Origin of the sequence: Nocardia sp. NPDC049737 (assembly GCF_040674755.1) — a bacterium.
GTDB lineage: Bacteria > Actinomycetota > Actinomycetes > Mycobacteriales > Mycobacteriaceae > Nocardia.
Map to the genome: position 1 here is coordinate 1 of NZ_JBFANH010000043.1, position 53,349 is coordinate 53,349.

Below are 53,349 nucleotides of genomic sequence, written 5' to 3' on the forward strand. Positions count from 1 at the left end.
GGATCCTTTCTCCACCGCGGCGCAGTCGTGAGTGAGCGTCAGCGAGTGAGCCATCGACACAGCGCGCAGTCGCGCACGACGGAGCCGAGCGCCAGCGAGGCGCAGTCGTGAGCGAAATCGCCAAGGAATCGGGCGAAATCCCGGCGAAGGAACCCGTGCGGATTCCGGGCGGGATCGCGACCGCCGTCGGTTCCTGGCCGGGGACAGATCCGCGGGAGGCCGCGGGCACCATCATCGGTGAGTTGCCGGATCTGCCGCATCTGGTCGAATTGCCGGGACGCGGTGTGGGTTCGGACATGATCGGCCGTGTCTCGGCACTCCTGGTGGATATGCGATTCGACACCACCACCCGGGGTTATCGGCTGGCAGCCCGGCCGGGTGCGGTCTCGCGGCGTGCGCACGATCTGCTCAGGTCCGATCTGGACGCGCTCGAAGAGGCTTGGGCGACAGCGGGTTCGGCGGGCACGGTCAAGCTGCAGGCCATCGGCCCGCTGACCCTCGCTGCCCAACTCGAACTCCCCGTCGGACACCGTGTGCTCACCGATTTCGGTGCGGTGCGCGATATCTCGGAATCCCTCGCCGAAGGCCTTGCCCAACACGCGGCTGAGGTGCGCAAACGCCTCGGCGCGGAAGTCGTTCTGCAACTGGATGAACCGTCCTTGACCGAGGTGCTGAACGGCTCACTGCGCGGCGTGAGCGTCCTCGACACGGTGCGTGCGGTGCCCGAACCGGAGGCACTCGCGGTACTGGACGCGGTCATTGCGGCGCAGTCGGCCCCCGTGCTGGTGCACACCTGCGCCGACGCGCCCGCCTTATCCTTCCTCCGCCACAGCGCGGCCACCGCTGTCGGATTCGATATGGCCACCATCACCCCCCGCGCACTCGACGATATCGGCGAAACACTGGACGCGGGAAAGCAATTGGCCCTCGGCCTGATCCCGACCACGCCGCCCGCCAACCCCCCGACCTGGCGCGAAATCGCTGAACCCGGCGTCCGCCTGATCGACCGCCTCGGCCTTCGCCGCACTGTGCTGGCTACCCAGATCCTGGTTGCCCCCGCCTGCGGCTTGGGAGGCGCCCCACTCGAATGGGCCCGCCAAGCCCTGCGCCTGTCCACCGAAGTGGCCCGCGCCTACGCCGAAGACCCCGAATCCCTCGACTTTTCCTGACGTTCCGCTACGCCGACGCCGCCGCGGACGGCGATCCGATCACCGCGTTGCACGCGTACGAAACGGAGATGATCGACTGCGGAGTCGCGGCGGGGCGGGCGGCGCTATCGACGGGCAACGTCATCTCGGACGGGATCCGCCGTCCGGTTAGTCCGCCGCGACGTGCGGGAATGTGGCGGTGACTTGTCGGTGGGCTCGACTAATGTGCGATGGGTGAGTGACAGCGACATTGCGGCGGACCCGGCTACGGCGGAGCAGCGGGTGGAGTGGCAGCGGCTTGCGGACGAGGTTCGGGAGCACCAGTTCCGGTATTACGTGCGGGACGCGCCCATCATCTCCGACGGTGAGTTCGACGAGCTGCTGCGGCGATTGCAGGCGCTCGAGGACGCGCATCCGGATCTGCGCACGCCCGATTCGCCGACACAGCTGGTCGGCGGCGGATTCGCGACGGATTTCACCGCCGTGGATCACCTCGAGCGAATGCTGTCGCTGGACAATGTCTTCGACTTCGACGAGCTGCGCACCTGGGCGAGTCGGGTCGAGGCCGAAACCGGGTCGAATCTGCACTATTTGTGCGAGGTGAAGATCGACGGTGTCGCGTTGAACCTGGTCTACGAGAAGGGGCGGCTGGTTCGCGGCGCGACCCGCGGCGACGGGCGCACCGGTGAGGACGTCACGCTCAACGCGCGCACCATCGACGACATTCCGACCGAGCTGACCGCGACCGCGGAGTTCCCGGTCCCGGAGCTGCTCGAGGTGCGCGGCGAGGTCTACTTCCGGCTGGAGGATTTCGAGACTCTCAACGCGGCGATCGTGGCCGAGGGCAAGCCGCCGTATGCGAATCCGCGCAATACCGCGGCGGGTTCGCTGCGCCAGAAGGATCCGGCGGTCACCGCGCGGCGTCGGCTGCGGATGATCTGCCACGGATTCGGACGTATCGAGGGCTACACCCCGACCTCACAGCACGAGGCCTATCGCGCGCTTGCCGCATGGGGTCTGCCGGTCTCCGAGCACACCAAATTGGTGCAGGGCATCGATGCGGTGATCGAGCGCGTCAATTATTGGGGCGAACACCGTCACGATATCGAGCACGAAATCGATGGCCAGGTGATCAAGGTCGACGAGATGGCGCTGCAGCGCAGGCTCGGCTCGACCTCACGTGCCCCACGCTGGGCCATCGCCTACAAGTACCCGCCCGAAGAAGCCACGACCAAGCTGCTGAATATCGAGGTGAATGTCGGACGCACCGGCCGGGTCACCCCGTTCGCGGTAATGGAGCCGGTGTCCATAGCGGGCTCCACGGTCGCCATGGCCACCCTGCACAATGCCTCCGAGGTCAAGCGCAAGGGCGTGCTCATCGGCGACACCGTCACCATCCGCAAAGCCGGTGACGTGATTCCCGAGGTGCTCGGCCCGGTGGTCGACGCACGCTCCGGCGACGAACGCGAATTCGTCATGCCGACGCACTGTCCGGAATGCGGCACCGAGCTGGCGCCGCAGAAGGAGGGCGATGCCGATATCCGCTGTCCCAACCAGCAGTTCTGCCCGGCGCAGCTGCGGGAGCGGGTGTTCCATGTGGCCGGGCGCGGCGCGTTCGATATCGAATCGCTCGGTTACGAGGCCGCCAATGATCTGCTGAAGTCGAAGGCGATCACCGACGAAGGCGATCTGTTCGACCTCGACGAGGCGCGGCTGCTCACCACCACGCTGTTCGCCAATAAGAACGGCGGCCTGTCCGCCAACGGCAAGCGATTGCTGGAGAACTTGCAGACAGCCAAGAATCGGGCGCTGTGGCGGGTGCTGGTCGGGTTGTCCATCCGGCACGTCGGGCCTACCGCGGCGCGGGTGTTGGCCAGAGAATTCGCCAGTATCGATCGGATCCAGGACGCCGCGGTGGAGGAACTGGCCGCCGCCGACGGCGTCGGGCCGACCATTGCCGCCGCGGTCGCCGAATGGTTCACCGTCGATTGGCATCGCGCGATCGTCGACAAGTGGCGCGCCGCGGGTGTGCGGATGGCCGATGAACGCGACGAGTCCATCGAGCGCACACTCGAGGGTCTATCGATCGTGGTAACCGGGTCGCTGGAAGGGTTTTCCCGCGACGGCGCCAAGGAGGCGATCCTGGTGCGTGGCGGTAAGGCCGCGGGTTCGGTCTCGAAGAAGACGGCCTTCGTGGTGATCGGTGATTCGCCGGGCTCCAAGGCCGCCAAGGCGGAGGAACTCGGTGTACCGATCCTCGACGAGGACGGATTCCGCAAGCTGCTCGAGCAGGGTCCGACGGCGGTGACGCCGGAGACGGCCGCGGAGGATGCCGAAGCCGAGGAGTAGATATGCCGTCGTCGAATACGCCTTGACCTGAACCTGGCTTCAGGTATGAGGATCGACTGGTAGGTAACTATCAGGAGATTCGATATGACTCACCGCTCTACCGCTCTGGTCACCGGTGCTTCGGCGGGACTCGGACTGGCTCTCGCCCGTTCGCTCATCGACCGCGGGTGGCGGGTGATCGGCACCGCCCGCCGCGCCGACCGGCTGGCCCGGGTGGGCTCCGAACTCGGCGAAGCATTTCTCGCGGTGCCGGGCGATATCACCGATCCGGCGCATCGCGCCGAACTGGCCGCGGTCGCGGGCGAGTTCGGACATCTCGAGCTGCTCGTGAACAATGCGAGCAGGCTGGGGCCCAGTCCGATGCCGCGCCTGGCGAACTATCCGCTCGATCAGCTCGAGCTGGTGTATCGGACCAATGTCATTGCGCCGCTGGCGGTTCTGCAGTTCGCGCTGCCGCTGCTCGATCCGGATGGTGTCGTGGTGAATATCAGTTCCGATGCGGGCGTCGAGCCGTATCCGGATTGGGGCGGCTACGGTTCCTCGAAGGCGGCCCTGGATCAACTCACCGCCATCCTGGCCGCCGAACATCCGAAGCAGTCGATCTACGCCTTCGATCCCGGCGATATGCGCACCGAAATGCATCAGGCGGCATTTCCCGGCGACGATATCTCCGATCGCCCCGAGCCCGAGACCGTCGTGCCGGCGCTGCTGCGTTTGGTCGAGCAGCGACCCAAGAACGGCCGCTATACCGCCGCCGATTTCGCCGCGGGGGTCGGCAGATGACAACGGCGTTGAATGAATGGGCCGATGTCCTGCCGCCCGAGCGCAACGCCGCCGCTCCGCCGGAGGCACGGGGGCTGGCGCGCGACGAGGTCCGGATGCTGGTGGCGGCGGATCGTCTCACCCACAACACATTCCGTGAACTGCCAGCGCATCTGAACGCGGGTGACCTTGTGGTGGTGAACAATTCGGCGACCCTGGCCGCGGCGGTCGACGGCACCCTCGACAACATGCCCGTCACGCTGCATCTGTCCACCTGGCTCAATGCGCCCGTCGATGGGGCCGGCGGTCCACCGGATACCTTCGGCGGTTGCGATGGACTATGGGTGCTGGAGGTGCGCACCCGTGAACGCACACCGTATCCGCGTGACCTGAGCAAGGGCAATGAGATTCGGCTGCCGGAAGGTGCCACCGCCACCCTGCGTGAACCCTGGCTGCCGGGTGCGCGTCGACTCTGGATCGCCGAACTCAGCGCCGATCCCACCTGGCTGCTGGCGACCCACGGCTATCCGATCACCTATTCCTATGTGCCACAACGTTGGTCGCCGTCGTACTACACGACCGTCTTCGGCCGAATTCCCGGCAGCGCCGAAATGCCCAGTGCGGCACGCCCGTTCACGCAAAGGCTGGTGCTCGATCTGGTGACCTCGGGCGTCGCGATCGCGCCGGTCACGCTGCACACCGGTGTCTCCTCACCCGAGGTGGGCGAACCTCCGAGCCCGGAGCGGTTCGCGGTAACGGCGGCGACAGCACGTCTGGTGAACGACACCAAGGCGGCGGGCGGCCGCATCATCGCGGTCGGCACCACGGTGACGCGGGCGTTGGAGACCACCACCGATAGCGACGGAATCGTGCATCCGGCCCGGGGATGGACCGAATTGGTCCTCGGTCCACGGCGCCCCGCCCGGGTAGTCGACGGCATCATTACCGGCTGGCACGCACCAGGCGCATCGCACTTGGAGCTACTCGTCGCGGTCGCGGGCGAGGCCACCGTCCAGGAGGCGTATGCCACCGCACTCGATACCGGATATCTCTGGCACGAGTTCGGTGACAGTGCGTTGCTGTTCGGCCCCGGCGCTAGGAGGGGCTGATGCTCACGGTGGAGTCGAGCTGGCCACCGACCTCGATCCGGCCGCACTTACCGTTGCTGAGATCGAGATGGGCGTTCCTGGTCTTGGTCCGGCTCTTCTGGATGGTGGTGTCGACAATGACCTGGACCTTGCCGACCGAGCACACCTTCACGAGCGCGGGCGAGCCGTCGAAGCTGTAGGTGCCGCCACTCTGGCAGGTGTTGGTCTCGTCGTGGAAGAAGATCCGGGCGGTACCGTCCGGACAGGGTGCCTCGGCGGCGGCTTGCGGCGGTCCGAGCACGACCAGCGGGCCGAGTGCCAGCGCGGCCGCGACGGAGCTGCGGGCCACTAGACGACTAATCGTCAGTTCCATCGTTTAATCCCTCATCAATACATTTCCGGCAGATGCCAGCGGGTAGCCGCGGCGCCTGCATGATAACGCGTGACGTGCGCATTTGTCCGCCGGAAGCCCCACCGGCAGTCCCTATCCCGACCCGTGACCAGGGTGCGGTGTCGCGGCCCGGCGGGTGAACCGACAGGATGGCGGGATGCTGCGCAGTTTTCAGGTGACCAATCACAGATCGCTGGCCGAACGGCAGGACTTGCGTTTGAGCCGGGGGAGCGGACCGGTCGCGGTGCCGGTGACGGCGGTGCACGGTGCGAGTGCCGCCGGTAAGACCAGCCTGATCGATGCGCTGGGGCAGATGCGCGATGCGGTGCTGAATTCGGTGACCGGCTGGGATCCCTACGCGGGACCGGTGCGCGCGCCGCATCGCGGATTCCCGGATCGTCCTTCGGAATTCGTGGCGAGCTTCGTCGCGGAGGGCGTGCCGTACACCTATGGTTTCCGGCTGGACAACGCGGACGTGACGGCCGAGTGGCTCTACACGCATCCGCGCTCGCGCAAGCGAATTGTATTCGAGCGCAACGGCGAACAGATCAAGATCGGTCCGATGTTCGAGGCCGCGCGTTATGGCATCGCCGCATTGTTACCGCTGGTGCGGCCGAATGCGTTGCTGCTCAGTCTCGCCGGGCAGATGTATGCCGAGGCGCTGGTGCCCGCGTATCGGTGGTTCTCCGCGATGCTCGAGGTGCAGCACGGTGCGACGGATGCGACGGCGGTCGCGCATCGGCTCGGCAGCCATCTGTCTGCCGCCCCGGACCATGCGGTGCGGCTGCTCATGCTGCTGCGCACCGCCGAACTCGGCATTACCGATCTGCTGATCGCCGAGCCGGACCCGATGTACGCGGATTATCTGCGTGAACTCGACGCCGATATCGCGGGGACAGCCAAACAGGTGGAGCTGTGTGCGACCTCGCCCGCGCATGCTGATCAGTTGCTGCGGGAGAACGGCATCACCGAGGTCATGCTCGAGCGCGAGCTGAGCAATCTGAAGGCGGCCCGCGATGCCCTCTACACCCGGATGGTCGGGCGGCGCGGTGTCGGCCTCGGACTGGTGCACACTGGCATCGACTCCGCCTTCGATATCACCGAGGAATCCGACGCCACCCTCTCGATGCTGCGGTTGCTGCCGACCATGCTCGACGCACTGGACTCCGGCCGGGTGCTCGCGATCGACGATATCGGCGCACACCTGCCGGTAGAGGAGACCGACCGACTGATCCAGCTGTTCCAGAATCCGGAGACCAATTCCCTTGGCGCACAATTGATCTTCACCACGAACAATCGCTCGCTGATCGATCGGGCGAACGGTCGCTCCCAGCGCACCCGCACCGCCGTCTGGCAGATCCGCCGCACCGACCACGGCACCAGCGAGCTCGCGTCGCTGTAGTCCGCGGCCTTGGAGCCACATGAGCCATCGGTCGCAGTTGGCCTGTCGCGCTGCCAGTGCTGCGGTTTGCGTGTCCCGACCGAGCGCGGGAGGCGTGGTGCAACTCGGATGCTGGCGAGCACCTGCGCCGGGCTCGGTTGTGGCCGCGCCTAGTGGTGTCGCAGTGGTGGCCCGGACCGCGCGCGGGCGGCATGGTCCGGCTCGGGATGCTGGTGAGCGGATTTGCGCCGGCATCGGTTGCTGCCGTGCCCAGCAGCGCCGCGGTATGCGTTCCTGGAGCAATAGCATGGGTGCCATGGTGCAGTTCGGGATGTTGGTGATCATGGTCGGCGCGCTGGTGGCGATGGTCATGCTCTATCTGCGTGGGCGCAACGGTGTGCGGCTGTCGAATCCGGAGTCGGGGACGTTGTATGTCACCGGGGTGAGCCCGCGGCCCGACGCGACCGGTGAGCAGTACGTGACCATTACCGGCAATCTCACCGGCCCGTCGGTTCCCGGCACCGTGGTGTACGGCCGACTGGTGTGGGATGTGGACAACTGGCCTGCCCCCGGAGATCTCATCCCGGTCGTCTACCCGTCGGGCAAACCGGAACGCTGGCAGATCTCGCATCCGGGCGCGCGTCCGGGGCTCGGTTCCTGACCGGCCGCCAGGCCGTCGCACGGTAGCAAGGGCAGAGATGTCTCGTCGATCGGGACCGTGTTTCCGCGGCGGTCCTGCATCGAGTCGGCGGCCGGCGCGGCCAGTTCGGTCGACCGACCGGGTTGTTTGGGAGTGGGCGCTCGGGCGGTGGGAGGATGCGGATATGGATGCGCAGGACTCCCAGGTCGTCATTCGCGACGCTCACCCGGACGAATACGACGCCGTAGGTGACCTGACGGTCGAGGTATATGTCGGCGAGGGGTATGTGCGTCCTGGCAGCCCGTATGTCACCGAACTCGCCGATATCACCCATCGCGCGGGTGCGGCGCAGGTGCTGGTCGCGGTGCACGACGATCGGGTGGTCGGTTCGCTGGCGGTGGCTCGGCCGGGGACGCCGTATGCCGAGATCGCCCGACCGGGCGAGTTGGAGTTCCGGATGCTGGCCGTCTCGAAATCAGCGCGCGGGCTCGGTGCCGCAACGGCGTTGGTGCGCACCGTCATCGAGATCGCACGTGCGGAATCCTTTGCCGCCGTGGTACTTACCACGATGCCCGCCATGGTCGACGCGCGGCGGATCTATGACCGATTCGGTTTCGTCCCTGCGCCGGAACGGGATTGGAAGACCGACGCGGGCGAGTGGCTGTCGGTGCTACGGCTGGACATCCCAGCCTGAATATCCGACGGCGTCGACCGATATGGTACAGCGGCGACCGGCGCGGCGGTCAGAAATTCGGGCGTCCTCACCCCAATGCGGTCGCGACGATCCCCGCGAGATAACCGAGCCGTGCCACTTCGGACGGGCGGAAGTCGGGCCCGCCGGGACGTCCGAGCAGCAGCACCTTGCCGGTATTCCCGAGCGGCGCGGCGGCCAGCTTGGTGTCCATATCGCGCCAGATCTGCGGCACCCAGTCGGCCTCGGGATCCAGGACGGCGGGCTTCTCCAACGGCATCCACGGCGCCGACCCCGCCTGCGTTTGCGGCGCACTCTGGCTCCCGACCAGGCGATAGGCCCCCTGCGGCCCCATATCGATGATGGTGCTCCAACCGACGCGCAGCACTCGCGGCACTCCGTCGACGAGCACCTGCAGCCGATCGTCGCGGGCACTGGCGACCTGATCGATCAGCTCGAGTTCGCGATGAGTATCCAGCACACCGGAATACGGGCGGATGGAGTCCACATGCACATCGCCGATCGATTCGGCGGCGGTGATCAAGGTGTCCGGTAGCGCACCCTGCGGCACCTCGACCACGAGATCGTCGACCGCGTATCCCGCACCACGTTCGACCACGTCGAGGGAGAGGATGTCGGCGCCGACAGAGCCCAGCGCGAGCGCGAGCGCACCGAGGCTTCCCGGTCGATCCGGAAGTTGCACGCGGAGCAGGTAAGACACGCGCGTTCCTTTCCTTGGCGGCCGAGGCTCTGAAACGAATACCCGGGTCACGCAATACTTACACCCACAAGTCCCGGTTATCGACTCGAAGTGCGTCCAGTGACGGATGCCACAGCGCGAATTCGCGCGGAAGCGGCGTGTCACGCTAGCCGGAGGGGTGTGTCGTTGCATGCGCGGCTCCTGTGAAAATTGTGGAGTGGGGAGTCGCTAGGCTGTTCGGTGGCCGTTCACCAAGCTCAATCATGCCGAAAGGGGTCCGCGGTGCCCGCCATCTCCCGCGACGAGGTCGCACACCTCGCCCGGCTGTCCAGGCTCGCCCTGTCCGAATCCGAACTGGATCAGTTCGCCGGTCAGTTGGATTCGATCCTGAGTCACGTGCGGACCATCTCCGAGGTCGCCGCCGCCGATGTCCCAGCGACCGCGTCGCCGAATCCGGCGACCAACGTGACGCGTCCGGATCAGGTCATCCCGTGCCTCACCCCGGACCAGGCGCTCTCGGGCGCCCCCGCGGTCGAGGACCAGCGGTTCCTGGTTCCGCAGATTCTGGGAGAGGGCGAATGAGTTCAGCATCGGGTAGCGATTCGGTGGGGGGTGACGGTCGGGCGACGGGTGGGCGCGAGCTGACCGCACTGTCGGCCGCCGAGTTGGCGGCGAAGATCCACGGCCGCGAAGTGAGCTCGGTAGAGGTCACCCAGGCCCATCTGGATCGGATCGCCGCCGTCGACGGCGAGTATCACGCATTCCTGCACGTGGCCGGGAACGAGGCGCTCAGCGCGGCCGCCGCGGTGGATGCCGCGCTCGCCGCGGGCGATGCGCCCGCCTCGCCGCTGGCCGGAGTTCCGTTGGCGCTCAAGGACGTTTTCACGACGACCGACATGCCGACCACATGTGCCTCGAAGATTCTCGAGGGCTGGGTCGCACCGTACGACGCGACGCTGACCAGCCGGCTGCGCGCCGCGGGCATCCCGATCCTCGGCAAGACCAATATGGACGAGTTCGCGATGGGCTCCTCCACCGAGAACTCGGCCTTCGGTCCGACCCGGAATCCGTGGGATACCACCAGGATTCCGGGCGGTTCGGGCGGTGGCTCGGCGGCCGCGCTGGCTTCGCATCAGGCGCCGCTGGCGATCGGCACCGACACCGGCGGCTCTATTCGGCAGCCCGCCGCGGTGACCGCGACGGTCGGCACCAAGCCGACCTACGGCACCGTGTCCCGCTTCGGTCTGGTCGCGTGCGCCTCATCGCTGGATCAGGGCGGGCCGTGCGGTCGCACCGTGCTCGATACCGCGCTGCTGCACGAGGTGATCGCCGGATACGACCCGCGCGACTCCACTTCCCGCAATGTGCCGGTGCCACCGGTGGTCGCCGCCGCGCGGGAAGGTGCGACGGGCGATCTGCGCGGCGTGAAGGTCGGGGTGGTGAAGGAACTGCACTCCGACAGCTATCACCCGGGCGTCATCGCATCCTTCGACGCGGCGGTCGGTGTGCTGAAGGATTTGGGCGCCGAGGTCGTCGAAGTGTCTTGTCCGCACTTCGAATACGCGCTCGCCTCCTACTACCTGATCCTGCCGAGCGAGGTGTCCTCGAACCTGGCGCGCTTCGACGCTATGCGCTACGGACTGCGCGTCGACGACGACGGCAACCACAGCGCCGAGCAGGTCATGGCCGCGACCCGGGCCGCCGGATTCGGCCCGGAAGTCAAGCGCCGCATCATGATCGGCACCTACGCGCTGTCGGCTGGGTACTACGACGCCTACTACGGTCAGGCGCTGAAGGTGCGCACGCTGATCGCCCGTGACTTCGACAAGGCTTACGAGCAGGTGGACGTGCTGGTCTCGCCGACCAGCCCGTTCACCCCGTGGAAGCTGGGTGAGAAGGTCGACGATCCGCTGGCGATGTACCTCTCCGACCTGTGCACCCTGCCCACGAACCTGGCGGGGCATCCGGCGATGTCGGTGCCGTCTGGATTGAGCAAGGACGACGGGATGCCGGTGGGTCTGCAGATCATGGCGCCCGCGCTTGCCGATGATCGGCTGTACCGCGTCGGTGCGGCGTATGAGGCCGCGCGCGGGCCGATCGCCTGAGAAGTGTTGGCCTGAGTGCCCATTCCTGTCTCGATCCCGACGGGAATGGGCGCTCCGGACATCCCTATGCGGGCCAGACGAACTCCGGATCGCTGAGGTAGTCCTTGCGGCGTTGATCCAATGCCATCGTGACCATTTGGTGTGCGCCGGGGCCAATTACCTTGCGCACCGGTGGGTTCGGCATGTTCACCAGCGCGATCAGTTCCGCCGCAGCGACTTCCGGGGTCGCCTCCACCCACTCGGTGTCGGTTTCTGTCTGCGGCGGTGGGGCAGTCGGGTCCGGGTAGTTCGGCATGCCCAGGATGCCGTTGCGCAGCTCGTCGTACGCCGGGAGCGCCGTCGCGAACCGCATGCTCGATTTCGCCCAGTCGGTATCGAAACCGCCGAGCTGTGCCAGCGTGACGTGAATTCCGAAGGGCCGCAACTCATCCGCCAGTGCGGCCCCGAAACCCTCCAGCGCCCATTTGCTCGCGTTGTACATGCTGAACAGCGGCAGGCTGCCGACCGCGCCGACGGTCGAGATCTGCACGATATGCCCCGAGCCCTGGTTGCGCAGATGCGGCACTGCTGCCTGCGAAACCCACAGCGCCCCATAGAAATTGGTATCCATCTGGGCGCGGATCTCGGCTTCGGTCAGTTCCTCGACCGCACCGACTAAACCGTATCCGGCGTTGTTCACGATCACGTCGATACTGCCCGCGATCGCGAATGCCTCGTTCACTGTGGCGATCGCGCGGTCGCGGTCGCGAACATCCAAGGGCAGTACCGTCAATCGGTCGTCGTCGATATCAGCCATCGATCGTGGATCGCGGGCGGTCGCGACAACGCGGTCGCCACCGGCGAGGGTGGCGAGCGTGAACGCCCGCCCGAGCCCGCGGTTCGCGCCGGTGATGAACCAGGTTCTGGTCATTGCCGATCCTTTCCTCGCGAGACGCTCCGTCTCGTTTTACGACCATGCCAAGCGAATTCCACTTTGTCAAGACGAGACGTTCCGTCTCGTTGTTGGTACAGTCTGGTCATGGCCGAAACTCCCAGCGCAGCCAGGCGCAGCGAACGTGCCCGAGCCGCGATTCTCGGCGCCGCCACCGAATTGATCCGTGAGTTGCCCTATGCGAAGTTGAGCGTCGAGGCCATCGCATCCCGCGCCGGGGTCGGCAAACAGACGATCTATCGTTGGTGGCCATCGAAGGGCGCCGTCGTCTTCGACGCGATGCTCGAACTCTATTCGGGTCCGGACGGTCTCGTCCTTCCCGATACCGGCGATATCCGCGCGGACCTGCGCGAGCTGCTCCGGGGTGCGATCACCGAACTCACCGATCCGAGCTTCGAGGCCTTCCTGCGCGCGATGTACATCGAGATCCAACAGGATCGGGAACTCGCTGACGCCTACCGCGAGCGACTCCTGCTCCCACAGCGTGCCGCCATCGCCGAACGGCTGTCTGCCGCCGTCCGAGCCGGGCAGCTGCGCTCCGATATCGACTCGGACTTCGCCATCGATCTGCTCCTCGGCCCGATCCAATCCCGGTGGTCCCTTGGCCTCCCCGGCCTGACCGATTCCTATGCCGACGCCACCCTGGAAGCCGCGCTAGCCCACCTCGCGCCCTGACCTGGGGCCGCGAGCACGAAGAAGACCAGAGACTGCCCTCAATCGGTGGAGGGCAATGTGGGCTGGGTCAGCGGATGTCGGCGGGGTTGATGGCTGCGGCCATGGTGCGGTACCCGGCGTCATTGGGGTGGAGATGGTCGCCGCTGTCGTAGAAGGGGGCCAGGCGGTGGGGGTTGGTGGGGTCGGCGAGGGCGGCGTCGAGGTCGACGATGGCGTCGTATTCGCCTGCGGTGCGAATCCATTCGTTGACCGCGAGGCGTTTGGTTTCGGCGGCATCGTTGAAGTAGGGCGAATCACCGAAGGGGAGGATGGTCGCGCCGAGAACGCGGAGTCCGGCGGCGCGGGCCTGGCGGATCAGGTCGCGGTAGGTGGTGATGAGCTGTTCGGAGGAGACATCGACGACGGTGTCGAGTGCGGCCAAGCCCGAGCTGAGACCGATGTCATTGGTGCCCTCCAGGATGATCACGGTGCCTACGCCGGGCTGGTCGAGCACATCGTGACGAAACCGGGTCCGGGCGCTGTCACCGAGCCAGCTCGAGTCGACGGTGACGCGGTTGCCGCCGATGCCCTCGTTCAGCACGGCGCGCGGTGTGCCTGCCGCGGCCAGGCGTTCGGCGAGTTCGTCCGGGTAGCGGTTGTCGGCATTACCGGTCGAGCCGACGCCTTCGGTGATCGAATCACCGAAGGCCACCACGGCCGAGCGCGGCGCCGCGACATCCGCGACCTCGACTCCGGCCAGGTAGTACCAGGATTGGCTGGTCTCGGTGAACGCGGCGGCGGTCGCGTCGGCGCGGTGGTCGCCAGCGGCCCGGTATGTGGTGGCGAAGGACTGGGCGTGCTGGGTGGCCGGGCCGGTCGGTTCGGCCAGGTACAGGGTGATGGTCACCGACTCCAGCGGCGCCAGCGGCAGCGCGACCGGATCGGTCGCGAGATCAGCTCCCGGTTCGATGCGGAACGACGGTGCGAGGCCGACCGTCAGGTTCTGCAGCGTCTCCGGACGGATCGCGCCATCGGCGGCGCTGCGGGCAATGGTCGCGCCCGCGACCGCGAGCGGTGTCGTGCCGTAGCGATTGGTCAGTCGGACCCGAGTGGCCGGACCGCCGTCACTGACCCGAACCACCTGGCGCACAGTCTGATTCGCGAATCCGGTTTCGGCCCAATTGGCCACGAAGGCCTTGCTCGGCCGATGCGCCGAGGTCGCCCAGACTGTAGTCCAAACGCATTCTTCCGGTGGAGTCGCGCTAGCGGTGACGACGGCGGCGGGCAATGACAACAGCAGCATCGTTACCAGGGCACGAACTGTACGCACGCGAGATCCATTCCTTTGCCGTCTGATCCGTTTCACCGGACCGTCCGCACAACCACCCGGCCCGAATCCACATTTCCCCCTTACCCCGAAGAGACCCACACCACACCACGCCCGATCGACATCCGAAACCCTGCGCACATCTCGTCTGGGGATGCGCCTGCATCAACCTCGACGCCGCAATGGTGATCGTCGATCCCCACCCGCGCACACGTTCGCATGAGCGTAGCTTGAGCGCGTCGCACGGTCGGCTGTGACCCGCCGAACGGCCCCGCACGCTCAGGCCACAGTTCGTTTACGTGCTGCCAGACCATCCGGCGGCTCGGATCCCTCGGCCCGGCTCAGCGGCCCACGCGCTCCTGCGTTCGCGCGAGTGTGGTCCTGGCGAAGCTCGACGCACTTGCTCCCGCACTGTCGCACGACATCGCATGGGTACTCGGTATCGAGCCGCGCGCCGAGGCTTACTTGACGCCCGAGCTTTCGCACAAGTTCGTATCCGGGACGCGGCGCGTCGGGCGGCATGTCGCTATGTGACGTGCGCGTGAGGCGTGCGATAACCCCGCGGGGATTTGGCGGTTCTGTACCTCGGAGGGGCGGTTAGTGGGCGCGCAGGGATTCGGCTTGCTTTTGGATGCCTTCGGTCATGCCTGCGAAACCGCGCTGCAGGTTTTTGCCGAGGGCGGCCACTACGACGGGGTGCAGCCAGCCGCCGAGTTCGAAGTGGGATTCGTAGCGGGTGCGGTCGGGGCCGAGGGGGGTGACTCGGTGCGAGCGCAGGCTGTGCAGGGCGCCGAGTGGGGCCGGCTTCATCGAGTAGCTGAGTTCGGTGCCCGGGGTGTGCGAGACCATCCATTCGCGCTGGCGGCGCGGTTTGGAGCCGGAGAGCACGACCAGCATATCGATCGGTTCGCCGGAGACGAGGGTGCTGCGGCATTCGATGCAGAAGGGGTTCCACTCGCCGTAGCGAGGGAGGTCGGTGATCACTTGCCACACCAATTCGGCGGGGGCGTCGATCTCGACGGCGGCATCGATGACAAAGGGCATGGTTAGCAAATTAGAACAAGTTCTATAGCTGATCAAGCCTCTCGGCAGCAAAGTCGCGGGTCAGCATGTGCCCAGGGCGGTGCCTTGATCGGTGCCGTAGCGGTGGCCGTGGCCCGGCGGCGCGTTCAGTGCGGCCAGCAGATCGGCGCTGGTCTGCAGAAAGCTGATCACCGGAAGCCATTGTGGCACAGGGGCGTCCACCCGCACACCGCGGAGCTCGGGTGCGCGCCACAGCAGCGACGGCGACCAGTGCACCACCGGATCCGAGCTGTTTGCCAATACGGTCGCACCCGCCCGGTGCACCTGACCGGCGGGCGGACCCGCCCAGAGCGTCGCGCAGGTCCGGCGGTCCTGGTCTGCGTCGTTGGCGAATATCGAGCTGCCGCCGAGCGCGCCGAGGCTCTGCCCGTAGACGTAGAGCTTGGGCTTGTGGTCGAGCGTGCCGATGTGGTGCTCCACGGCATTGAACAGCGCTCGCGCATAGGCGACCGCATCGTCGCGCCCGAAGGCGAAGGTCACCCAACTGGGGGCGTAGGAGTACTGCATCCCGACGAGGGCGACATCATCGTCGAAGCGTTCGTAGAACCCGCGAACCGCATTCGCATCGATCCACCCGGATCCGGTCGGCACCGCGAGCACGATATTCGACCGTTCGAATCCGCCGGACCGTTCCAGCTCTCGAACCGCAAGGGCCACACGGGAATCGAGATCGGGTGCGGAGTCGAGTCCGACATACACCCGGATCGGTCCGGGGGGTGACCCGGTAACGAACTTGCGCCCTTCCGCGCCCAGTGACCCCCAGCTGATCGCGGATTCGGCGCTTCCGGACCGGGCGTACGAAACTGGCTGCACCAGTGCGGGATCGATCGTCGCATTGGCGGCGGCATAGGCACCGTGTCGCCAGTCGACAGCTGCCGGTACCCCGACGAGATAGAGCACAGACGCCGCCGCTACGCCCACCGCGATGCTGCGCGCCCAACCGGACTTCCGGACGAACCACCCAGCCGCTCGCGCGATTCCGACGAATACACCGACGATAGCTACGGATATGAGTCCCCACCGCAGCCAGTAATCCGGACCGATCAGCGCCGTATCCATCGCGCTGCGCAACCGGTTCTGCCAATGGGTTGCGTGCGCGACCATGCCGACGACCGCGACCATGGTCGAACCGAGCAGTGGGGCACGGAACCGGTCCAGCCGCCCGTTGATATTCGAGCGCCGCAAGGTAAATCGAATAACTCCCGCAACGGTCAGTGCGACAACGACGAGCATCCCGGTCAACATGGCCTGGGCACTCGGTGTGCGCGGAAGCAGACTGGGTGCCAGCGACATCGAAGTGCCGAGACCGACTCCGAGCGTCGTGCCGATCCGCGGCCGCACGGCGCAATGAAACCCTTTGGCGGTAAGTGTCTTCCAGTGGTGTTCCTGGCCAGGCGACCAACCCGCGCCATCTGTCTCGCCGATGCCGGGTGATGCGTTCGTGCCGGAATCATTCGGGGCCGACACCGGTTTGGTCGTGGTCAACGTGCTCATGCCTGAACCCCCAGAACGCTTATACGATTCGAAACTCGTGCCGAAGTACGACGACGATCCCGCGCATCCGCGATCCGCCGCCTGACGGACGGCAGGAACCCGCCCGCCCCGAGCCCGACCAGACCGCCACCGACGATCACCCCGGAATCCCCTGTCCGGAAAACGGATTCGACAACCGGTGCCCCATAGTCCTGCCGCCGCGAATTCAGATCCACGAACGTGTTCGCGATACTCGCCATCGCATCGCACCGAGCCCGCGAAAACCCGTCCTCCCGTGCCGCGCACGCCTCGTGCATATGCACAGCCAGCGTCGCATCCAGCGCCTGCCTGGCCCACCCGCCCAGCGGCTGATCCTGCGCGTCCGCATAGCGCAGCAGGTCATACCCCAAATCATGTGCTTTACAAGCGGTTTCGAACTCGCTGGGCAACGTCACCGGCGACGAGCACCCTCCAGCCGGATTCACCACCAGCCCATCGACAACAGCGGGTCGATAACCGAACCGCTCCACGAAATCGGCGGGAATCGCATCGACGGACCCTGGCCCGCCCGAGGTCAGCTCCACCACCGCCGCACCGGCCGAGGCATTCTCCACCGGCCGCTCGACGGTGGCGGCATGCGCCGAGGGCGCCAGCATCATGGTGGCCGCCACGGTGGTCAGCGCGGCCGCGGTCAATGCGGCAGAGCGCCGTGGGTTGGGTTGGGTTCGGGCGCCGGCAGCGATGGTCGGTGTGCTCATGGTGCTCGACGCTAGAAATCCACCCCGCTACGCCACCTCACGCCGCGGTGCGGTTTCCGGGCCCGTGCCGGCGGGGGAGCGCGGGCGACTCCTCCCACTGCGGTACTGGAGCGGAATTCACCCGTGGGTATGAGGACCCCGACCGCTCGACTTCCTACTGTCGTAGCCATGAGGGAAAAACGTCGTAGCTGGATCAAGGGGATGAACGCGCGGATGTGGTTCGACGCGTTCACCGTGCTGCTCGCGGTGATCTTCTACGCCGTCGCATGGCCGACATTGCACCTCACCCATGACGTACCGGTCGCGGTGCAGCCGTTCATCGCCGCGCTCGCCGCGTTCCCGATCCTGCTGATCCGGCTCAACCCGGCGCTGGGCTGGGCGATATCGGCGGGCTCGGCGCTGCTCATCACCCTGGCCATCCCGAATCAGCCCGACAATGAGATCCCGATCCAGGTCGTGCACATTCTGTGCCTGTTCGCGCTGCTGTTCGCGGTGGCCCTGCGCGCCCCGGTCCCGATCGTGGCGGTCGCCTGGGGGGCGACCTCACTGCTGCTGGCCACCACGATGACCAGCGACGGTGATATTTCCGGCGCGGCTTGGGCCTGGCCGATCGCCTTCGCCGCGGTCGTGCTGTTCGCGATGCTGGTGCGCTGGCTGGTGCAGTCGCGTCAACAGTTGCTGGCCCAGGAGCAGGAGAACGAACTGGAGCGGGCCCGGCGCGCCATCCTGGAGGAGAAGGCCCGCATAGCCCGCGACCTGCACGATGTCGTCGCCCACCACATGTCTCTCGTCGTGGTGCAGGCGCAGACCGCGCCGTATCGGGTTGAGGGCGTGACTCCCGCCGCCCGCGCGGAATTCGAATCCATCGGTGCGACCGCGCGCGAGGCGTTGAACGAGATCCGGGGCATGCTCGGCGTACTGCGCAGCGACGGGCAACTGCCCGAACACGCGCCGCAACCGAAGGCCGCGGATGTGCTCGGCCTGTTCGAGGGCGCCCGCCGGGCCGGTGTGCGCATCGACTGGACCGTCGATGGATTGCTGGATCTGGTCCCGGATTCGGTCGGGCTCGCGCTGTACCGGATCGTCCAGGAGTCGCTGTCCAACGCCTCCCGGCACGCCCCGGGCGCGCCGGTGCGAGTATCGATCGTGATCGGCGGCGACGCGCTGCAATTGAGCGTCGGCAATGCGCTGAGCGCCACCGTCGCCCGCCCGGTCGGCAACGGCGGACACGGCATCGCGGGTATGCGGGCGCGTGCGCTCGCGGTCGGCGGTGAGATGTCGGCGGGCCCGCGTGCGGACGGCGGTTTCCAGGTAGTGGCCCGACTGCCGATCGCTTCGACCGCGGAACCGGGACTCGGTACGGCGGCAGCCGCGCCGATCGGCGCTGCCAACGACGTCTGACCGACAGCGCTACGAGGGAATACAGAGATCCCCGCGACTGTCTGTATTGTGACTATTTGTCTACCGGGCAACTGATTTCGTTGGCACATGGGATACGCCCAGAACTGGTTACGCACTCGAGGCAGGACCTGAACGCTACCGATGACGCGCCTGACTGGTATGGCCTGAATACGCGGAGAGGCGGATGAGCTGGCAATCACTGTTCTGATCGCCGACGACCAGGCCATGGTGCGTCAGGGTTTCGGTGCCCTGCTCGCCGCCCAATCCGATATCAGTGTGGTAGGTGACGCACCGGACGGGAAGGTGGCCGTCGCCGAGGCGAAGCGGCTGCGCCCGGATGTGGTGCTGATGGATGTGCGCATGCCGGAGATGAACGGACTCGACGCCGCACGCGCCATCCTCGCCGCTGGCTTCGATCCGCCGGTGCGGGTGCTCATGCTGACCACCTTCGATATCGACGATTACGTCTACGAGGCGCTGAGCATCGGCGCCAGCGGCTTCCTGCTCAAGGACGCGCCCGCCGAGGAGTTGGTGCGTGCGGTGCGCGTGGTCGCCGACGGGCAGGCACTGCTCGCCCCGACGGTCACCCGCCGCCTGATCGCCGATGTCACCCGTCGTCGCAGTGCGAGCCGCGTCAAACCCACGCCGGCGCTGGCGTCACTGACTCCGCGCGAACGCGAGGTGCTGGAGTTGATCGCCAAGGGTATGTCCAATACCGAGATCGCCACCGCACTTTTCGTCGCCGAGCAGACCGTGAAAACCCATGTCTCCAAGGTGTTTTCGAAGTTGAATCTGCGTGACCGCGCGCAGGCGGTGGTGCTCGCCTACGAATCCGGTCTCGTCACCCCGGGCTAGCGCGGCTGTTGCTGGCACTTACCGCCGTTGAGATCGTCGAGATGTCGCGAGAGCAGCCGGGCCAGCCGGTCGAGCAGGGCGGTCGCATCCTCGAAGGTGCCCGAATCGGCCTGTGCCGCAAGCGCGACCGCGACACCGCCGGATCGAGTCGGCACGATGCCGAACTGACGGACCGTGTAGACGCCGGTTTCGTCGTCGGGCCCCCAGCCGCCCTTGAATTCGGTGCCCTCGATGGTGCCCAGGCCCCAGCGCTGTTCCGGCGTGATCTGTTCCATCAGCTCGACCACGGTGGCGGATTCGGGCAGGCACGGCAGCTGCGAGGCGAAACGAACCTGATTGGCCAGCGTCCATTCGGTCGCGCCGAATGCGTTGTAGTCCAGATTTGTCTTCGGTCCGTACACATTGGTCAGTGCGTCACCGGCCTCGTCGAGGACCCCCTGGACCGCCCGCGCGGCCTCTTCACCGTCACCGAGCGACTGCCAGAGTGCTTCGGCCGCATCGTTATCCGAAACGGTGATCGCCTCATGCGCGTATTCGACGACGCCGGTCGGGTCGTGCCGCAGCGCCGCGATGGCCAGCGGCACCTTGATGGTGGACCAGGCGATGCCGCTGGTCCAGTCGCCGAAGATGGTCATTCGGCCGCCCCCGACCGGCATGATCGCCATCCCGACCTGCCCGAGCAGATTCGGCTGCAGCTGGGTGAAATCGGCGGCCAGCGAATCGGGCCGCGAGATCGACCAGCCGGGATGCCAGGAACCGGGCCGTTCGACGGGCAGCGCCGGTTCCGCGGGTGCGTCGTGCGCACTGGGTAAGAACGAACAGGAGGTGAGTGTGACCAAAACCGTGAGTGCCGCGCCGCGCAGCGCCACCCGATAATTCACCATCGTTCTTGTAGACCTCACCGCCGCGTTCTCCCCACCACCACAACCAGACACCCGTTGTTCCATCGGCGGTGCGAAAAACATCCTCGTCACACCCGCCCGGTCGGTGACCGGGCGTCGCGCGATCATCACCGCGTCGAGCCAGCAGCGGACACGGTGATGACGCCCTGTTGATAGTTTCGCCGATTTTCCCGGAGAATTCGAAACGGCGTGGCCAAGGGGCTACCCGGTAGGCTCACAACTCTGTTTACGCGCTCGGACGACCGATGTCCGATGGCCGCAGTCACCTGAAGGGGGTCGCGTTGCTGAACAGCGGTGAGGTGTTCGCCGGGTTCACCGTGGAGCGGCTGCTCGGCCAGGGGGGGATGGGCTCGGTATACCTGGCCAGACACCCCCGACTCGGTAAGCAGACGGCGCTGAAGCTGCTGAATCGGGAGCTGTTCGCCGACGCCGAGGTGCGTGCGCGCTTCGAGCGGGAGGCCGATCTGGCCGCGCATCTGGACCACCCGAATATCGTCGCCGTCTACGACCGCGGTTCCGAGGACAATCAGCTCTGGATTTCCATGCAGTACATCGACGGCGTCGACGCGGCGAACGTCGACCCGATGACGCTGCCGCCGGAGCGGGCGGTGCAGATCATCGAGGGTGTCGCGTCGGCACTGGATTACGCCCACGGCATGGGTGTGCTGCATCGGGATGTGAAGCCCGCCAACTTCCTGCTGGCTCGTTCCAGCGGTGGGCAGGGCGAGCGGGTCTTCCTTACCGACTTCGGTATCGCCCGGTTGCGCGAGGACTCCACCCACCTGACCCAGACCGGCATGTTCAGCGCGACCCTGTCCTATGCCTCGCCGGAGCAGATGACCGGTGCCGAGCTGGACAATCGCACCGATCAATATTCGCTGGCGTGCGCGCTGTACTGGCTGTTCACCGGCATGGCGCCATTCGACGCGCCCGATCCGAACGACATCATTCGCGGGCATCTGCAACATGTCGCCGCGCCCTTGGCGGCCCGACGGCAGGGTTTGAATCCCGCGCTGGACGGGGTGCTTGCCAAGGCGATGGCCAAACGTCCCGAACACCGGTACGCGACGTGTGTCGAATTCGCTGCCGCGGCCCGGAAGGCACTGACCGCACCGCCGGTTGCCACCGTGCAGGTGAATCCTGGCTTCCCGCCGGTGTATCCGGGACAGCCCGTTGGATCCGGGCCGCCCGCACCGGGATTCGCTACGCCTGCGGATCAGGGGGCCTTCCTGCAGTCGACGCAGGCGGTCGGGCCCGCTGGATATGGTGCGCCACAGTCCTATCCACCGGCGCAGCAGCCGATGGTGCCGCAGGCCGCGGGTTACCCGGCGGCACCGGTGCAGCAGCCGGGTGCACCCGCGACGCAGGGCCCACCGCAAGCTGCGGCGTATCCGGCGGCACTGCAGCAGGCAGCTCTGCCTCAACAGGGGACACAGGGGCCACCGACGCAGGGCCAGCCGATGCAGGCCTCAGCGGCGCAGGGCCAACCGATTCCGGGCCACCCGACCCAGGGGCCACCGATACAGGGTCAGCCGACCCAACAGCCACCGTCTGCGCTGCCGCCCGGTGCGGCACCGCCCCCATTCGGGCCGAATGCCGTTGGCGCGCAACCGGCTCCGGACCACCGCCGGAGCACGGCGGTGCTGGTCGGCTGGATCGCCGTCGGCATCGTGGTCGCGGTGATCGCCGTAATGGGCACGCTCGTGGTCGTCGGCTGGGAGTCGGAAGGCCCGCCCGATGCCGCCGTGCCGCCACCCGGTACCTCCACCACAGCGGCCGCCGCATCCGATGCTCTTGCCAAGAGCCGCAGGCTGTTTCCGAATCTGGTGCCGCAGGGCAAGGAGGACTTCGGCGAGGCCTATCAAGACGCGCGCTGCATGGCATCGGCGGCAGGGGAGCCGCTGGGGATCGAGGACGAACCCTTGAAATCCAGTCCCTGGATCACCGCATGGGAATGCCACCGCGAAACCCAGACCACCGCCCAGATGAGCTACACCATCCTCGAATACGCCTCCGCCGCCGACGCTCGAGCCGTGGTCCAGGCCCTACCCGCCAATGTCGCAACGGCCGGTAAGAAAAGCGGAATCCCGGTCAACACGCACCGCTGGACCGTGGAAGACCCGCCCGGCCCCCTCCAGCCCTTCTACCACACAGCCAAACTGGTGGTGAGCTTCGAATCCGACCCCGCCCGCGCGAATTTCCTGGTGTACGTGAGCAACCACGGCACCGCTGGCGGAGTCCAAACCGTGCCGCCGACCCCCACGGCCCAGGACGCACTAACCGCGTGGTGGGATGCGGCACCCCTGTAATCGCCCGCTGGACAGGTGATTTGGTGCCGCCTGGGAACTTCGGCACGTGAGCAGCTGACTCGACGACGGTGCGCTCAGACGAAGTCGATCGACGGCGGCTCCGTTCGTGCTCGCCGTCGTGGGCCAATTCGCGGCCGTAATCGCCTGCCCAACAAGCTGGTCGGGCTGCCCGCGGCGGACCGATAGAACTCAGTCGACCGCCAATGCCTCCACGATCGGCATCCGTGCCGCACGCAATGCAGGCGGAATCGATCCGAGCAGCGCCAATGCCAATGCGGCGGTGCCGTACACCAGCAGCATCGGGCTCGGCTGGTACGTGATGTCGATTGTCAGCGCATGTCCGACCGCGACGGTCGCCAGATACTGGATGGCCGCGCCGGCCGCTAGACCTAGTGCCGCGCCGATGAATCCGATGCCGACGGCCTCGGCGAGCACCGAGCGCAGCAGGAATTTGCGGCTGGTGCCCATGGCGCGCAGCACGCCGAGTTCGCGGCGGCGTTCCAGAACCGAGAGCATCAGGGTGTTCAGTAATGCCACGGTGGCCACCAGCACCACGATCCACAGGATGGCGTAACTGATCGCCGATCCCTGCCGCAGACTGGAGGAGATGGCGACTACCGCTTGCGCGCCGGTGTCGACGTGGATATCCGCGGGCACCACGCGCCGCACGGCGGCCTGTACCGCGGACTTGTCCACACCCGGTTGGAAATGCACCGCGAGCACGGTTTCGCCCGGTCGCTGGTACCACGCGCGCAACTGGTCGAGATTCATCACGACCACACCAGAGATGGCTGAGATGTACGGGATCACGTCCAGTACCCGCACGGTGTGATTGCCGGTGGGGGTCGGCAGGGTCAATTCGGCACCGGCGCTGACGCCGAGCGATCGCGCGACATCCCGCGAGATAGCTACTCCTCCCCCGGCGGCCAAGTGGGCCATGACTTCTCGACTCACCGAGCCCGTCTCGGATTCGTCCGCTTCGCTCGGATAGCCCTGCAGCATCACCCGCCCGGTGCCGAGAGTGGCGAAGGCCATCTGCGCGGGCCCGACCTCCTCGACCCCGGGCACCTCGGCGATCTTCTCGCGTAACCCACTGGGCAGCAACGGACCCGTCGGGAACTGCTCCATCGAGCTGGTGCTGACGAACAGATCGGTGTCGCTGAAGCCCGCGAAGGATGCGGTGGCCGAATCGACCATATTGCGCGAGCCCCCGCCCATCGCGACGGTGGCGGATACGCCGATCATCACCGTCATCGCGGTGGCCCACACTCGACGCGGTGCGCGTTCGAGGGTGGTGGCCCCGAGCGTGCCCGGTGCGCCGAAGCGTCCGGCGATCGCCGCGGCGGCCCGCACGATCGGTCCGGTGGCGGTGAAACACAGTGTGACCGCTCCGGCGAACGACATCGAGATCGACGCCAGCGACAGGCGTCCCAGATCGGCCTCGGCAATGACGATCGCGCCGACGATGAGGCCGACGCCGAGCACTATCGAGGTCCAGCGCAGCGCGGCACTCGTCGAATCGGTGCGCGCCACCCCCACTGGCACCAGCGCCTCGATCGGTTCGACCTTGTATACCTGCCGCGCCGCGATGGCGGCCGCCAGCACACTGGCCACCACACAGGCGCCGATCGCCATCGGAATCGCGTACCCGGGCACCATGTATTCGGTGCGCGCCTCCACCGATTGCATGATGGCGGTGGGAAGTTTGTCGATCGCGACGCCACCCATGGCGGCACCGACCACCGAGCCACCGACTCCGCCGAGCACGCCGAGCAGCGCCGCCTCGACCAGCAGATCACGCACCATCGGCCCGCGCTTGCCACCGATCGCCCGCAGCATGGACAACACCGGCCTGCGTTGCGCGACGGCCATACTCATCGCGTTGTAGATCAGGAATGCCGAAACGATCAGGGCAGCCGCCGAGGCCATGAGCGTCGAGTACCGCACGATCTGAATGGCCCCACCGGCCTGTGCGGTGCGCAGCCCGGGATCGGCGACCACGGCCCGGCCGTCGACCACCTTGGTGAGCGTCTCGCGCAATTGGTCGACATCGGTGCCATTCGCCGCGATGATCTGAATCGAGTCCAGCCGCCCGACGCGGTCGGTGAGTTTCTGCGCGAGCCCGAGCGGGGCGGCAATGATATGGCCGCCGTTGAGTTGCTGGGAGGCCTTTTTGTCGAGAACCGCTGCGACGGTGACGGTTCCGGAGCCGAGCGGGAATTGTTCACCCTCGGCGCGTGCCATCCCGGATCCGACCAGGACACCGTTCGGCACGGTGAGCAACTTGCTCGCCTGCGCGGCCATCGGCCCGCCCAGATCGCTGCCGAGTGCGGTGATGCTGGTGTCGGCGCCGATCAACAGTGCCTTATCAGCGCCGGATCCGACCTGCGCGCGCAACATCGGCACCGCCTTGTCGACGCCGGGAGTGGTCGCGATCCGTTGCAGTTCTTGCTGATCGAAGCCCGCGTCGGTGATCCCGGTGACCTCCAGCACGGCCTTACCGCCGAGACTGCGGGTGAGCCGGTCCACCGAACCGGTGACCGAACCGGAGATGCTGAACACCGCGACCAGCAGCGATGCCGAAATGGACATCACCGTCAGTGACATGAGGGTGCGGCCGCGGTGGGCGAGCAGTTCACCGATATTGAACAGCCGCAGCCGATCCCATGCCGCGCCGATCATGCGCGCACCGGCCGCGTGGCGATATCGACCTTGTCGTTCGAGCCGATCTGCCCGTCGCGCAACGTGATCACCCGGTCGCAATATTCGGTAGCACCCATATCGTGGGTCACCATAACCACCGAATTACCGTTGCCCGCGATATCGCCGAGCAGTTTCAAGATGGACGCACCGGTCTTGGAATCCAGGTTGCCGGTTGGTTCGTCGGCCAGGATCAGCGGCGGATCCATGATCAATGCCCGCGCAACCGCGACCCGTTGCATCTGACCGCCGGACAATTCGGCGGGCCGATGGGCGGCGCGCTCGCTCAGCCCGACCAGGTCGAGCAGTTCGAGTGCGCGCGGTTTGGCCTTGCGCAATCCGGTGCCATCCAACAGCTTCGGAATCGCGACATTCTCCCAGGCGGTGAGGGTCGGCAGCAGATTGAAGAACTGGAAGATGAAACCCACGCGGTGGCGGCGGAATTCGGACTGCCGCTCGTCATCGAGGCCGCCGATCTCCTCGCCTTGGAAGCGGATCGACCCGGAGTCGGGGGTATCGAGTGCGCCGAGCAGATGCAGCAGCGTGCTCTTACCCGAGCCGGACGGTCCGATGATCGAGGTGAATTCACCGGATTCGATGCGCAGGCTGATGCCGTCCAGTGCGCGCACCGCCTGGTCACCGACGCGATATTCCTTGGTGATATCGGTCAGTTCCAGCATGGCCTGGTCCGACATGGCGGTCCCCACCCTCTTTCTCAACTATCCGATCTTGGATTGTGGCGCACCGCAGTGTCGCACCGGTGCGTTATCGTGCCATCGCCTCGGCTGCCTGAACTCGGCGGCGACGTTGCGCGTCCAGGACGGCTCGCAGGACCGGTTGTTCGGCGGCGAGTTCGAGATAGGCCTCCACCGCAGATTGGCCCTGCACCAGCGCCTGCTCCAATTTCGCGTCGAGATGGATATTCCACCGATATCGCAACGCGAGCAAGAGGCCCTCTGGTCCGCCGAACAACCGGTCCAGTTCTGGGATCTCCGCGAACAGGTCGGGACTTGCCGGATCGATCGCCGCGCGGGTGAGCACGGTGTGCACGATCTCGGTTCGACGGTGATGATCTTCCCATCCATTGCGACTGTTCGGTCGCTCGAAATGTTCGCCGTAGCGATTGTTCGCAGGCCGCTCGAAATGATCGGACATCGCATATGTCCTTCCGTGATTTGGTAGATCTCACGCTACGGACGGCGAAATACGGTGTCTTCGTGCCAGGGACGCGAATCGATCTCCTACCGGGGTAGGAGCCGAGGCCCGCTCTGAGCACGAGGCTCCGGCTCCGACCTGGTGTCGCTGGAGACCGAGTGCTGGCCGGGTTCGTGCTGCGCGAGCGTCGGCCGGGTTGTCGGACGCGACGATCAGCTCGGATGTGAACCACATCGAGCAGACGCGAGCGTGGTCAGGTCGGCGCGGTCGCGGTGCCGGCGCGCTTTGTCAACGGATATTAAAGATTTTTCGGTAATTCGAAAGGCCGCCGCTACGTCGGCCTGGAGCCGGCCCAATCCTCGCGCCGCCACCAACAGCACCGAATCCGCAGAACAGGACACCACGTGCACAGTATTCACTGCCCGACCGACAACCGGATCAGCGGTGACCGCCCTGATACAGCACGCCTCGGCGGGCTTGACCCGATCGGCTCGGATCGATACCGTCGCGACCCACGATTCGATGGCGAAAAATCTTCGCTGCTCGCTATCTCTGACCCCGGAAAGTCGTTCATGGTGACCAACAATCCGATCGCGGACAGGCACACGACCGAGCCTGGCAAGGGTTGGTATGGAACGGCGGCGAAGCTCGCCGGGTTACATGATCTGACAGCCCGGTCCAGATCCCCTGGAACGCCGCGTGCAGTTGCCAGGCAACGTTCACGTGGCAAGAAGACTGCCAGGGAACGCATTGCGCTTCTGCTCGATCCTGGTTCCTTCGTCGAACTCGATGCCTTCGCACGGAACCATTCGACCGATTCGGATGTCGACGACCATCCGAACGGCGACGGCGTGATCATCGGCCATGGCACCGTGGATGGCAGGCCGCTTGTGGTGTTCGCCCAGGACTTCACCGTCTTCGGTGGCACGCTCGGAAAGGTGCATGGCGAAAAGATCTGCAAGATCCTCGATCTGGCCGCCAAGGCGGGTTGTCCAGTGGTGGGCATCAACGATGGAGCTGGTGGGCGAATCCAGGAGGGGGTGGTCGCGCAGGCGCTCTATGGTGAGATCTTTTTCCGGAACGTCAGCATGTCGGGTGTCGTTCCGCAGATTTCGATCATCATGGGCCCGTGCGCTGGAGGCGCGGCGTACTCGCCCGCGCTCACCGATTTCGTCGTGATGGTGGACAAGACATCACATATGTTCGTCACCGGCCCCGATGTACTGGCCGTCGCCGTGGGCGAGCGGGTGGAGCTCGAGGAACTCGGCGGCGCTCAGGTGCACAACTCTCGTTCTGGCAATGCGCACTATCTCGCTGAGGACGAGGAAGACGCGATCGATTATGTGCGGGATCTGTTGTCCTACCTACCAGGCAACAACTACAGTCTCCCGCCCGTCTATGCCGCGGGGAAGAGCCGGGCCGGGTCCACGCTGGATTCGCTGGTCCCCGACTCCGCAAACCAGCCGTATGACATGTACGCGGTGGTCGATGCCATCGTGGACGATGGCGACTTCCTCGAAGTACAGCAACTGTTCGCACCGAACATCATCTGCGGTCTGGGCAGGATCAACGGGACTTCGGTCGGGATCGTGGCAAATCAGCCACTGAAATCCGCCGGATGTCTGGACATAGACGCATCGGAGAAAGCCGCGAGATTCGTGCGCACCTGCGACGCATTCAATATCCCGATCGTCACACTGGTCGACGTACCCGGATTCCTGCCCGGCTCCGACCAGGAATGGAATGGCATCATCCGACGTGGTGCGAAACTGCTGTACGCCTACGCGGAGGCCACGGTTCCGAAGATCACCACGATTATTCGTAAGGCTTATGGCGGAGCGTACGTTGTCATGGGCTCCAAGCACCTGCGCGCGGATATCTGCTTCGCCTGGCCGACCGCCGAGATCGCCGTGATGGGCGCGGCGGCCGCAGGAAATATTCTGCACCGCGACCAAATCATCGACGCAGCGGATCCCGAAGCTGTTCGCAGCAAGCTGATCGACGAATACGACCAAACCCATTGCACGCCTTATCGAGCCGCTGAACGCGGATATGTCGATGCGGTGATCGCGCCGTCCGAGACGCGGCCGAATATTGCAGCCGCACTTTCCATCATGAACGACAAGCGCGAGCCGTCGCATCCGAAGCGGCACGGAAACATACCACTGTAGAGAAACCCCCCTTGTTGCGCCGGTACCAGTCGGAGTAGTTGTTTGAAAGGAAATGCCGATGGTGATCGGTGACATCGCACATCTGCTGATGGACGAGCCGCGGCGACTGGACGAACCTATCGCGGTCGTTGGGATGGCCTGCCGCATGCCGGGTTCGGTCGAGTCGCCGGACGATCTTTGGCGGCTGCTCATCGAGAAGCGGGACCCGGTGCGTGAGGGACCCTTCGACCGGTGGGACGTCGACGCCTTCTACGACCCCGATCGAGAGGTGCGAGGCCGCTCCAACACTCGTTGGTCGGCCACACTCGACGACATCACCGGCTTCGACGCCGCATTCTTCGGTATCTCTCCCGCGGAGGCCGCGTCGATGGACCCGCAGCATCGGCTGCTGCTGGAAGCCTCTTGGGAAGCACTGGAACACGCCGGCATCCCACCACGCGACGTCGCGGGATCCCAGGGTGGTGTGTTCGTCGGACTGTGGAGCCAGGACAACTCCGTCCGCCTCGGCACGCACTACGACGCGATCGATGCCTATGCCGCGACCATCGGAAATGTGCACTGCACCGCGGCAGGGCGGGTCTCTTATGTTCTCGGGTTGCACGGCCCCTGTGTCGCCATCGACACCGCCTGCTCGTCATCGCTGGTCGCTACCCATCTGGCCGTTCAGAGCCTGCGAACCGGGGAATCCGATTTCGCGCTGGCCGGTGGTGCGAACATCATGCTGACCCCGGAGTTCATGCTCTCCGGAACGCAGTGGGGGATGTTCTCACCCACCGGGCGCTGTCATGCTTTCGACTCTCGCGCTGATGGTCTGGTGCGCAGCGAGGGCGTCGGAATCGTTGTTCTCAAACGGCTTTCGGACGCGCAACGTGACGGTGACCGGGTGCTCGCGGTCATTCGCGGCTCCGCGATCAACCAGGACGGACGATCGCAGGGACTCGTTCACCCTTCCGAAGATGCCCAGCGCATGGTCTACGCTGCCGCGGTCGCACAGGCGGGCATCGATCCCGGCCTGGTGGGGCTGGTGGAGACCCACGGCCCTGGGACCCAGGTCGGCGATCCGATCGAATTCCGCGCGCTGACGCCGATCTACGGCAGCGGCGCGGGACGATGCGCGCTGGGTTCGGTGAAATCGAATATCGGCCATCTGGAATCGGCCTCGGGGATCGCGGGCTTCATCAAAGCCGTTCTCGCGCTCCAACACGGTGTCATCCCGCCGAATCTGCACTTCCAGCAGTGGAATCCGAAAATCTCTCCGGACGGCACCCGCTTCTTCGTGCCAACCGAGCCGACCGAGTGGCCGGTGGACGCGCCGACGCGGCTGGCAGCAGTGTCGTCGTTCGGATTCAGCGGCACCAACGCTCACATTGTTCTGGAGCAGTACACGGGCCCGTTCACCGCCGAGACGGCGACCGACTCCACACCGCGTCCGGTCTTGGTGCCGCTCTCGGCGACGGCGCCCGGGATGCTCGGTGCGACCGCCGCGCGGCTGTCCCGCTGGCTCACCGACAACCGCGACGGGGTCGAACTGGGCGATGTGGTGCATACGCTCGCGGCGCGACGTTCGCATCACCGGTCTCGGACGGGTGTGGTTGCCGAGTCCGTGGACGAGCTCATCGACGGGCTGGACCGAGTCGCCGCGGGCGATGACCAGGACGATTCGCTCGGCGACACTGTTCGCGCAACCGCCGCCGAAGGGGCGGTGTGGGTGTTCTCTGGGCAGGGTTCGCAGTGGGCGGGTATGGGACGTCGACTGCTCGACGAGGATCCGGTCTTCGCCGCGACGATCGCCGAACTGGAGCCACTAGTAGCCGCGGAGGCCGGCTTCTCGGTGTCCGAGACGCTGGGCGCCCCGACGGTGGTCACCGAGATCGACCGCGTGCAGGTCGCCCTGTTCGCCACCCAGGTGGCGCTCGCCGCGGTGTGGCGGTCCCTTGGTCTGCGACCGGCGGCGGTACTCGGGCATTCGATGGGCGAGGTGTCAGCCGCGGTCGTCTGCGGTGCCCTGTCCATACCGGACGGCGTGCGAGTCAGCTGCCGCCGCGCCGCCCAGCTGGTTCCATTGGCGGGCACCGGTGCCATGGCATCGGTGGACCTTCCACACCAGGAGGTGGAGGAGGAACTGCGTCGGGCCGCCGACGTTACGGTGGCGGTCATCTCGTCACCGCGTGCCACCGTGATCGCGGGCGGCCCGGAACCGGTGCGACAGATTGTCGAGGACTGGCAGCGGCGTGGGCTGATGGCCAGATTCGTCGCGTCCGACGTGGCGGCACACGGACCGCATCTGGACCCCTACGCTCCTCAGCTGATCGAAGCGCTCTCCGATATCCGGCCTAAACGGCCCACTGTGCCGTTCTACTCCACCGTCACCGACGATCCGCGGCAAACCGTGCTGTTCGACGGCGCTTACTGGGCGGATAATTTGCGCAAACCGGTCCGGTTTGCCCATGCGGTGCAGGCGGCCGCCGAGGATGGGCATGCCGTATTCCTCGAAGTCTCGGTACACCCCTTAGTCGGACACGCGATGCGTGAGACCCTGCAGGAGATCGACGTCGATGCGGTTGTCACGCATACCATTCGCCGCGACAACGACGATTTGCGCACCATCACCGGCCAGCTGGCCCGTCTGTACCGCGTCGGTGTTCCCATCGACTTCGGCCGGCGTCATGGGCGCGGAACTCTCGTCGCAGCGCCGGCGACCACATGGAACAGGATCCGCCACTGGATCGATCTGCCGCTGCCGCACCCGGCGCGACAGGTGGCGGATGAGATTCGGCCACCGCTGCTCGGTATACACACAGTCGTCCCCGAGGCCGGGCGCAGGCATCTGTGGCAGGTCGATGTGGGTACCGGGGCACAAGCATGGCTCGCCGATCATCGAGTAGAAGGCGTCACGGTACTGCCGGGAGCGGTGTACTGCGAGACGGCGCTGGCAGCCGGAATCGAATTCTTCGACTGCGCCGTAGAGCATGTACAGCTGTCCGACATCAGATTCGTCCGGCTACTGCCGGTGCGCGAACACACCACGCTCCACACCTCGCTCAGTCCACGCGGCGATCACACCGCGATCGTGGAGATGGTCAGCAAGGGTGATGGCGACGACGAGTGGATCACCCACGCGACCGCCGAGTTGCGGTACCTGCCTCAGGGGATCGGTTTCGAGCCGGTCGATCCGGCTGCCCTGGATGCGGTCTATCCCGAGCACATCGACGTCGAGGGCCGCTATGCGGAACTTCGCGCGGACGGCTACCACCATGGCCCAGCGTTTGCCGGACTGGAGAGTCTGCGCCGCGCCGGGGACGGGAGGATGCTCGCGCGTGTCGCTGTGCCGCCCGCCGCCCGTGCCCTCGTCGGCCCGGTGAGTCTGCATCCGGTCCTGTTCGATGCCTGCCTGCAGACTCTGCTCATCTCGGCAGTCGCTGCCACCGGCAGTGCGGGTACCAGGATGCTGTTTCCAGTGGGTGTCGGATCACTGCGGGTCTACGCCGCAACCAGTGCGGCAGCATATTGCGAGGCGGCACTTGTTTCGGCTTCGGCGGACGGCGCGATCGGTCAGCTGCGAATATTCGCGGCGGACGGCTCCGTTCTGGCCGAGGCAACCAACGTGCGGTTCGCGCCAATGGAGCGGAAGACACCCACCCGCGGGCACGAGCGATTGTTCCATGAGATCCGGTGGACATCTGTGCCGCTGGAAGGGACAGCCAGTGCACGCGGGACATGGCTGCTACTCGGTGACGACGACAACCCACTGTCGGCGGCTCTGTCTGCCGAACTGACCGCGTCCGGAGCGACCGCGACACTGCTGAACGCCCGAGCGTCGGGTACGTCGTCGCCCGCGCCAGCAGTGACGAGCGCGCTCACCTCCGTGACGGACGTCGTCTTCTTCGCGACCTCATCGGCTTCGGCAGCGCCGGATCTCGCGGACTTGTGCCGTGACGAGGTGATGCGTCTGATCGATCTGACCGTGCTGTTGTCCGAGTCCGAGACCGGCACACCTCGGCTGTGGATCATTACTCGAGGTGCGCAGGCGATCGCCGGACACGAGGTGCCTACCCTCGGGCACGCTGGGTTGCGCGGTGTGAGCCGGGTGGCGATGTGCGAGCACCCGGGTCTGCGCACGACCTTGATCGACGTGGAGCCGGGCACAAGCGACCTGCGCGATCTCGTCGCCGAGCTGTTCGCCGACGGTCCCGACGACGAGATCGTATGGCGAGGCGGACAACGCTGGGCGGCTCGGCTGGTCAACGCTCGGATCAGCGACGAAACCTGGCGAACACGGCCACAGCGGATCCAGCGGTACGGTCGTGACCGGATCTCGCTCGACATCGCTCGCGCGGGTGATCTGGACACGATCGGCGTAGTCGCCCGACCGCGTCGCGCCCCGGGGCACGGTGAGGTCGAGATCCGGACCACGGCCATCGGCCTGAATTTCGCCGACGTCATGCACATGCTCGACATGTTCCCCGACCTGCACGGCACCTCCGGCCGACTCGGCCTGGAATGCGCCGGTGTCATCACCGATATCGGTCCTGGAGTGCGCCACGTGCGGGTCGGCGATCGGGTCATGGCATTCCACGACGGCACGGCCGACACTTTTGTCACCATGCCCGCGGAAGTTGTTGTTCCCGTGCCCGAAGCGATGACCGACATTCAGGCGGCCGGCGTGCCCGCCGCCTACCTGACCGCCTGGTACGCGCTGACCCGGATCGCCCGCCTCGGTGCCGGCGAGCGAATCCTCATCCACGCGGGCACCGGTGGAGTCGGCTTGGCCGCGATCGCCATCGCGCGCTCGCTCGGCGCGGAAGTACTCGCCACGGCGGGCAGCGATCGCAAGCGCTCCTACCTCCGCGAACTCGGCGTGCAGCACGTGATGGACTCCCGGTCACTGGACTTCGTCGACCAGACCCGCGCTGCCACCGGCGGCGAAGGAGTGGACGTCGTGCTGAATTCGCTATCCGGACCCGCACTCTTCGCGGGCCTGGAAGTGCTGAATCTCGGCGGGCGATTCCTCGAGATCGGCAAACGCGATATCTACGCCAACGCCAAGTTGGGACTGCTGGCGTTGCGCCGCAACGTCACGGTGGCCGCCGTAGATCTGGCCGTCCTCGGACGAGAACGGCGGCCTCTGATCCGGGATCTGTTGAACGAACTGGTGCGGGAGTTCACCGCTGGTCGTATCGACCCGCCGACGTGTACCGAATTTCCGTTCACCGAGGCGGCCACCGCATTGCGATATATGGCGGCCGCCAAGCACATCGGCAAGCTGATCCTGACGGTTCCGCAAGAGGGTGAGATCGAGGTCGCGGCTCCGGAGGGCAGCACGCCGGTCGTCCGCGAAGGCGCGAGCTACGTCGTCACTGGCGGGCTCGGCGGGCTCGGCCTGGAAATCACCCGTTGGCTCGCCGACCGCGGCGCCGGCCGGATCGTGCTCAATGGCAGATCGGCGCCTTCCGAATCGGCTGTCGCCGTGCTTGCCGACATTCGCGCAGCGGGTACGCAGATCGAGATCGTCCGCGGCGACATCGCCGAACCTGGTGTCGCCGAACGACTCGTCACGGCGGCAACGGCGGACGGGCGGCGTTTGTCCGGGGTACTGCACGCGGCGACGGTCCTCGATGACAGTGCTCTGAGCCAGCTGAGTGCCGACCGGCTCGACCGGGTATGGAGGCCGAAGGCGACCGGCGCGTGGCGGTTGCACGAGGCAACGTGTGAGCTACCGCTCGACTGGTTCGTGCTGTTCTCCTCGGTGGCTTCGCTTCTCGGCAGCCCGGGACAGGGCAACTATGCCGCCGCGAACGACTGGCTCGACTCTTTCGCCAGATGGCGACGGGCGCGTGGGCTGCCAGCACAAGCCATCAACTGGGGCGTGTGGGGAGAGGCCGGCCGGGCAACGGAGCTGGGCCAGCACGGGTACGCGGCGTTCGGTACCGCCGAGGGTCTGCGCTGCCTGGCGGATCTGATCGACCACGAGCGGACCAATGCGGGCGTCTTCATCTACGACCCCGAACACTGGTTCCACGCTTCTCCCGGTGCGGCCGAATCTCCGTTCTTCGCCGACATGCCGGAGCGAGCGGCGGGGGAATCCGACGTGAGCAGCAACGACGGCATCAACTCCCGGCTGCGGACCGCCGCGCCCGATGAGCGGATCCGGCTCGCGCTGAGCTACCTCGGTGTGTGCATGCAGACAATACTCGGACTCGGCAGTGTCTCGGTCGACTCGAAGACGGTGCTGTCCGACCTCGGATTCGACTCGCTGACTGCGCTCCAGTTGCGCAACCGGCTCGAAGCGGACCTGCAGGTGAAGATCCCCGCCACCATCGTGTGGACGCATCCCAGTGCGGGCGAGCTGGTCGACTATCTCCTGGAACGCCTCGATCTGGAGGCGGGGACGGACGATGAGCAGACGCATGCCGTTCCTACCGACACCGTCGTCGCGGCCGGACGCTGGTTCAAGACGTTTGCGCCACGGCCCGACGCCGCGACACGGTTGTTCTGCTTCCCACACGCTGGAGGTTCGGCATCGACCTACCTGCCGTGGAGTGATCTGCTTCCCGAGCATGTCGAGTTGCACGCCGTCCAATTGCCTGGACGCGAAGACAGGGCCGACGAGGAACCACGGCGCGATCTGTTCGCACTGGCTGAAGAACTCGCGGCAATGATCGCGGCGGACCCGGATCGTCGTCCGTTCGCATTCTTCGGGCACAGCGGCGGTAGCCTGCTCGCGTTCGAGACCGCTCGTGCGCTGTGGGTTGGCCACACCATCACTCCGGTGACGCTCGGGATTTCGGCCGTACCGGCACCCGACGGCCCAGGAATGGCCCAACTGTCGGAACGCCTTTTCCGTCACCCGAGTCCGGAGGCTCTGGAGGCGTTGGCCTTCATACCGCAGGAAATCAGGCAGGAACCCAGTCTGCTCGAACGAGCCACACAGGCCTTGGGCTACGACTACACCATGTACCGCGGTTATCAATACACTGCCGCATCGGTTCCGCTCGACTGCCCTGTTGTGCTGTTCACCGGCGACGATGACCCGCTCTGCAAGCCCGAGCATCTGGCGGGATGGGATAAGCAGACGACCGGTCCCGTAACAACCTACGTCTACCAAGGGGATCACTTCTATCTCCGAAACCACCTCCCGGAATTGATCGAACAGCTGACGAAAACGTTCGAACGACAATCCCGCTCCACAGCCGGGCCATCCGGGCATAGCTGTTCCGGCGTTCGGTAGATCTCACGCCCACGGCGAAATTCGGTGTCTTCGTGCCAGGGACGCGAATCGATCTCCTACCGCGGTAGGAGCCGCTGCCCGCTCCGAGCACGATGCACCGGCCCCGACCTGGCGGTTAGCCTTGCAGGATGGATGTGACCCACGCCATCGGCTCGTCGGCGGGCGCCCAACCGGCGATACCGTTCCGCGAGAGTGGGCGCGTCCGGGATCGGTTCGTGGCTTTCGTACGCAATCCGGTCGCGGTCTTGCGTCGCAATCTCGAAGAGTTGCCGTTCGACTACCCGCCGTCGGTGATGATCAGCGCCGATGCGGCCCTGCTCGTGGTCGGTGTCGGCGCGATCGTCCAGCGGCACGAATATTTTCCGACCGCGCTGCCGATTCTGGCGCTCATCCTGGTCTTCGGCTCGGTGCCGCTGTTCTGCTTCTTCGGTGTGACACCGAGCCCGATCCTGCTCGCGGTCTCCGGTCTGGTCGCGACGGCCATAATGCTCACCCAGCCGGTATCTTCGGACTTCTCCCCGTTCATCCTGGTGGTGATGGTCGGCGAGGTCGCGGCCATTGTGCGAAAACGTTTCAGCGCATTGTTCGCGGTGATCGCGGTGCTCGAGTTGATGGCCTTCGATGCGGCCGGTCACCTGGTGTGGAGCGTGACGGGTCAGCGGTTGCAGGGGCTGCAGATGTACATCGTCGGGATCGCACTCGGCTGGCTGGTCGGCGTCATGCTGCAGTATCAGCGCAAATTTCTCTATCAGGAACGCCAGAGCCAGCAGATCCGGGCCGAACGTGCCGCCGACGCGGAACGCAGCCGGATCGCGCGCGAGGTGCACGATGTCATCGCGCATTCGCTGAGCATCACCCTGCTGCATCTCACCGCCGCCCGGCACGCACTGCAGACCGACCGCGACGTGGACGAAGCGGTGGACGCGCTGGTCGACGCCGAGCGACTCGGCAGACAGGCCATGGCCGATATCCGCCGCACCATCGGCCTGCTCGATGCCCGGCCGTCCAAACTTGTTCCGGAGCCCGGAATCCGCGATATCGATGACCTGGTCGGCGACTTCGCCGGAGCCGGATTGGATGTTCGCTACACCCGTACCGAGGATTTGTCCGCGGTATCCGCGGCGGTCGGGCTCGCGCTCTATCGGATCGGCCAGGAGTCCCTGGCCAATGTGATCAAACATGCGCCCGGCGCGACCGCGACCGTGCTGTTGGAGGTGGACTCGTCGGTGGCCCGGCTCATCGTGAACAACTCGCTGCCCAGGGGATTGCCGCCGGATCTCGGCGATGGGATGGGACTGTCCGGTATGCGCCAGCGCGCCGAACTGCTCGGCGGCCGCATCAAGACCGGGCCCTACGACCACGGCTGGATGGTGCGAGCCGAATTCCCACTGAGCGGCGCGCGGGCCTGGTCGATGTCGTGCGGGCTGCCCGACGTGATCCACGGAGCCGCGAGTGCGGTGCGTGACATGCGGCGCGACGGTGCGCTGGGGGAGGGCGCGTGACGACAGGGGCTGCGGCCGGTGGCGAAGCGCCGGTCACCGTGCTGGTCGTCGACGATCAGGAACTCGTCCGCGGCGGGCTGCGGCGCATTCTGCGGCGGCGTGACGGTTTCGTGGTCACCGAATGCGCCGACGGCGATGAGGTGCCCGCCGCGATCGCGGCCAACCGGCCCGATGTCGTGCTGATGGATCTGCGCATGAAGCGCGTCGGCGGCATCGACGCGACCCGCATGCTGCGTGCGCGAGACGGTGCACCGCCGGTGCTGGTGCTCACCACCTTCGACGACGACCAGCTGCTGTCAGGCGCGCTGCGCGCCGGGGCGGCCGGATTCATTCTGAAGGATTCGCCCGCGGAGGATCTCATCCGGGCGGTCCGCACGGTCGCCGTCGGCGGGGCGTGGCTGGACCCGTCGGTCACCGGTCGCGTGCTCTCGGCATACCGGACGGTTCGTCCCGCCGTAACCCGCGACGACAGCCGACTCGCCGAACTCACGGCGCGCGAGTACGAGGTACTAGAATTGATCGGCCGCGGCCGCGTCAATGCTGAGATCGCACGCGACCTCAGCATCTCGGAAGTCACCGTCAAGAGCCATGTCGGACATATATTCGGCAAACTGGAGCTGCGGGACCGGGCCGCCGCGATCGTGTTTGCGTTTGACCACGGGGTGGTTGCACCAGGACAATCCACGGGTTGACGGGCAGCCGGATCGCGCATACCCGGAGCTGGTGATGGGCGATCTTTGCCCGGGATGTGGAGGAATGACGGGGTGGACGGACCTGGATGGAGAGTCGGCAGTCGTTTCGGGCCGTATGAGCTCCGAGCGCTGCTCGGCAAAGGGGGTATGGGCGAGGTTTACGAGGCGTACGACACGGTGAAGGACCGCGTGGTCGCGGTCAAACTGCTGTCCGATGAACTCGCCAGGGACCCGATCTACCAGGTGCGCTTCCGGCGCGAATCGCAGGCGGCCGCCCGCCTGGCCGAACCGCACATCATCCCGATCCATGACTGGGGCGTGATCGACGGTGTGCTGTTCATCGATATGCGGCTGGTGCCCGGCACCGACCTGCGCGAAATACTGCGCGATCAGGGGCCGATGAGCGCCGAGCGCGCGATCGGCATCATCGAGCAGATCGCGGCGGGCCTGGACGCCGCGCACGCCGACGGTCTCGTGCACCGCGATGTGAAACCGGCCAATATCTTGGTCACCGAGGCGGACTTCGCCTATCTGGTCGACTTCGGCATCGCCCACACCGAGGGCGACAGCGCGATGACCCAGGCGGGCACGGCCATCGGTTCCTACACCTATATGGCCCCGGAGCGGTTCGATTCCGGACCGGTGACCGGTCGCGCCGATATCTACTCCCTCGCTTGTGTTCTGCACGAATGCCTCACCGGGGCAACACCGTTCCCGGCCGGGAGCATGAGTGTGCTGATCCGGTCACATCTCACCGAACCGCCGCCGCGACCGAGCGTGCAGCGACCGGGAGTGCCCGCGGCGATGGACGAGGTGATCGGCCGCGGCATGGCCAAGGAGGCGGCCGATCGTTTCCCGACCGCGACCGATCTGGCGCGCGCGGCCAGGGCCGCACTCGCCACCGCACCCGCCGCCAATATGCCGACCTTGATCGTGCGGCCGCCCGATCCCTCGCGCGGGCCGTCGGATCAGGCTGTGGTGCACCGCAGTCCGGCGACGCCCGCGGAGTCGACGGGAACGATTCCCGCGGTCATCCATCCAACCGCGCCGACGGTGGTCTCGCCCGCGGATCTGCAGTTCACGCCGTTGCCGCCGCAGCCGCCCGCCGGTCCGCCGGTCCGGACGCCCGGGGCCGGTCGGCAGGTGCGGCCGTTTCCCGATGCGCATTTGTACGAGGAGTCCCCGCCGGAGTTTCCGCAGGACTTGCCGTTGCCGCGGTACGCGGGTGATCCGGCGGCACCGCCGACTCAGCGGTTTCCGGAACAACCGCAGTATTCGGAGCCGTCGCAGGCCGAGCAGACTCAGCGGTATCCGGAATCGCACTACCCAGAGGGCCGGTACCCGGCGCGGGAGTATCCGGAACAGTATGGCGCGCAACAGGATTCGTCTGCTCCGGAGACGCGCCGTGTCCCGTTGCCGCAACCCTTCTCCGGCGCACCGCCATTCGAGCCGCCGCGCGGTCCCGCCCATGCGGCGCCGAACCCCTACCGGCCCTCGCCCCAACCGGCCGAATACTCGCCGCAGGCCTATGTCGCGCCCGACTACGAAGACGATTACTACGCGCAGGATCCCGCCGCGGATCCGTATCGGCAGGAGCGATCGGTCCTGTTGCCGATCATGGTCACCGTCTTCGTCATCGTGGTGCTCGCGGTCGGCGGTGCCATCGGCTGGCAGGTACTCGGCTCCGGTAAATCCGAGGATTCGAATGTTCAGGCGGGTGCGCGGGTGACCACGACGGCCGCCACCGGCGGTTCGACGACATCGCCGTCGACCTCGACCACTAAGGCCGCGCCCACCTCGGTCACCCTGCCCGCCGGCGCGACGAACTGCACGAACGGCAAACCCGTTTCAGGCAGCTTCACCCAATCGGCCACCGGATCCTCGGTCACCAGTTGCGGTTTCGCGGAAGCCGTCCGCAAGGCCTACGCCGAATCCGCAGCTACGAACGTCTCACGCTCATCGCGCTCAGTGGTCGCGACAAGTCCCGTCACCGGCCGCACCTACACCATGAACTGCGTCGCGGACGGACAATTGGTCACCTGCACCGGCGGTGAAAACGCGGTGGTCTACGTCTACTGACACAGCAACCGCGGCGAACACGAAATGAGTTCGTGTCCATAGGATTTGGCCGAAATGCTGTTATAGAAACGCTTGATGAGCGGCTATTTACAGTGCATTGACTGCCCTCGGCGGCGACCGTTGGACGTCATCACCAGCGGGATCTTCACCGACGTCGATCCGGAGACGCGCCGCCCCGACCGGCGGGTACCGCCGATGGCCGGTACCGCCGCGATCGGGGCGGTTGTGCAACTGCTGGCCACCGCCATCGAGGAGGGCCGTGACCTGTCCTCGATGAGCGGCGTCCTGGCCGAGCGCTCCTATCGTCTGCTGCCGGCCTGACGGCCCGGCCTCACTTCAGGTGCCGCGCGAAGAACCGGTTCCCGTCGTCCCCCTCGAACTGCGGGACGCCGGTGTGCCCGCCCATATTGGCGTGCAGCGTCTTCTCCTTGGAGCCGAAGGCGTCGAACAGGTCCAGGGCCAGTTGCCGGTCGTTTCCTTCGTCGTCCCACTGCAGCAGGACCTGCAGCGGAATGGTGACCTGCCGGGCCTCCTCGAACATGGTGCGGGGCACGAAACTCCCGGCGAACAGAAGGGCGGCCGAGATGCGCGGCTCGACCACCGCCAGCCGGATGCCGATGGCGATCACCCCTCCCGAGTACCCGACCGGGCCGCCGATCTCGGGCAACGAAAGGAGGGCGTCCAGGACGGCCCGCCATTCCGGGACCGCCTTTTCGACCAGCGGAAGGACGAGCCGGTCGACGATCTCGTCGTCGACCGGCACGCCGGCCTGCAGCGCCCGGCGCAGGTCGGCGCGGGCCTGCTCGGCGGCGGCGGAACGGGGCCGGTCACCGCTCCCGGGGAGCTCGATGGTGGCCGTGGCGTAGCCCTCCGCCGCGGCGTGCCGGGCCCGGGCCACCAGTCGCGGGTACATCATGTGCAGTCCGCCGGGGTGGCCGACCAGGATCAGCGGCGCCGGGGCGGATGCGGATCCGGGTGTCCACAGGATGCCGGGGATCTCGCCGAGAGTGAATTCGCGTTCGAGGACGCCGTCGTCGAGGCGCTGTTCAGAAGTGAATTGCATGGTCTTGCCTTTCGGGAGTGCTCTCGAGCGGCGCTCCCGGACGACCTATCGCCCGACCGTGACCCCAGAGGGGAGCACCCATGTAGATACTGCGTTCACGGGTACCACCTCCTCGTTCTCTGGCACGGCTTCCGGAAGGCTAGCAGTGGCCGGCCATGGTCCGCCAACGGGTTTTTGCGGTGGCGCTGGCTCCGTCCCAGGGACAGAGCGGCCACAACGGGCCGCGTGACGAAGGAGGATCAGCGTTCCTATGCGCTCGGCCCGGGATTCGGATCTGACGGTGCTGCGCCACAACCGGTTCCTGACCCGAAGCTCTACAGGTGAAACTCTCGATGGCGATGGTGCCCGCGGCGGTCGCGGCAGTGCGGTCTATCGATGTGACACCATGACGGCGACTGCGTTTGTCCCCTGGCATTGCCACGACAGGAGCCCGACCATGCCACGTATTGCCACCGCCGACCGGGTCGAACGAGCCGAACTGCTGGAATTCCTGCGTACCCGCCACCGCGGCGTCCTGGTTACGAGCCGCGGCGACGGCCGCCCGCAATTGTCGCCGGTAACCTGCGGGATTGATCCCGAGGGCCGCATCGTGGTGTCGACCTACCCGACCCGCGCCAAGGTCGGCAACGCGCGACGCGACCCGCGCGTGTCGATCTGCGTGCTGTCCGACGACTGGAACGGCCCCTATGTGCAGGTCGATGGTCGCGCCGGGGTCCTGGATATGCCGGAAGCCCTCGACGGTCTCGTCGAGTACTTTCGCGCTATCTCCGGCGAACATCCGGACTGGGCTGAGTACCGCGAGGCCATGGCACGGCAGAACAAGTCGCTGTTGCGCATAGATATCGAACGCTGGGGACCTATTGCGACGGGCGGCTTCCCGCCCGAACTCGCGGACTGAGACGGTCGATCACTGCCTGGCCTTCGTACCACATCACCCGCAGTTGGGCCGGCGTGGTCGGTACCCGACACATATCTCCGCCTATCGCACGGCAGCCGGAATGCAGGTCGACTCGTTCGATCAGCGCGGGAAGCGACAGTAGCGGGTGTTCGGTGCTGCAGTGGAACGGATAGAGCCCAGTCGGGTTCGAGATCTGGGCAGGCTTCAATCTGCGCGTGAGAACACCGCCACCAGAAAGTCGGACTCCTCGGTAAATGGACGTAGATCCCACGTCGATAGCCGCAAATCCACCGTGAGTCCGGCGTCCTCGGCGTCTGCCAGGAACTGCGGGAACTCGTAACCACGATCGGCGCCGAAACCCACAACCACCCGTCCGGCTGGGGCGAGATGGCGGGCGAACCCGGCCAGCACCGCCTCCCGGGTGGACGGCGCCAGAAATGTCATCACGTTCCCCGCACACACGATGACATCGAAGTCGCCGGCCACCCCGCGCCCCGGCAAGTCCAATTCGGCGAGATCACCGACTATCCAGGTCGGACCGGGATAGTCCTGCTCCGCCGCAGCGATCAACACCGGGTCGACGTCGACGCCGACTACGACGTGGCCAGCTCGGTGCAGGTAGGCACCCACACGCCCCGGACCGCATCCTGCGTCCAGGACTCGGCCACTGCGGTCGAGCATCGCGTCCACCAGCCGGGCCTCCCCGACAATATCCGTGCCTTCGGCCGCCATTGCTCGGAATCGCTCCACGTACCACGTCGAATGCGCAGGGTCAGCAGCAGTGAGCTCTTCCCACTGGCTGGGGGTACGTCCGCTCATGGTCTGTTCCTCTTCGCTCGGGCCCGCCTCTGGTTCACTGTGCCACCGCCGTGCCGATAGTGAGCGCGCGGCATGATGGTGCCCGACGCCGATGCAGCCCGCCCATCGACACCGGACGTCAGGCGGATAACGGCGACCAGGCTTCTGAGCACTCTGGTTACGGCATTTCCGGACGTTGGTTGGGTAGGTTCGTTTACGCTGCGGCGCGAGCACTCCCATTGCGGCACAGCATATTCCGGCCGATGCCAGCACGCGGAGAACCGGAGGTCGGTTCGGCGGGCATGGTGGGCGATGCGAGCCGCGGCCGAGGCGTCGGCGCCGGGCCGACGGTTGGTCGGCTGCCGACATCAGTTGCGCTCCAACGCTTCCGGTCGCGGTTTGCAGAGGAGGTCCGAGCGGATTCGTCGAGCAGTCGCATGCAAGCTCCAGTCGGCTCCCATGCGCAGTTCGTCCACGAAGGGCAGTGGTTGCCAGCCGCGGTACCACGAGCGCATGTCGGCGACCGTGAACTCGGCTGCTTGTGGTCGTGTGTGGTGACGCCGTGCAGTTTCTTCGAAGGCCAGGTCCCACGCGTAGAAGTGTGATCGGAACGCACGATGCTGTAGCCGCTCGAGCATCCGTCCGTATCGGTCGGCGTCGAGGATGCCCTCGACGACTACGACCGCGCAGTGGTCCAGGCAGGCGGTGGCGATCGTCTCGATCAGGGTCACATTGAATGCGTCGGGTTCGTCGCGTTCCCGCAGGATCGTCCGACGGATAACGTCCTGGCCGACAACGGCGCAGCGTCCCTTTGCGAAGCCGCGCTGCACTTCTCTGGCGACCGAAGACTTTCCTGCCCCCGAGTCCCCACGCAGGACAACCAGTTGCCCGCTGAGTTCGCCATCCCCGTCCACATCCTCAGTGTCTCAACGACACGAGCCGCTATCTCAACCTGGACGCCACCATTCTCCGGCTCGACGCCCGCGGCCGGTGCCGGGCAGCAACTTGACGAAGCTGAATCGGCCGTGCACACTGCTCTCATTAGAGAGCGATGCTCTCGGCGACTCGTGGGAGAACGGACATGCAGGAAGTCTGGAAATGGGCCAACCTCACGCTGGCATTCGGGATGGAGTTGGTCGCGCTCGGGGCGCTGGGACTGTGGGGCTGGAAGACCGCCACCGTGACTCCGGTCAAGCTCGTATTGGCTGTCGGCGTGCCACTTCTCGCGGCGCTGGTCTGGGGCCTGTTCGCGGCGCCGCATGCGACATTCGACAACCCACTGCTCGCGATCGTCACCAAGGTCGTGGTTTTCGGCAGCGCTGCGGTCGGACTGTGGGCCGTGAGCTACCGAGCGGTCGCGGTCGTATTCGTCGCCGTCCTGGTAGCGAATCTGTTGGCGATCAGGTTTGGGCATCTGAACTTGTGAGCACGCCGCGTGATGTACGGAGTTCAGGAGATCTTTGCGGACGGATGCGGTGACCAGCGCGGAACCGGTTGTCTCGGTGCTCGATCAAACGGCGGCTCTGTCCTCTGCGGCGGGCAAGCTGTTCAGCAGCGTGCGCACCATGGTGGGTACCTGGACGTCGAGTTCTGTGGGTATCGGCCGGCCGGCTGTCAGATATCGCCGAACCGCGGCGTATGGCAGGTCGACAATGGTGAGAAGGATCGTTGCCGTGGACACCCCGGTTTCGGCGCGTAACGAGTGGACGAGTCCGCGGATGGCAGCATCCCACCGGGCTGTTTCGGCGGCGCGTTCCTCGCGCGCGGTGGCGGGCCAGCTCTGGGGAGTGAAGTGGTGGACACCTGCGAGCAGGACCTGTGCGTCGAGCGGGTTGCTCCGGCACCACTGCACGATGTGGCCTGTGATCGCGGCGGCGGCCTCGACCGGATCGTCCTCGTCGAACAGGACGTAGGCGTCCTGGTGTAGGTGCCCGACGGCCCTGTTCCACAGGGCGGCGAGCAATGAGGGCCGATCGGCGAAGCGATGGTAGACCGAACCGCTCGGCGCACCGGATTCCCGGATCACCCCGGACATCGTGACGCCGGCGGGTCCCTGCGTAGCCAGCAGCCGCGCGGCAGCGTCGAGGATCGCCGCGGTGTCGTGTACGAATCTCACCACGCTGTAGAGAATACTCTCCAGACATGGTTGTAGAGTGAAGTCTCTACAACCATGAGAGGCCAACCATGACCATCACCGCCGAGGACGTCTACCAACTCGCTCCGTTCGTTCGCACTCTCGGAGTGGAGTTCTCGGAACTCACACCCTCCGCGGTCGCCGCCCGCCTGACCCACACCGTCGCGCTGTCGACAACAGGGGGTGGCCTGCACGGCGGTGCCTTGATGGGGTTGGCCGATGCGGCTGCCGCGGTCTGTGCCGCCCTGAATTCCGCCCCGGGGGCACTGCCCGCGACGACCGATTCGACAACGCATTTTCTTCGTCCGGTCCGCGGAGCGGCGCATGCGGTCGCCGCGCCGATCCGCGTCAGCCGCACCTCGGTGGTGGTGGGTGTGCAAATCGCGGACGAATCCGGCGAGCTGTGCGTCCATGTGATCCAAACTGTGCAGACACGCGTTCCGCACGCGGCCGCCTGAAACCGCTGTCAGATGCGGGAGCAGGACCGCCAACGGTCCAAGATCAGAACACCGGCGACATGATCTATCTGACGGCAGCCGCTCTGAGGAGCCCCTCCGCCGTGGGGCTGTCGGTCACGAGGGTGTTCACGTAGCCGGCGCGGGCCGCCACGAGGATTGAATCCACCTTGTCTTGGCCGATGGCCACGCCGATTGTGTGCGGAATGCGCGGGAGATCCTCCAGCGGGATGGCGATGAGGCGCTCGAACCCACTGGACTCGATCGGCGCTCCGTCGGGTCCGTATGGGCGGGCGCAGATGTCACCGACGGCGTGCTCGAGCGTTGCCTCCCGCGCCGAGATGACGCTCGGCAGCGACGATCGGTGCAGCGGTGGAGCACCGATCCCGAGTAGTGCGGCGCGCGCGGACCGCCACAGTTGCTGGACCCGTTGGATCTGTGGGTCGCTCATCAACGCTTCGTGCAGGGTCGGGCTCGGCATGGCGGGGGTGTACAGCATGACGGGGACTCCGCCGACTCGCAGCGCCAGCGCCCGCGTGATCTCGTTCGACTGGTAGTGCGCCTCCGGCTCTTCGATACCGCCGACTGTCGGGCACAGGACGACGCCGGGCAGCGGTGGGAGATCGTGCCGCGCGACTGCGAATACCGTTGCGCCGGTTGACACTAGAAGCGTGTCTCCGGGGCGCAGTTGCGATTCGGTGAGCGCGTCGGCGACGCGGGGAGCGAGCAGCGTCCCCAATTCGACGCCTGGGGACTCCGGTGTCACGTATGCCGCAGTTAGTCCGAGCGCCTGGCGGAGATCATGCTCGAGGTCGGTCAGCGCCCGCTTGTGCGGGTTACGGACTGTGACCTGGACGATGCCGGTCTCGCGCGCCTCGGCGAGGAGGCGACTCACGGTCGCACGGCTGGTGCCGATTTGGTGTGCGATCTCGGCCTGAGTCGCGTTGTCCAGGTAGTACAGCCGCGCCGCTTGGTACACCAGCCCGGGAGGAAACCGGCGGCGGGCGCCCGCATCGATACTCCCGGCTGCTCGGTCTCTCATCGGCATCCTCCTTCCGTGCGAATCAGTGTGCAGATGTTCAGAGTATTCGATCGGGTCTGAACATTTGTGCTGTACTTCTGTTCACTGATGTCTATAGTGACATGGAACACGCCTCCCTCGGGAGGCAGGCAGAAGGAGTCCCCCGTGACTGATCGACAACGCACCCGGTCAGCCGATTGCGCTGGTGACACGATGCAGGCAGTCGTGTGTCACGGTCCCGCTGATTACCGGCTGGAGAAGCTACCGGTCCCGTCGCGGAGGCCAGGAGAGGCACTCATCCGCGTTGAGGCCGTCGGCATTTGCGCGAGCGACCTGAAGTGCTACCACGGCGCATCGAAGTTCTGGGGTGACGAAAACCGGGCGGCATGGGCGGAGACGGAGGTCGTACCGGGGCATGAGATCACCGGGCGGATCGTCGAGCTCGACGATGCCGCTCGCGAGCGCTGGGGCGTCGAGGTCGGCGATCGCATCGTCGTCGAGCAGATCGTTCCGTGCTGGAACTGCCGCTACTGCGCCGAGGGTAACTACCACATGTGTCAGGTGCACGACATCTACGGCTTCAAGCGCGCAACCCACGGCGGCATGCAGGAGTACATGGTCATCACGCAGGGTTCTCTGGTCCATCGGATCAGCGCTGACATTCCCCCTGCGCACGCGGCCTTCGCGGAGCCGCTGTCTTGCGCACTCCACGCCGTCGAACGGGCCGACATCACGTTTTCCGATGTGGTTGTCGTCGCCGGGTGCGGGCCCATCGGCCTCGGCATGGTCGCGGGTGCGGCGGCGAAGTCTCCGGCCCAGGTCATTGCTCTGGACATGGAACCGCGCAAGCTGGAGCTTGCGGCGCGCGCCGGGGCCACGTTGACGATAGACATCAGCAAGCAAGATCCCGTTGCCCGCGTTCGAGAACTTACCGGTGGTTATGGCGCCGATGTCTACCTCGAGGCGACCGGGCACCCGTCGGCGGTGATCCAGGGTCTCAACCTGCTGCGCAAGCTCGGTCGCTTCATCGAATACAGCGTCTTCAAGGAGGCGGTGACCGTCGATTGGACGATCATCAGCGATGACAAGGAACTCGACGTGCGCGGCGCCCATCTAGGACCGAACTGCTGGCCTGCTGCGATCCGGCTCATCGAGGGCGGCAAGCTCCCGCTCGACGACATCTGCACCCACCAGCTGCCGATTGCGGAGTTCGCGCGCGGACTCGACCTCGTCGCATCGGGTAAGGAGTCGATCAAGGTCTCACTCATTCCCTGATCGGTCGGCTCAGGCTGACGGAAACGATCGGCTCGCGACTGGCCGAACCATGGTCGCCCACTGCCACCCGGACATCACATCAGATCGGAAAAGACATCGTTATGAACGTTACCAAGACGACCCGGGCTGCCATTGTCCTCGCTATTGCCCTCACCCTGCCGCTCGCGGCGTGTAGCTCGGGTAAGAACGCCAAAACCGCTACCGGCGGTATCGATGGCGCGAAGGTCGCCTTCCTCATGCCGGACCAGGCATCGACCCGGTATGAGCAGCACGATGCGCCGGGCTTCAAGGCTGCGCTCAGCAAGTTGTGCGCGAGCTGTACGGCGCTCTACAACAACGCCAACGCTGACGCAGCCAAGCAGCAGCAGCAGTTCGACGCCGCCATCTCGCAGGGCGTCAAGGCCATCGTGATCGATCCGGTCGACTCCACCGCCGCGGCCTCGATGGTGTCACGTGCTCAGGCGAGGGGAATCAAGGTCGTTGCCTACGATCGGCCCATCCCGGACGCGAAGGTCGATTACTACGTTTCCTTCGATAACGAGGCCATCGGCAAGGCGATCGCCGAATCGCTCGTCAAGCACATGAAGGACACCGGCGTCCCGACCGACAAGGGGATCCTGGAGGTCAACGGCTCACCGACCGACGCGGCAGCAGGTTTGATCAAGAAGGGCATCCACGAAGGCCTCGCCAGCGGCGGGTATGCGACGCTCGCCGAGTACGACACCCCTGACTGGGAGCCGACTGCTGCTCAGCAGTGGGTCGCGGGCCAGGTCTCGCGGTTCGGGGGTCAGATCGGTGGGATCGTCGCGGCCAACGACGGGACGGCCGGTGGTGCCATTGCCGCGTTGAAGGCCGCGAACGTCAAGCCTATCCCGCCGGTTACCGGCAACGACGCGACCAATGCCGGGCTCCAACTCGTGATCTCGGGTGACCAGTACAACACGATCTCCAAGCCGAGCGAGATAGTTGCTACCGCGGCAGCTGAAGTCGTCGTCGATCTCGTCGAGGGCAAGCAGGTCGAGGCCGTCGGCGGCGGCAACCTCACAACCATCTTCAAGGCCCCGACCATGCTCTTCGTGCCGAAGGTCGTCACACGGGACAACTTGAAGGCTGACATCGTCGACGCCAAGATCAACACCGCGGCGGAGCTGTGTACTGGTGCCTATGCCACCGGATGCACCGCACTGGGGATCTCCTGAAACCGCCTGCACGCCACCCCTGTACGCCATCGATAGAGTTCTTATGACAGCCACGGCAACATCGTCCACGACGCCGGTGCTCAGCCTTCGCAGTATCGGCAAGACTTTCGGCGCGGTCTCCGCGCTGACCGACATCGAAATGGAAGTCCACGCCGGCGAGGTGGTCGCCCTCGTCGGCGATAACGGGGCTGGTAAGTCCACCCTGGTCAAGGTCCTGTCCGGGGTCCATCAGCCCGACTCCGGTGAGCTCTTCTTCGACGGGAAGCCCGTCACAATTCCCTCGCCGAACGCGGCACTCGAACTCGGCATCGCTACCGTTTTCCAGGATCTCGCGCTCTGTGAGAATCTCGACGTCGTCGCCAACCTGTTCCTCGGTCGAGAGCTCGGTAGGACGCGGCTCAGCGAGGTCGAGATGGAGACCCGCTCCTGGGAGCTGCTCGGGGAGCTATCGGCTCGGATCCCGAGCGTTCGCGTCCCCATCGCGTCGCTGTCGGGTGGTCAGCGCCAAACCGTCGCTATCGCCCGGTCGCTGCTGGTCAACCCTCGGCTCATCATGCTCGACGAGCCGACTGCCGCGCTGGGGGTGGCGCAAACCGCCGAAGTCCTCAACCTGATCGAGCGGGTGCGCGCAAAGGGGCTCGGCGTCATCATGATCAGTCACAACATGGAGGACGTTCGGGCGGTCGCGGACAGGATCGTGGTGCTGCGGCTCGGCCGCAACAACGGAACCTTCGGTCCGGATGTGAGCAACCATGAGCTTGTCGCGGCAATCACGGGCGCCACGGACAACGTCGTCGCTCGTCGATCGGCCCGGCGAGCGGTCGAGGTCGACGCGGCTGTTGCGAACACCGCAGAGGAGCTGTCATGAGTCAGACGGAAACGTCCACGAAGTCCGAGGCGGCCGAGCGCACTGAACTCGACCGCCAGGACAGCCGAGTAACCGTCGGTGTGGGCAGCGTCGGCGGGATGATCACCGGATTCGGTCGCCGCGTGCGCTCCGGTGATCTGGGCCCGCTCCCCGTCCTCGTCGGTCTGGTCGGCATCGCCGTTGTTTTCCAGACCCTGAACCCGGTCTTCCTTACCTCGACGAACCTGGTCAATCTGTTGTACGACAGTGCGGCCGTCGGAATGATCTCCCTGGGCATCGTGCTGGTCCTGATTCTCGGGGAGATCGACCTGTCGGTGGGTTCCTTGAGTGGTCTCTCGGCGGCGTTCCTCGGGGTCCTGTGGGTCAACAAGGGCTGGCCCATGCCGGTGGCCGTCCTAGCGGCTCTGCTCAGCGGTGCGTTGATCGGGCTGCTCTATTCACTGGTCTATACCCGATTCGGTATGCCGAGCTTCGTTGTGACTCTGGCCGGCCTGCTCGCCTTCCTCGGACTTCAGCTTCAGCTGCTCGGCAGCCACGGGTCGATCAACCTCCCGTACGGTTCGCAACTGGTGACCTTCGGCCAGCAGCAGTTCCTCCCACCCGCTGTGGCCTATGTAATCTGCGTCGTCGCTGCGGTCGGCGTGCTCATCGCGGGTCTGGCGAACATCCGAGAACGGGCACGGGCCAATCTATCCCGGCCGTCCGTGCAATCCCGGCTGATCAAGAGCGGTGCGCTCCTGGTCGTCTTCCTCGCCGCCACCTGGTATCTCAACCAGGACAATGGAGTGCCGTGGATGTTCATGGTCTTCGTCATCGCGGTCGTGGTGGCAAACTATGGCCTGACCCGGACCCGCTGGGGAAGGCACATGTTCGCGGTCGGCGGCGGCGTCGAGGCCGCGCGCCGGGCCGGTATCAACGTCAACCGGGTCTATACGTCTGCGTTCGTCCTCACCGGCACGCTCGCGGCGCTCGGAGGTATTTTCATGGCGGCCCGGCTGGCCTCGGCCAGTCAGAGTGCCGGCACCGGCGACGTCAATCTCAACGCCATCGCCGCAGCCGTCATCGGCGGTACAAGCCTGTTCGGTGGTCGAGGATCAGCGTATTCAGCGCTGCTGGGAATCCTCGTGATCCAATCCATCTCGAATGGATTGACATTGCTGAATCTGTCGTCGGCCCCGCGGTTCATGATCACCGGTGCTGTCCTTGCCCTGGCGGTACTCATCGATTCATTGGCGCGCCGATCCCGCGTCTCGCACGGACAGGCATGAGGAACATCCTCCGGAGATGTGAGTAGGGCCAATTGCGGCCCGACTTGCATGTCGCGCACACATCCCTCCGGCATGTGCGGAGTCACTCGGTGAAGGGGGACTCCTGGATGGCGGACAGCGTGTGCACGAGCGGTTTCGTCGCTCCGTACAGGCTGTCGTAGACGCCGAACAGGTCGTCGTAAAGTGCCCGGGTGCGGGGGTTCGGTTCGATGAGCTGACCGACGGTCGCCCAGTCGGTCTCCGGTGGAACCAGGCCGGTTCCGATCGCGGCGAGCAGTGCGTCGCCGTAGCTCGCGCCCACGGTTTGGGTCGGTACCACCTGGGGTCGGCCGACGACGTCGCTCACGATCTGAGTCCACAAGCCACCCTGCGTTCCACCGCCGACAGCCACGAGCCGTTCGATCGGGGTCTGCTCGCTGTCGAGAAACTCGATGATCTGCCGGATGCCGTAGGCGATGCCCTCGTATGCGGCACGGAAGAGGTGGCCCCGCCCGTGCCGCAGACTGAGTCCGGCGACGACGCCACGCGCTCTCGGGTCGAAGATCGGCGTGCGCTCACCAGCGAAGTACGGCAGGAGTACCAGGCCGTCGGATCCAGGCGGCACGGCCGCCGCCTCGGCGATGAGCTGTTCGAACGGCACGTCCCCGGTCAACTGCTGAACCCATGACGTGAGCGACCCCGAGGTCGACATTCCCGCGGCGAGCGTGAACTGCCCCGGCTCGATGCCAGAGGTTGTCCATAGCAGCGGGTGAGTTTGGAGGGTAGGAAGAACCTGGACGAAGAACATCGTCGAGCCGTACATCAGCATCACGTCCCCGGGGCGCCGCACCCCGGCGCTGAAAGCCTCACTCCAGGCGTCGACGGTACCCGCGCAGACGGGAGTTCCGGCGGGCAGACCCGTCTCCTGTGCGGCCGCTGACGTTATTGCGCCCACAACCTCATGTGGCCAAACGATCTGCGGCATCTCGAGATGCCCGACGATATCGCCGATCCAGTCCTGCGCCCAATCCTGCCCGCGCAGGTCGTACAGCGGGTCACTCTGGCTGGCCGTATGGTGGTCGAGCACGTAGGCCCCGGTCAGTTTTGCGACGGCATATGAGCTGGAGTTGTACCACCGGGTGGCCCGTCGCCACACGTCGGGCTCGTTCCGCGCCATCCACAGCATTTTCGGTCCCACTGCTTGCGTCGACAGAGCTTTACCGCAACGCTGCAGCACTTGGTCGGCACCGAGTCGGTCAGTGAGTTCAGTTATCTCGGCCGTAGCCCGCATGTCGATTCCGTAGAGAATCGCCGACCGGACCGGGCGCAAATCCTGGTCACACAGCAGCAGGCACGGACCGACGCCACTGACGCATATGCCGGCTAGACGATGCTCTGCGATATGGGGAACGAGTTCCCGGCATACCTCGACCAGATCGCCCCACCAGATGGTCTCTGCATCTACCTCTGCCCAGCCCGGCCGAGGAAGGCTCATGCCGTGTTTTCGGACCGCCGTCGCGAGGATCGTGCCGTCGCTGGTTGTCAGCACCCCCTTGGTGCTGCCCGTACCCATGTCGACACCAAGCAGCAGATCCGACAACCCAGTCACCCGCACTTCCACATCATTCCCGCGCGTTCGGCATCAGCGTAATAGAGTCGGGCGGCGGATACCGGACCGTTGCCGTCGTCCAGCTCTGTTTTGCTTGCGGTCCGTCGCGGCCGCCGCCACCTCGGGCAGCACCCCAACGGGGCAGCCCCCGAATGGTCGCACGGTCGAGCAGTTCGACGTTGCCATCGGGCACTGTGATGCCGATGGCCGATGACAGGCGGCGGATGCTAGCCAGTCAATCTGGTTATCTCGACGGTGCGCCGGGCAGCCATCGTCGTGCGCGGTCGTATACAGAATTCTTGCGCCT

General features: G+C 66.0%; 43 protein-coding genes. 26 read left to right on the top strand and 17 right to left on the bottom strand.

Going from position 1 to position 53,349, the window contains the following annotated elements; all coding sequences use genetic code 11:
• The first annotated feature begins 107 nt into the window (after window positions 1-107).
• The 4 genes from AB0J47_RS37585 (at window position 108) to AB0J47_RS37600 (ending at window position 5,368) form a co-directional block, all read left to right on the top strand.
• Complete coding sequence (locus tag AB0J47_RS37585; RefSeq protein ID WP_364357797.1) at window positions 108-1,169, top strand: methionine synthase; 1,062 nt, start codon at window positions 108-110, stop codon at window positions 1,167-1,169.
• Between the two features lie 228 nt (window positions 1,170-1,397).
• Entirely contained in the window at window positions 1,398-3,497 is a 2,100-nt protein-coding gene (gene ligA / locus AB0J47_RS37590; RefSeq protein WP_364357905.1) for an NAD-dependent DNA ligase LigA, read from the top strand.
• An 84-nt stretch (window positions 3,498-3,581) separates the two neighbouring features.
• Entirely contained in the window at window positions 3,582-4,280 is a 699-nt protein-coding gene (locus AB0J47_RS37595) for an SDR family oxidoreductase (protein WP_364357800.1), read from the top strand.
• Entirely contained in the window at window positions 4,277-5,368 is a 1,092-nt protein-coding gene (locus AB0J47_RS37600; RefSeq protein WP_364357803.1) for an S-adenosylmethionine:tRNA ribosyltransferase-isomerase, read from the top strand. The genes AB0J47_RS37595 and AB0J47_RS37600 overlap by 4 nt, the downstream gene beginning before the upstream one ends.
• Here the strand turns inward: AB0J47_RS37600 and AB0J47_RS37605 are convergent.
• Complete coding sequence (locus tag AB0J47_RS37605; protein ID WP_040693724.1) at window positions 5,355-5,720, bottom strand: hypothetical protein; 366 nt, start codon at window positions 5,718-5,720, stop codon at window positions 5,355-5,357. The two genes, AB0J47_RS37600 and AB0J47_RS37605, sit on opposite strands and share 14 nt — an antisense overlap.
• A gap of 175 nt (window positions 5,721-5,895) precedes the next feature.
• On the opposite strand from AB0J47_RS37605, the gene AB0J47_RS37610 reads away from it, so the two are divergent.
• The 3 genes from AB0J47_RS37610 to AB0J47_RS37620 all read left to right on the top strand — a co-directional run bounded on the left by AB0J47_RS37610 (window position 5,896) and on the right by AB0J47_RS37620 (window position 8,453).
• The gene (locus AB0J47_RS37610) at window positions 5,896-7,140 is read left to right on the top strand and encodes an ATP-binding protein (protein WP_364357806.1); all 1,245 of its coding nucleotides are present in this window, start codon (window positions 5,896-5,898) and stop codon (window positions 7,138-7,140) included.
• Between the two features lie 295 nt (window positions 7,141-7,435).
• Complete coding sequence (locus AB0J47_RS37615) at window positions 7,436-7,780, top strand: hypothetical protein (RefSeq protein ID WP_364357809.1); 345 nt, start codon at window positions 7,436-7,438, stop codon at window positions 7,778-7,780.
• 163 nt (window positions 7,781-7,943) lie between these two features.
• Complete coding sequence (locus tag AB0J47_RS37620) at window positions 7,944-8,453, top strand: GNAT family N-acetyltransferase (protein ID WP_364357812.1); 510 nt, start codon at window positions 7,944-7,946, stop codon at window positions 8,451-8,453.
• Window positions 8,454-8,520: 67 nt separating this feature from the next.
• Here the strand turns inward: AB0J47_RS37620 and AB0J47_RS37625 are convergent, their stop codons facing one another.
• Window positions 8,521-9,171, bottom strand: coding sequence for an amino acid-binding protein (locus AB0J47_RS37625; RefSeq protein ID WP_364357815.1), 651 nt, complete (start codon window positions 9,169-9,171; stop codon window positions 8,521-8,523).
• A 261-nt stretch (window positions 9,172-9,432) separates the two neighbouring features.
• On the opposite strand from AB0J47_RS37625, the gene gatC reads away from it, so the two are divergent.
• Both gatC and gatA read left to right on the top strand, forming a co-directional pair.
• Window positions 9,433-9,732 carry an Asp-tRNA(Asn)/Glu-tRNA(Gln) amidotransferase subunit GatC gene (gene gatC, locus AB0J47_RS37630; protein WP_364357818.1) on the top strand — a complete coding sequence of 100 codons (300 nt, stop codon included), beginning with the start codon at window positions 9,433-9,435 and terminating at the stop codon, window positions 9,730-9,732.
• Complete coding sequence (gene gatA, locus AB0J47_RS37635) at window positions 9,729-11,255, top strand: Asp-tRNA(Asn)/Glu-tRNA(Gln) amidotransferase subunit GatA (protein WP_364357821.1); 1,527 nt, start codon at window positions 9,729-9,731, stop codon at window positions 11,253-11,255. The genes gatC and gatA overlap by 4 nt, the downstream gene beginning before the upstream one ends.
• Window positions 11,256-11,319: 64 nt before the next feature.
• Here gatA and AB0J47_RS37640 read toward each other — a convergent pair whose 3' ends face one another.
• Window positions 11,320-12,165 (bottom strand): SDR family NAD(P)-dependent oxidoreductase, encoded by an 846-nt coding sequence (locus tag AB0J47_RS37640; RefSeq protein WP_364357824.1) that lies wholly within the window; start codon window positions 12,163-12,165, stop codon window positions 11,320-11,322.
• Between the two features lie 108 nt (window positions 12,166-12,273).
• Between AB0J47_RS37640 and AB0J47_RS37645 the strand changes: the two genes are divergently transcribed.
• Complete coding sequence (locus AB0J47_RS37645) at window positions 12,274-12,861, top strand: TetR/AcrR family transcriptional regulator (RefSeq protein ID WP_364357827.1); 588 nt, start codon at window positions 12,274-12,276, stop codon at window positions 12,859-12,861.
• A gap of 67 nt (window positions 12,862-12,928) precedes the next feature.
• Here AB0J47_RS37645 and AB0J47_RS37650 read toward each other — a convergent pair whose 3' ends face one another.
• From AB0J47_RS37650 to AB0J47_RS37665, 4 genes are all read right to left on the bottom strand, one after another.
• Window positions 12,929-14,170 carry an SGNH/GDSL hydrolase family protein gene (locus AB0J47_RS37650; RefSeq protein WP_364357830.1) on the bottom strand — a complete coding sequence of 414 codons (1,242 nt, stop codon included), beginning with the start codon at window positions 14,168-14,170 and terminating at the stop codon, window positions 12,929-12,931.
• A gap of 594 nt (window positions 14,171-14,764) precedes the next feature.
• Window positions 14,765-15,211, bottom strand: coding sequence for an SRPBCC domain-containing protein (locus AB0J47_RS37655; protein ID WP_364357833.1), 447 nt, complete (start codon window positions 15,209-15,211; stop codon window positions 14,765-14,767).
• 60 nt (window positions 15,212-15,271) lie between these two features.
• Window positions 15,272-16,744, bottom strand: coding sequence for an alpha/beta-hydrolase family protein (locus AB0J47_RS37660; protein WP_364357836.1), 1,473 nt, complete (start codon window positions 16,742-16,744; stop codon window positions 15,272-15,274).
• Window positions 16,741-17,481: a hypothetical protein gene (locus AB0J47_RS37665; RefSeq protein WP_364357839.1), complete on the bottom strand. Its 741-nt coding sequence runs from the start codon at window positions 17,479-17,481 to the stop codon at window positions 16,741-16,743. The genes AB0J47_RS37660 and AB0J47_RS37665 overlap by 4 nt, the downstream gene beginning before the upstream one ends.
• Before the next feature lie 201 nt (window positions 17,482-17,682).
• Here AB0J47_RS37665 and AB0J47_RS37670 point away from each other — a divergent pair, with 201 nt between their 5' ends.
• Both AB0J47_RS37670 and AB0J47_RS37675 read left to right on the top strand, forming a co-directional pair.
• Window positions 17,683-18,882: a histidine kinase gene (locus AB0J47_RS37670; RefSeq protein ID WP_364357908.1), complete on the top strand. Its 1,200-nt coding sequence runs from the start codon at window positions 17,683-17,685 to the stop codon at window positions 18,880-18,882.
• A gap of 189 nt (window positions 18,883-19,071) precedes the next feature.
• Entirely contained in the window at window positions 19,072-19,737 is a 666-nt protein-coding gene (locus AB0J47_RS37675; RefSeq protein WP_040693694.1) for a response regulator transcription factor, read from the top strand.
• Here AB0J47_RS37675 and AB0J47_RS37680 read toward each other — a convergent pair.
• Window positions 19,734-20,621 carry a hypothetical protein gene (locus AB0J47_RS37680; protein ID WP_364357842.1) on the bottom strand — a complete coding sequence of 296 codons (888 nt, stop codon included), beginning with the start codon at window positions 20,619-20,621 and terminating at the stop codon, window positions 19,734-19,736. The genes AB0J47_RS37675 and AB0J47_RS37680 overlap by 4 nt on opposite strands.
• Window positions 20,622-20,884: 263 nt before the next feature.
• Here AB0J47_RS37680 and AB0J47_RS37685 point away from each other — a divergent pair, with 263 nt between their 5' ends.
• Window positions 20,885-22,948 (top strand): protein kinase, encoded by a 2,064-nt coding sequence (locus AB0J47_RS37685; RefSeq protein ID WP_364357845.1) that lies wholly within the window; start codon window positions 20,885-20,887, stop codon window positions 22,946-22,948.
• 189 nt (window positions 22,949-23,137) lie between these two features.
• On the opposite strand, the gene AB0J47_RS37690 is transcribed toward AB0J47_RS37685, so the two are convergent.
• The 3 genes from AB0J47_RS37690 to AB0J47_RS37700 form a co-directional block, all read right to left on the bottom strand.
• Window positions 23,138-25,630 carry an FtsX-like permease family protein gene (locus tag AB0J47_RS37690; protein ID WP_364357848.1) on the bottom strand — a complete coding sequence of 831 codons (2,493 nt, stop codon included), beginning with the start codon at window positions 25,628-25,630 and terminating at the stop codon, window positions 23,138-23,140.
• A complete protein-coding gene (locus tag AB0J47_RS37695) occupies window positions 25,627-26,343 on the bottom strand; it encodes an ABC transporter ATP-binding protein (RefSeq protein ID WP_364357913.1) in 717 nt (238 codons plus the stop codon). The genes AB0J47_RS37690 and AB0J47_RS37695 overlap by 4 nt, the downstream gene beginning before the upstream one ends.
• Window positions 26,344-26,413: 70 nt before the next feature.
• Entirely contained in the window at window positions 26,414-26,803 is a 390-nt protein-coding gene (locus AB0J47_RS37700; RefSeq protein ID WP_364357851.1) for a hypothetical protein, read from the bottom strand.
• 575 nt (window positions 26,804-27,378) lie between these two features.
• On the opposite strand from AB0J47_RS37700, the gene AB0J47_RS37705 reads away from it, so the two are divergent.
• The 6 genes from AB0J47_RS37705 (at window position 27,379) to AB0J47_RS37730 (ending at window position 40,796) form a co-directional block, all read left to right on the top strand.
• The gene (locus tag AB0J47_RS37705; RefSeq protein WP_364357854.1) at window positions 27,379-28,974 is read left to right on the top strand and encodes an acyl-CoA carboxylase subunit beta; all 1,596 of its coding nucleotides are present in this window, start codon (window positions 27,379-27,381) and stop codon (window positions 28,972-28,974) included.
• A gap of 58 nt (window positions 28,975-29,032) precedes the next feature.
• Complete coding sequence (locus AB0J47_RS37710) at window positions 29,033-36,202, top strand: SDR family NAD(P)-dependent oxidoreductase (protein ID WP_364357857.1); 7,170 nt, start codon at window positions 29,033-29,035, stop codon at window positions 36,200-36,202.
• Between the two features lie 128 nt (window positions 36,203-36,330).
• Window positions 36,331-37,704, top strand: coding sequence for a histidine kinase (locus tag AB0J47_RS37715; protein ID WP_364357860.1), 1,374 nt, complete (start codon window positions 36,331-36,333; stop codon window positions 37,702-37,704).
• A 38-nt stretch (window positions 37,705-37,742) separates the two neighbouring features.
• A complete protein-coding gene (locus AB0J47_RS37720) occupies window positions 37,743-38,396 on the top strand; it encodes a response regulator transcription factor (RefSeq protein WP_364357916.1) in 654 nt (217 codons plus the stop codon).
• A 54-nt stretch (window positions 38,397-38,450) separates the two neighbouring features.
• Window positions 38,451-40,475 carry a protein kinase gene (locus AB0J47_RS37725; protein WP_364357863.1) on the top strand — a complete coding sequence of 675 codons (2,025 nt, stop codon included), beginning with the start codon at window positions 38,451-38,453 and terminating at the stop codon, window positions 40,473-40,475.
• A 120-nt stretch (window positions 40,476-40,595) separates the two neighbouring features.
• Window positions 40,596-40,796: a hypothetical protein gene (locus AB0J47_RS37730; protein WP_364357866.1), complete on the top strand. Its 201-nt coding sequence runs from the start codon at window positions 40,596-40,598 to the stop codon at window positions 40,794-40,796.
• 10 nt (window positions 40,797-40,806) lie between these two features.
• Here AB0J47_RS37730 and AB0J47_RS37735 read toward each other — a convergent pair whose 3' ends face one another.
• The gene (locus AB0J47_RS37735; protein ID WP_364357869.1) at window positions 40,807-41,538 is read right to left on the bottom strand and encodes an alpha/beta hydrolase; all 732 of its coding nucleotides are present in this window, start codon (window positions 41,536-41,538) and stop codon (window positions 40,807-40,809) included.
• Between the two features lie 436 nt (window positions 41,539-41,974).
• On the opposite strand from AB0J47_RS37735, the gene AB0J47_RS37740 reads away from it, so the two are divergent.
• Entirely contained in the window at window positions 41,975-42,436 is a 462-nt protein-coding gene (locus AB0J47_RS37740; RefSeq protein ID WP_364357872.1) for a PPOX class F420-dependent oxidoreductase, read from the top strand.
• Window positions 42,437-42,640: 204 nt separating this feature from the next.
• Here the strand turns inward: AB0J47_RS37740 and AB0J47_RS37745 are convergent, their stop codons facing one another.
• Window positions 42,641-43,255: a class I SAM-dependent methyltransferase gene (locus AB0J47_RS37745; RefSeq protein WP_364357875.1), complete on the bottom strand. Its 615-nt coding sequence runs from the start codon at window positions 43,253-43,255 to the stop codon at window positions 42,641-42,643.
• Between the two features lie 347 nt (window positions 43,256-43,602).
• Window positions 43,603-44,148: an AAA family ATPase gene (locus tag AB0J47_RS37750; protein ID WP_364357878.1), complete on the bottom strand. Its 546-nt coding sequence runs from the start codon at window positions 44,146-44,148 to the stop codon at window positions 43,603-43,605.
• Between the two features lie 167 nt (window positions 44,149-44,315).
• Here AB0J47_RS37750 and AB0J47_RS37755 point away from each other — a divergent pair, with 167 nt between their 5' ends.
• Window positions 44,316-44,660 (top strand): YrdB family protein, encoded by a 345-nt coding sequence (locus AB0J47_RS37755; RefSeq protein WP_364357881.1) that lies wholly within the window; start codon window positions 44,316-44,318, stop codon window positions 44,658-44,660.
• 84 nt (window positions 44,661-44,744) lie between these two features.
• Here the strand turns inward: AB0J47_RS37755 and AB0J47_RS37760 are convergent, their stop codons facing one another.
• Window positions 44,745-45,353, bottom strand: a complete 609-nt coding sequence (locus AB0J47_RS37760) for a TetR/AcrR family transcriptional regulator (protein ID WP_364357884.1) — start codon at window positions 45,351-45,353, stop codon at window positions 44,745-44,747.
• 65 nt (window positions 45,354-45,418) lie between these two features.
• Here AB0J47_RS37760 and AB0J47_RS37765 point away from each other — a divergent pair, with 65 nt between their 5' ends.
• Window positions 45,419-45,826 carry a PaaI family thioesterase gene (locus AB0J47_RS37765; RefSeq protein ID WP_364357887.1) on the top strand — a complete coding sequence of 136 codons (408 nt, stop codon included), beginning with the start codon at window positions 45,419-45,421 and terminating at the stop codon, window positions 45,824-45,826.
• Between the two features lie 64 nt (window positions 45,827-45,890).
• On the opposite strand, the gene AB0J47_RS37770 is transcribed toward AB0J47_RS37765, so the two are convergent.
• Window positions 45,891-46,865 (bottom strand): sugar-binding domain-containing protein, encoded by a 975-nt coding sequence (locus AB0J47_RS37770; protein WP_364357890.1) that lies wholly within the window; start codon window positions 46,863-46,865, stop codon window positions 45,891-45,893.
• A gap of 192 nt (window positions 46,866-47,057) precedes the next feature.
• On the opposite strand from AB0J47_RS37770, the gene AB0J47_RS37775 reads away from it, so the two are divergent.
• The 4 genes from AB0J47_RS37775 to AB0J47_RS37790 all read left to right on the top strand — a co-directional run bounded on the left by AB0J47_RS37775 (window position 47,058) and on the right by AB0J47_RS37790 (window position 51,454).
• Complete coding sequence (locus AB0J47_RS37775) at window positions 47,058-48,119, top strand: alcohol dehydrogenase catalytic domain-containing protein (RefSeq protein ID WP_364357919.1); 1,062 nt, start codon at window positions 47,058-47,060, stop codon at window positions 48,117-48,119.
• 101 nt (window positions 48,120-48,220) lie between these two features.
• Entirely contained in the window at window positions 48,221-49,318 is a 1,098-nt protein-coding gene (locus AB0J47_RS37780) for a substrate-binding domain-containing protein (RefSeq protein ID WP_364357893.1), read from the top strand.
• Window positions 49,319-49,361: 43 nt separating this feature from the next.
• Window positions 49,362-50,186 (top strand): ATP-binding cassette domain-containing protein, encoded by an 825-nt coding sequence (locus AB0J47_RS37785; protein WP_364357896.1) that lies wholly within the window; start codon window positions 49,362-49,364, stop codon window positions 50,184-50,186.
• Entirely contained in the window at window positions 50,183-51,454 is a 1,272-nt protein-coding gene (locus AB0J47_RS37790) for a sugar ABC transporter permease (RefSeq protein ID WP_364357899.1), read from the top strand. Before AB0J47_RS37785 ends, AB0J47_RS37790 begins: the two co-directional genes overlap by 4 nt.
• A gap of 82 nt (window positions 51,455-51,536) precedes the next feature.
• On the opposite strand, the gene AB0J47_RS37795 is transcribed toward AB0J47_RS37790, so the two are convergent.
• Entirely contained in the window at window positions 51,537-53,042 is a 1,506-nt protein-coding gene (locus AB0J47_RS37795; protein ID WP_364357902.1) for an FGGY-family carbohydrate kinase, read from the bottom strand.
• Between the last annotated feature and the right edge of the window lie 307 nt (window positions 53,043-53,349).

What these genes read in the sequence shown, in the direction of transcription:
- AB0J47_RS37595 (WP_364357800.1), top strand. Translation starts at nt 3,582, where the DNA reads ATGACTCACCGCTCTACCGCTCTGGTCACCGGTGCTTCGGCGGGACTC.
- AB0J47_RS37600 (WP_364357803.1), top strand. Translation starts at nt 4,277, where the DNA reads ATGACAACGGCGTTGAATGAATGGGCCGATGTCCTGCCGCCCGAGCGC.
- AB0J47_RS37605 (WP_040693724.1), bottom strand. Translation starts at nt 5,720, where the DNA reads ATGGAACTGACGATTAGTCGTCTAGTGGCCCGCAGCTCCGTCGCGGCC.
- AB0J47_RS37610 (WP_364357806.1), top strand. Translation starts at nt 5,896, where the DNA reads ATGCTGCGCAGTTTTCAGGTGACCAATCACAGATCGCTGGCCGAACGG.
- AB0J47_RS37615 (WP_364357809.1), top strand. Translation starts at nt 7,436, where the DNA reads ATGGTGCAGTTCGGGATGTTGGTGATCATGGTCGGCGCGCTGGTGGCG.
- AB0J47_RS37620 (WP_364357812.1), top strand. Translation starts at nt 7,944, where the DNA reads ATGGATGCGCAGGACTCCCAGGTCGTCATTCGCGACGCTCACCCGGAC.
- gatA (WP_364357821.1), top strand. Translation starts at nt 9,729, where the DNA reads ATGAGTTCAGCATCGGGTAGCGATTCGGTGGGGGGTGACGGTCGGGCG.
- AB0J47_RS37640 (WP_364357824.1), bottom strand. Translation starts at nt 12,165, where the DNA reads ATGACCAGAACCTGGTTCATCACCGGCGCGAACCGCGGGCTCGGGCGG.
- AB0J47_RS37645 (WP_364357827.1), top strand. Translation starts at nt 12,274, where the DNA reads ATGGCCGAAACTCCCAGCGCAGCCAGGCGCAGCGAACGTGCCCGAGCC.
- AB0J47_RS37655 (WP_364357833.1), bottom strand. Translation starts at nt 15,211, where the DNA reads ATGCCCTTTGTCATCGATGCCGCCGTCGAGATCGACGCCCCCGCCGAA.
- AB0J47_RS37660 (WP_364357836.1), bottom strand. Translation starts at nt 16,744, where the DNA reads ATGAGCACGTTGACCACGACCAAACCGGTGTCGGCCCCGAATGATTCC.
- AB0J47_RS37665 (WP_364357839.1), bottom strand. Translation starts at nt 17,481, where the DNA reads ATGAGCACACCGACCATCGCTGCCGGCGCCCGAACCCAACCCAACCCA.
- AB0J47_RS37670 (WP_364357908.1), top strand. Translation starts at nt 17,683, where the DNA reads ATGAACGCGCGGATGTGGTTCGACGCGTTCACCGTGCTGCTCGCGGTG.
- AB0J47_RS37680 (WP_364357842.1), bottom strand. Translation starts at nt 20,621, where the DNA reads ATGGTGAATTATCGGGTGGCGCTGCGCGGCGCGGCACTCACGGTTTTG.
- AB0J47_RS37685 (WP_364357845.1), top strand. Translation starts at nt 20,885, where the DNA reads ATGTCCGATGGCCGCAGTCACCTGAAGGGGGTCGCGTTGCTGAACAGC.
- AB0J47_RS37690 (WP_364357848.1), bottom strand. Translation starts at nt 25,630, where the DNA reads ATGATCGGCGCGGCATGGGATCGGCTGCGGCTGTTCAATATCGGTGAA.
- AB0J47_RS37695 (WP_364357913.1), bottom strand. Translation starts at nt 26,343, where the DNA reads ATGTCGGACCAGGCCATGCTGGAACTGACCGATATCACCAAGGAATAT.
- AB0J47_RS37700 (WP_364357851.1), bottom strand. Translation starts at nt 26,803, where the DNA reads ATGTCCGATCATTTCGAGCGGCCTGCGAACAATCGCTACGGCGAACAT.
- AB0J47_RS37710 (WP_364357857.1), top strand. Translation starts at nt 29,033, where the DNA reads ATGGTGATCGGTGACATCGCACATCTGCTGATGGACGAGCCGCGGCGA.
- AB0J47_RS37715 (WP_364357860.1), top strand. Translation starts at nt 36,331, where the DNA reads ATGGATGTGACCCACGCCATCGGCTCGTCGGCGGGCGCCCAACCGGCG.
- AB0J47_RS37725 (WP_364357863.1), top strand. Translation starts at nt 38,451, where the DNA reads ATGTGGAGGAATGACGGGGTGGACGGACCTGGATGGAGAGTCGGCAGT.
- AB0J47_RS37735 (WP_364357869.1), bottom strand. Translation starts at nt 41,538, where the DNA reads ATGCAATTCACTTCTGAACAGCGCCTCGACGACGGCGTCCTCGAACGC.
- AB0J47_RS37740 (WP_364357872.1), top strand. Translation starts at nt 41,975, where the DNA reads ATGCCACGTATTGCCACCGCCGACCGGGTCGAACGAGCCGAACTGCTG.
- AB0J47_RS37745 (WP_364357875.1), bottom strand. Translation starts at nt 43,255, where the DNA reads ATGAGCGGACGTACCCCCAGCCAGTGGGAAGAGCTCACTGCTGCTGAC.
- AB0J47_RS37755 (WP_364357881.1), top strand. Translation starts at nt 44,316, where the DNA reads ATGCAGGAAGTCTGGAAATGGGCCAACCTCACGCTGGCATTCGGGATG.
- AB0J47_RS37765 (WP_364357887.1), top strand. Translation starts at nt 45,419, where the DNA reads ATGACCATCACCGCCGAGGACGTCTACCAACTCGCTCCGTTCGTTCGC.
- AB0J47_RS37770 (WP_364357890.1), bottom strand. Translation starts at nt 46,865, where the DNA reads ATGAGAGACCGAGCAGCCGGGAGTATCGATGCGGGCGCCCGCCGCCGG.
- AB0J47_RS37775 (WP_364357919.1), top strand. Translation starts at nt 47,058, where the DNA reads ATGCAGGCAGTCGTGTGTCACGGTCCCGCTGATTACCGGCTGGAGAAG.
- AB0J47_RS37780 (WP_364357893.1), top strand. Translation starts at nt 48,221, where the DNA reads ATGAACGTTACCAAGACGACCCGGGCTGCCATTGTCCTCGCTATTGCC.
- AB0J47_RS37785 (WP_364357896.1), top strand. Translation starts at nt 49,362, where the DNA reads ATGACAGCCACGGCAACATCGTCCACGACGCCGGTGCTCAGCCTTCGC.
- AB0J47_RS37790 (WP_364357899.1), top strand. Translation starts at nt 50,183, where the DNA reads ATGAGTCAGACGGAAACGTCCACGAAGTCCGAGGCGGCCGAGCGCACT.